The 57,198-nt window shown below is 69.7% G+C and carries 54 protein-coding genes, 1 rRNA gene and 1 other RNA gene (1 of these 56 only partly in view); 18 read left to right on the forward strand and 38 right to left on the reverse strand.

Annotation, left to right across the window (positions count from 1 at the left end):
• The 3 genes from LY12_RS24410 to LY12_RS24420 all read right to left on the reverse strand — a co-directional run.
• Nucleotides 1-185 (reverse strand): 16S ribosomal RNA (locus tag LY12_RS24410); the annotation flags it as partial.
• A gap of 380 nt (nt 186-565) precedes the next feature.
• A complete protein-coding gene (glnA, locus tag LY12_RS24415; RefSeq protein WP_253859822.1) occupies nt 566-1,909 on the reverse strand; it encodes a type I glutamate--ammonia ligase in 1,344 nt (447 codons plus the stop codon).
• Between the two features lie 125 nt (nt 1,910-2,034).
• Entirely contained in the window at nt 2,035-2,691 is a 657-nt protein-coding gene (locus LY12_RS24420) for a DJ-1/PfpI family protein (RefSeq protein WP_253859823.1), read from the reverse strand.
• A 66-nt stretch (nt 2,692-2,757) separates the two neighbouring features.
• Between LY12_RS24420 and LY12_RS24425 the strand changes: the two genes are divergently transcribed.
• Together LY12_RS24425 and LY12_RS24430 are read left to right on the forward strand one after the other, a co-directional pair.
• Nucleotides 2,758-3,864 carry a GlxA family transcriptional regulator gene (locus LY12_RS24425; RefSeq protein ID WP_253859824.1) on the forward strand — a complete coding sequence of 369 codons (1,107 nt, stop codon included), beginning with the start codon at nt 2,758-2,760 and terminating at the stop codon, nt 3,862-3,864.
• Nucleotides 3,865-3,966: 102 nt separating this feature from the next.
• Nucleotides 3,967-4,743 (forward strand): LppX_LprAFG lipoprotein, encoded by a 777-nt coding sequence (locus LY12_RS24430; RefSeq protein ID WP_253859825.1) that lies wholly within the window; start codon nt 3,967-3,969, stop codon nt 4,741-4,743.
• A gap of 79 nt (nt 4,744-4,822) precedes the next feature.
• Here the strand turns inward: LY12_RS24430 and LY12_RS24435 are convergent, their stop codons facing one another.
• Nucleotides 4,823-6,382, reverse strand: a complete 1,560-nt coding sequence (locus LY12_RS24435; RefSeq protein WP_372493629.1) for an alpha/beta hydrolase — start codon at nt 6,380-6,382, stop codon at nt 4,823-4,825.
• A 49-nt stretch (nt 6,383-6,431) separates the two neighbouring features.
• Between LY12_RS24435 and secA2 the strand changes: the two genes are divergently transcribed.
• From secA2 to LY12_RS24450, 3 genes are read left to right on the forward strand one after another with little or no spacing between them, the layout of a single operon-like run.
• Nucleotides 6,432-9,101, forward strand: a complete 2,670-nt coding sequence (gene secA2, locus LY12_RS24440) for an accessory Sec system translocase SecA2 (protein ID WP_253859826.1) — start codon at nt 6,432-6,434, stop codon at nt 9,099-9,101.
• A gap of 55 nt (nt 9,102-9,156) precedes the next feature.
• On the forward strand, nt 9,157-10,875 hold the full coding sequence (locus tag LY12_RS24445; RefSeq protein WP_253859827.1) for an NAD+ synthase: 1,719 nt from the start codon (nt 9,157-9,159) through the stop codon (nt 10,873-10,875).
• Between the two features lie 4 nt (nt 10,876-10,879).
• Nucleotides 10,880-11,461, forward strand: coding sequence for a methylated-DNA--[protein]-cysteine S-methyltransferase (locus tag LY12_RS24450; RefSeq protein ID WP_253859828.1), 582 nt, complete (start codon nt 10,880-10,882; stop codon nt 11,459-11,461).
• Between the two features lie 15 nt (nt 11,462-11,476).
• Here the strand turns inward: LY12_RS24450 and LY12_RS24455 are convergent, their stop codons facing one another.
• Nucleotides 11,477-12,157 carry a DUF998 domain-containing protein gene (locus LY12_RS24455; RefSeq protein WP_253859829.1) on the reverse strand — a complete coding sequence of 227 codons (681 nt, stop codon included), beginning with the start codon at nt 12,155-12,157 and terminating at the stop codon, nt 11,477-11,479.
• Between the two features lie 222 nt (nt 12,158-12,379).
• On the opposite strand from LY12_RS24455, the gene panB reads away from it, so the two are divergent.
• The gene (panB, locus tag LY12_RS24460; RefSeq protein ID WP_253859830.1) at nt 12,380-13,270 is read left to right on the forward strand and encodes a 3-methyl-2-oxobutanoate hydroxymethyltransferase; all 891 of its coding nucleotides are present in this window, start codon (nt 12,380-12,382) and stop codon (nt 13,268-13,270) included.
• Nucleotides 13,271-13,345: 75 nt separating this feature from the next.
• On the opposite strand, the gene LY12_RS24465 is transcribed toward panB, so the two are convergent.
• Nucleotides 13,346-14,140 (reverse strand): helical backbone metal receptor, encoded by a 795-nt coding sequence (locus tag LY12_RS24465; RefSeq protein ID WP_253859831.1) that lies wholly within the window; start codon nt 14,138-14,140, stop codon nt 13,346-13,348.
• Nucleotides 14,141-14,301: 161 nt separating this feature from the next.
• On the opposite strand from LY12_RS24465, the gene LY12_RS24470 reads away from it, so the two are divergent.
• On the forward strand, nt 14,302-15,246 hold the full coding sequence (locus LY12_RS24470) for an ATP-binding protein (RefSeq protein ID WP_253859832.1): 945 nt from the start codon (nt 14,302-14,304) through the stop codon (nt 15,244-15,246).
• A gap of 6 nt (nt 15,247-15,252) precedes the next feature.
• Here the strand turns inward: LY12_RS24470 and LY12_RS24475 are convergent, their stop codons facing one another.
• From LY12_RS24475 to LY12_RS24515, 9 genes are all read right to left on the reverse strand, one after another.
• Complete coding sequence (locus LY12_RS24475) at nt 15,253-15,486, reverse strand: hypothetical protein (protein ID WP_253859833.1); 234 nt, start codon at nt 15,484-15,486, stop codon at nt 15,253-15,255.
• A gap of 24 nt (nt 15,487-15,510) precedes the next feature.
• Nucleotides 15,511-16,503 carry a hypothetical protein gene (locus LY12_RS24480; protein ID WP_253859834.1) on the reverse strand — a complete coding sequence of 331 codons (993 nt, stop codon included), beginning with the start codon at nt 16,501-16,503 and terminating at the stop codon, nt 15,511-15,513.
• A gap of 15 nt (nt 16,504-16,518) precedes the next feature.
• Entirely contained in the window at nt 16,519-17,520 is a 1,002-nt protein-coding gene (locus LY12_RS24485; RefSeq protein WP_253859835.1) for a C40 family peptidase, read from the reverse strand.
• A 2-nt stretch (nt 17,521-17,522) separates the two neighbouring features.
• Entirely contained in the window at nt 17,523-18,140 is a 618-nt protein-coding gene (locus LY12_RS24490; protein ID WP_253859836.1) for a hypothetical protein, read from the reverse strand.
• A gap of 12 nt (nt 18,141-18,152) precedes the next feature.
• On the reverse strand, nt 18,153-20,228 hold the full coding sequence (locus LY12_RS24495; protein WP_253859837.1) for a magnesium transporter: 2,076 nt from the start codon (nt 20,226-20,228) through the stop codon (nt 18,153-18,155).
• Nucleotides 20,225-23,251, reverse strand: a complete 3,027-nt coding sequence (locus LY12_RS24500; protein WP_253859838.1) for an ATP-binding protein — start codon at nt 23,249-23,251, stop codon at nt 20,225-20,227. Before LY12_RS24500 ends, LY12_RS24495 begins: the two co-directional genes overlap by 4 nt.
• 3 nt (nt 23,252-23,254) lie before the next feature.
• Complete coding sequence (locus tag LY12_RS24505) at nt 23,255-23,770, reverse strand: hypothetical protein (protein WP_253859839.1); 516 nt, start codon at nt 23,768-23,770, stop codon at nt 23,255-23,257.
• Nucleotides 23,771-23,785: 15 nt separating this feature from the next.
• Nucleotides 23,786-24,052 carry a hypothetical protein gene (locus tag LY12_RS24510; RefSeq protein ID WP_183779094.1) on the reverse strand — a complete coding sequence of 89 codons (267 nt, stop codon included), beginning with the start codon at nt 24,050-24,052 and terminating at the stop codon, nt 23,786-23,788.
• Between the two features lie 537 nt (nt 24,053-24,589).
• Complete coding sequence (locus LY12_RS24515) at nt 24,590-25,306, reverse strand: SDR family oxidoreductase (RefSeq protein WP_253859840.1); 717 nt, start codon at nt 25,304-25,306, stop codon at nt 24,590-24,592.
• Between the two features lie 123 nt (nt 25,307-25,429).
• On the opposite strand from LY12_RS24515, the gene LY12_RS24520 reads away from it, so the two are divergent.
• Nucleotides 25,430-26,257: a helix-turn-helix transcriptional regulator gene (locus LY12_RS24520; protein WP_253859841.1), complete on the forward strand. Its 828-nt coding sequence runs from the start codon at nt 25,430-25,432 to the stop codon at nt 26,255-26,257.
• Nucleotides 26,258-26,284: 27 nt separating this feature from the next.
• On the opposite strand, the gene LY12_RS24525 is transcribed toward LY12_RS24520, so the two are convergent.
• Complete coding sequence (locus LY12_RS24525; RefSeq protein ID WP_253859842.1) at nt 26,285-26,956, reverse strand: class I SAM-dependent methyltransferase; 672 nt, start codon at nt 26,954-26,956, stop codon at nt 26,285-26,287.
• Between the two features lie 266 nt (nt 26,957-27,222).
• On the opposite strand from LY12_RS24525, the gene LY12_RS24530 reads away from it, so the two are divergent.
• Nucleotides 27,223-27,984, forward strand: a complete 762-nt coding sequence (locus tag LY12_RS24530; protein ID WP_253859843.1) for a class I SAM-dependent methyltransferase — start codon at nt 27,223-27,225, stop codon at nt 27,982-27,984.
• A gap of 216 nt (nt 27,985-28,200) precedes the next feature.
• Here the strand turns inward: LY12_RS24530 and LY12_RS24535 are convergent, their stop codons facing one another.
• The 6 genes from LY12_RS24535 to LY12_RS24560 all read right to left on the reverse strand — a co-directional run bounded on the left by LY12_RS24535 (nt 28,201) and on the right by LY12_RS24560 (nt 34,006).
• Entirely contained in the window at nt 28,201-29,493 is a 1,293-nt protein-coding gene (locus LY12_RS24535) for a tyrosine-type recombinase/integrase (RefSeq protein ID WP_253859844.1), read from the reverse strand.
• The gene (locus tag LY12_RS24540) at nt 29,493-29,681 is read right to left on the reverse strand and encodes a helix-turn-helix transcriptional regulator (protein WP_253859845.1); all 189 of its coding nucleotides are present in this window, start codon (nt 29,679-29,681) and stop codon (nt 29,493-29,495) included. Before LY12_RS24540 ends, LY12_RS24535 begins: the two co-directional genes overlap by 1 nt.
• A gap of 11 nt (nt 29,682-29,692) precedes the next feature.
• On the reverse strand, nt 29,693-31,414 hold the full coding sequence (locus LY12_RS24545; RefSeq protein ID WP_253859846.1) for a replication initiator: 1,722 nt from the start codon (nt 31,412-31,414) through the stop codon (nt 29,693-29,695).
• Nucleotides 31,414-32,931, reverse strand: a complete 1,518-nt coding sequence (locus tag LY12_RS24550; protein ID WP_253859847.1) for an FtsK/SpoIIIE domain-containing protein — start codon at nt 32,929-32,931, stop codon at nt 31,414-31,416. Before LY12_RS24550 ends, LY12_RS24545 begins: the two co-directional genes overlap by 1 nt.
• Entirely contained in the window at nt 32,931-33,281 is a 351-nt protein-coding gene (locus LY12_RS24555; RefSeq protein ID WP_253859848.1) for a hypothetical protein, read from the reverse strand. The genes LY12_RS24550 and LY12_RS24555 overlap by 1 nt, the downstream gene beginning before the upstream one ends.
• A 260-nt stretch (nt 33,282-33,541) precedes the next feature.
• The gene (locus tag LY12_RS24560) at nt 33,542-34,006 is read right to left on the reverse strand and encodes a hypothetical protein (protein ID WP_253859849.1); all 465 of its coding nucleotides are present in this window, start codon (nt 34,004-34,006) and stop codon (nt 33,542-33,544) included.
• A 130-nt stretch (nt 34,007-34,136) separates the two neighbouring features.
• Between LY12_RS24560 and LY12_RS24565 the strand changes: the two genes are divergently transcribed.
• On the forward strand, nt 34,137-34,964 hold the full coding sequence (locus LY12_RS24565; RefSeq protein WP_253859850.1) for a hypothetical protein: 828 nt from the start codon (nt 34,137-34,139) through the stop codon (nt 34,962-34,964).
• Nucleotides 34,965-34,967: 3 nt separating this feature from the next.
• The gene (locus LY12_RS24570; protein ID WP_253859851.1) at nt 34,968-35,759 is read left to right on the forward strand and encodes a hypothetical protein; all 792 of its coding nucleotides are present in this window, start codon (nt 34,968-34,970) and stop codon (nt 35,757-35,759) included.
• Here LY12_RS24570 and LY12_RS24575 read toward each other — a convergent pair.
• From LY12_RS24575 to LY12_RS24610, 8 genes are all read right to left on the reverse strand, one after another.
• Nucleotides 35,756-35,998, reverse strand: coding sequence for a hypothetical protein (locus LY12_RS24575; RefSeq protein ID WP_253859852.1), 243 nt, complete (start codon nt 35,996-35,998; stop codon nt 35,756-35,758). The two genes, LY12_RS24570 and LY12_RS24575, sit on opposite strands and share 4 nt — an antisense overlap.
• 3 nt (nt 35,999-36,001) lie before the next feature.
• Nucleotides 36,002-36,571 (reverse strand): DUF3558 family protein, encoded by a 570-nt coding sequence (locus LY12_RS24580; RefSeq protein WP_253859853.1) that lies wholly within the window; start codon nt 36,569-36,571, stop codon nt 36,002-36,004.
• A 21-nt stretch (nt 36,572-36,592) separates the two neighbouring features.
• Nucleotides 36,593-37,039 (reverse strand): hypothetical protein, encoded by a 447-nt coding sequence (locus LY12_RS24585; RefSeq protein ID WP_253859854.1) that lies wholly within the window; start codon nt 37,037-37,039, stop codon nt 36,593-36,595.
• A 1,108-nt stretch (nt 37,040-38,147) separates the two neighbouring features.
• On the reverse strand, nt 38,148-38,324 hold the full coding sequence (locus LY12_RS24590; RefSeq protein ID WP_253859855.1) for a hypothetical protein: 177 nt from the start codon (nt 38,322-38,324) through the stop codon (nt 38,148-38,150).
• A gap of 259 nt (nt 38,325-38,583) precedes the next feature.
• Nucleotides 38,584-39,005: RNase P RNA component class A (rnpB, locus tag LY12_RS24595), an RNA gene on the reverse strand.
• A 38-nt stretch (nt 39,006-39,043) separates the two neighbouring features.
• Complete coding sequence (locus tag LY12_RS24600; RefSeq protein WP_253859856.1) at nt 39,044-40,303, reverse strand: bifunctional RNase H/acid phosphatase; 1,260 nt, start codon at nt 40,301-40,303, stop codon at nt 39,044-39,046.
• Nucleotides 40,300-41,037, reverse strand: coding sequence for a zinc ribbon domain-containing protein (locus LY12_RS24605; RefSeq protein WP_253859944.1), 738 nt, complete (start codon nt 41,035-41,037; stop codon nt 40,300-40,302). The genes LY12_RS24600 and LY12_RS24605 overlap by 4 nt, the downstream gene beginning before the upstream one ends.
• A complete protein-coding gene (locus tag LY12_RS24610; protein ID WP_253859857.1) occupies nt 41,034-41,888 on the reverse strand; it encodes a Nif3-like dinuclear metal center hexameric protein in 855 nt (284 codons plus the stop codon). Before LY12_RS24610 ends, LY12_RS24605 begins: the two co-directional genes overlap by 4 nt.
• Before the next feature lie 357 nt (nt 41,889-42,245).
• On the opposite strand from LY12_RS24610, the gene LY12_RS24615 reads away from it, so the two are divergent.
• From LY12_RS24615 to LY12_RS24635, 5 genes are all read left to right on the forward strand, one after another.
• On the forward strand, nt 42,246-43,664 hold the full coding sequence (locus tag LY12_RS24615) for an HNH endonuclease signature motif containing protein (RefSeq protein ID WP_253859858.1): 1,419 nt from the start codon (nt 42,246-42,248) through the stop codon (nt 43,662-43,664).
• A gap of 7 nt (nt 43,665-43,671) precedes the next feature.
• Nucleotides 43,672-44,157, forward strand: a complete 486-nt coding sequence (locus tag LY12_RS24620; protein WP_253859945.1) for a low molecular weight protein-tyrosine-phosphatase — start codon at nt 43,672-43,674, stop codon at nt 44,155-44,157.
• Nucleotides 44,136-45,044 carry a fructosamine kinase family protein gene (locus tag LY12_RS24625; protein WP_372493630.1) on the forward strand — a complete coding sequence of 303 codons (909 nt, stop codon included), beginning with the start codon at nt 44,136-44,138 and terminating at the stop codon, nt 45,042-45,044. The genes LY12_RS24620 and LY12_RS24625 overlap by 22 nt, the downstream gene beginning before the upstream one ends.
• A gap of 66 nt (nt 45,045-45,110) precedes the next feature.
• Nucleotides 45,111-46,007: an SURF1 family cytochrome oxidase biogenesis protein gene (locus tag LY12_RS24630; RefSeq protein WP_253859860.1), complete on the forward strand. Its 897-nt coding sequence runs from the start codon at nt 45,111-45,113 to the stop codon at nt 46,005-46,007.
• Between the two features lie 182 nt (nt 46,008-46,189).
• The gene (locus LY12_RS24635; RefSeq protein ID WP_253859861.1) at nt 46,190-46,936 is read left to right on the forward strand and encodes a M15 family metallopeptidase; all 747 of its coding nucleotides are present in this window, start codon (nt 46,190-46,192) and stop codon (nt 46,934-46,936) included.
• A 61-nt stretch (nt 46,937-46,997) separates the two neighbouring features.
• On the opposite strand, the gene LY12_RS24640 is transcribed toward LY12_RS24635, so the two are convergent.
• From LY12_RS24640 to LY12_RS24665, 6 genes are all read right to left on the reverse strand, one after another.
• Nucleotides 46,998-47,951, reverse strand: coding sequence for a cobalamin biosynthesis protein (locus LY12_RS24640; protein WP_253859862.1), 954 nt, complete (start codon nt 47,949-47,951; stop codon nt 46,998-47,000).
• Between the two features lie 115 nt (nt 47,952-48,066).
• Complete coding sequence (nudC, locus tag LY12_RS24645; RefSeq protein WP_253859946.1) at nt 48,067-49,056, reverse strand: NAD(+) diphosphatase; 990 nt, start codon at nt 49,054-49,056, stop codon at nt 48,067-48,069.
• On the reverse strand, nt 49,050-50,435 hold the full coding sequence (locus tag LY12_RS24650; RefSeq protein ID WP_253859863.1) for a M16 family metallopeptidase: 1,386 nt from the start codon (nt 50,433-50,435) through the stop codon (nt 49,050-49,052). Before LY12_RS24650 ends, nudC begins: the two co-directional genes overlap by 7 nt.
• On the reverse strand, nt 50,432-51,718 hold the full coding sequence (locus LY12_RS24655; protein WP_253859864.1) for a M16 family metallopeptidase: 1,287 nt from the start codon (nt 51,716-51,718) through the stop codon (nt 50,432-50,434). The genes LY12_RS24650 and LY12_RS24655 overlap by 4 nt, the downstream gene beginning before the upstream one ends.
• Before the next feature lie 57 nt (nt 51,719-51,775).
• A complete protein-coding gene (locus LY12_RS24660; protein WP_253859865.1) occupies nt 51,776-52,687 on the reverse strand; it encodes a YciC family protein in 912 nt (303 codons plus the stop codon).
• A gap of 54 nt (nt 52,688-52,741) precedes the next feature.
• Nucleotides 52,742-53,698, reverse strand: coding sequence for a DUF7847 domain-containing protein (locus LY12_RS24665; protein WP_253859866.1), 957 nt, complete (start codon nt 53,696-53,698; stop codon nt 52,742-52,744).
• Between the two features lie 431 nt (nt 53,699-54,129).
• On the opposite strand from LY12_RS24665, the gene LY12_RS24670 reads away from it, so the two are divergent.
• Nucleotides 54,130-55,155 (forward strand): neutral zinc metallopeptidase, encoded by a 1,026-nt coding sequence (locus LY12_RS24670; RefSeq protein WP_253859947.1) that lies wholly within the window; start codon nt 54,130-54,132, stop codon nt 55,153-55,155.
• Between the two features lie 144 nt (nt 55,156-55,299).
• Nucleotides 55,300-56,271: a neutral zinc metallopeptidase gene (locus tag LY12_RS24675; RefSeq protein WP_253859867.1), complete on the forward strand. Its 972-nt coding sequence runs from the start codon at nt 55,300-55,302 to the stop codon at nt 56,269-56,271.
• A gap of 13 nt (nt 56,272-56,284) precedes the next feature.
• Here the strand turns inward: LY12_RS24675 and LY12_RS24680 are convergent, their stop codons facing one another.
• Together LY12_RS24680 and LY12_RS24685 are read right to left on the reverse strand one after the other, a co-directional pair.
• Entirely contained in the window at nt 56,285-56,773 is a 489-nt protein-coding gene (locus LY12_RS24680; protein WP_253859868.1) for a hypothetical protein, read from the reverse strand.
• A 188-nt stretch (nt 56,774-56,961) separates the two neighbouring features.
• Nucleotides 56,962-57,198: the 3' portion of a potassium channel family protein gene (locus LY12_RS24685; RefSeq protein ID WP_253859948.1), read on the reverse strand. 771 nt of this gene lie beyond the right edge of the window; only the last 237 of its 1,008 coding nucleotides appear in the window; its start codon lies beyond the right edge, outside the window; it ends in the stop codon at nt 56,962-56,964.

Consider the following 57,198-nt stretch of genomic DNA (forward strand, 5'->3'; position numbering starts at 1 on the left):
GAATGGTCCTATCCGGTATTAGACCCAGTTTCCCGGGCTTATCCCAGAGTACAAGGCAGATTACCCACGTGTTACTCACCCGTTCGCCACTCATCCACCCACCGAAGCAGGCTTCAGCGTACGACTTGCATGTGTTAAGCACGCCGCCAGCGTTCGTCCTGAGCCAGGATCAAACTCTCCAACAATGCATTGAAAAATTCAAACCAAGCAAAAAACACACAACCACAACCAACACAACATCAGCCATGGCCCTGCGCTAGCTCAAAGAAACCCCAAAACGAGGTCACAAAAACAACAAAACAAAGCTCACAAACACACTGTTGAGTTCTCAAACAACACGCAGTTGGTTATTCGCCCGAGAGCGCCACCGACCACAGTAACTTATCTCGTGGAGATTCGTTGCTCGTGGTTGTGGCCCTTTCGAGGGCCGACCAAGAAGTTTACCCGGTCCGTCTCGCGGAGTCAACCTCCGCCTCGTCCCGTCCGCTCCCTGGCGACAAGAAGAAGATTACACGTCCGCGAACCCCCCTGAAACAGGGGGGTCCCCTTTACTTAAAACCGCAGGTCAGAGCACAGGAAGCAGGGTGCGGAGCTCGTACGGCGTCACCGAGCTCCGGTAGTTGTTCCACTCGGTCCGCTTGTTCCGGAGGAAGAAGTCGAAGACGTGCTCGCCCAGCGCCTCGGGCAACAGCTCCGAGTTCTCCATCTCCGCCAGCGCCTCGCCCAGGTTCTGCGGCAGCTGCTTGTAACCGGCGGCCTTCCGCTCGACCTCGGACAGCGCCCAGATGTCGTCCTCCGCCGCAGGCGGGAGCTCGTACCCCATCTCCACACCGCGCAGGCCGGCCGCCAGGATCACCGAGTACGCCAGATACGGATTGCACGCCGAGTCGAGCGAGCGGATCTCGACCCGGCGGGACGACGCCTTCCCCGGCGAGTACATCGGCACCCGCACGAGCGCGGACCGATTGGCCCTCCCCCACGAGACGGCCGTCGGGGCCTCGCCACCGACGATCAGCCGCTTGTACGAGTTCACCCACTGGTTCGTGACCGCCGAGATCTCCCGTGCGTGGTACAGCAGTCCCGCGACGAACGCCTTGCCGGTCTCCGACAGTTCGTACGGGTCCTCGGGGTCGTAGAAGGCGTTGCGGTCGCCCTCGAACAGCGACACGTGGGTGTGCATGCCGGAGCCCGGCTGGTCGGTGAACGGCTTGGGCATGAACGTCGCGCGCACCCCCTGGGTCAGCGCGACCTCCTTGACCACGTACCGGAACGTCATGACGTTGTCGGCCATGGTCAGCGCGTCGGCGTAGCGCAGGTCGATCTCCTGCTGCCCCGGCGCGCCCTCGTGGTGACTGAACTCCACGGAGATGCCCATCGCCTCGAGCGCCTCGATGGCGTGCCGCCGGAAGTGCGTGGCCGTGGCGTGGCTGGCCTGGTCGAAGTAGCCGCCGTTGTCGGCCGGGACCGGTTCCTTGCCGTCCTCCGGCAGATCCTGGAGGAGGTAGAACTCGATCTCCGGGTGGACGTAGCAGGTGAACCCCGCTTCGCCCGCCTTCGACAGCTGGCGGCGCAGCACGTGCCGCGGATCGGCCCACGACGGCGACGCGTCGGGCATGGCGATGTCGCAGAACATCCGCGCCGAGTAGTGCCCGCCGTCGGCCTGCTCCCACGGCAGCACCTGGAAGGTCGACGGATCCGGCTTGGCGATCATGTCCGACTCGTAGACCCGCGCGAAGCCCTCGATGGCGGACCCGTCGAACCCGATCCCCTCGGAGAACGCGCCTTCCAGCTCCGCCGGGGCGATCGCCACCGACTTGAGGAAGCCGAGTACGTCGGTGAACCAGAGCCGCACGAAGCGGATGTCGCGTTCTTCGAGTGTGCGCAGCACGAACTCCTGCTGACGATCCATGAACGTGACCTTATGCGCACCGTGTTAACGCGATGTTTCGCGGGTTACACCGGTTCGGCGGATGCTCGACGTCCTGGGCAGCTGCCGCATCGGCACACGTCGCCGGCCTTGCACAGCGGCTGCGCTCACACCGGCGGCTCCGGGTCGTACTGAATTCCCCGCCGCACGTCGCGGGCGCGTTGCGGGGAAGCCAGCCGGGAAACCAGGTGCAGCGCCATGTCGATCCCTGCCGAGATCCCCGCGGAGGTGACGATGTCGCCGTCGTCCACGAACCGCTCGTCGGGACGCACATCGATCGTCGGGTCGAGTTCGGCGAGATACCCCAGCGACGCCCAGTGCGTCGTCGCCGGACGCCCGCTCAGCAGACCTGCCGCGGCGAAGACCAGCGAACCGGTGCACACGCCTGCCAACAGTGGCACCGACCTGCGCTGGGACCTGATCCACTCGACGTGTTCGGCGTCGGCGAGCTGCGGGCGCGTCCCATCGCCGCCGGGATGCACGAGGACGTCGAGCGCCGGCATGTCGCCGATCGCGTGGTGCGGCTCGACGGTCAGCCCCTTCGAGCAGGTCACCGACTTTCCGTCGGCCGAGCAGCAGAACACCCGCCACCCGTCGTCCGGGAACGCAGCCGCCCAGAACGACAGCACTTCCCACGGCCCGATCGCATCGAGCTCCTCGACATCCGGGAACAGCAGGATCCCGATGTTCCGGACCTTCTCGTCGACCATCGCCCACTCCCGTCGCACGCACACGTCGCCGCCTCCGGTCTTCCCTGTGGCCACAAGCGTGATCCACTCCGCGGGTCTCCGACGAGTGGCAAAAATGCCGATGTGTGAAAAAATCTTGCCATGACAGCAGGGACGACCGCGGGAAGTTCCGTCCCAGCGGGAGACAACGGAACGGCGCGCGACAGCGGTACGGCGGGAGATTCCGGAAGGGTGGCGGACCGTGGTGCACCGCACCGCGTGGTGGTCCTCGCTCTCGGCGAGGTCGTCGGCTACGACCTGCAGATTCCGCCGCAGATCTTCGCGTGCGCCGAACGCGCCGAGCAGCGGCTCTACGACGTGCGCATCTGCGGGGTCGACGACCGGCCGGTACGGGTGTCCTCGGGCTACTCCGCACTGCTCGATCACGGCCCCGAGGCACTCGACGACGCCGACACCGTGATCGTGCCCGGAACCCGGCTGCCGGGCCCGCGCAGGGACGGCTCGCTCCCCGACGACGTCGCCGCGGCGCTCGCCCGCATCCCCTCGTCCGCCCGGATCATGTCGATCTGCACCGGCGCGTTCGTCCTCGCGGCGGCAGGCCTGCTCGACCGGCGCCCCGCCACGACGCACTGGGCGCACGCCGAGAGCTTCCGCGCGCTCTACCCCGACGTACGCCTCGACGAGAACGTGCTGTTCGTCGACGACGGGGACGTGCTCACCTCCGCGGGCCTCGCCGCGGGCGTCGACCTCTGCCTGCACGTCGTCCGCTCCGACCACGGCAGCGACGTCGCCAATCGCGCCGCCCGTTACTGCGTCGTCCCGCCGTGGCGCGACGGCGGCCAATCGCAGTACATCGACCGTCCACTGACCGACGCCGGCACCGGCAGTACAGCCTCCACCAGGGAATGGGCACTGCAGCGACTCCGCGAGCCACTCGACCTGGCAGCGCTCGCCGCACACGCGCGGATGAGCATGCGCACCTTCAACCGCCGCTTCCGCGACGAAACCGGCCTGCCGCCCCACACGTGGCTCACCCACCAGCGCGTACTGCACGCCCGGCACCTGCTCGAGGTCACCGACCTGCCCGTCGACCGCGTCGCGGCCGAATCCGGCCTCGGCACCGCCGCATCGCTGCGCAATCACCTCCGCGCCGCCATCGGCGTCTCCCCACTCGCCTACCGGCGCACCTTCGCCACACCGGCCGACGGCGCAGGCACCCCCGCCGGCAACTCGACCCCAATCCGCTGACCGGACCGCCAGCCGAACGGGCCTCGCCCGGCAGTACCGGCCGGCCCCGCACCCGCCACCACCCAACCTGACGAGCTTCGCCCGGCAGTACGGTCTCTAGACATGTCCCGGCGGATCCTGGTCGTCACCGCATCCCTGCTCACGTTCGTCGCCGGGTGCACCTCTTCGCCCGAGGCGCCCGACACGGAACCGCCGGGCGCCTCGCTGGTCCGCGACGCCTCAGCCGCGCTCCGCGACGTCACCAGCGTCCACTTCGACCTGAGTACGCAGGGGGCGCTGCCCGGGTTTCCGATCAGGTCGATCGAGGGTGTGGCCACCCGCTCCGGCTGGGCCATGGGCGAAGTCGACATGCAGTTGCCCACCGAACGCGTGCAGTACGAGTACGAACTCGGCCAGCGGGAGGGCGCGTCCGCATCCGGCGCTTCGGCCACGTCGACGGTGCCCGACGGCAGCAGCGCCGACGCCGCCAGCGACACGACCGTCACACTCACCGACTCCGACGACGTGACGACCACCGCCGTCATGCCGGAACGGTTCACACCCGCACACCTGCTCGCCCGCGACGGCGGACTGCGCGACCTGCTCGGCGACGCGACCGAGCTGAGCACCGAGAGCCGCGAAGACATCGGCGACGTGCCGACGTATCGCGTCAGCGGCACCCTTCCCCAGGCCGACATCTCCGAGCTGCTGCCCGGCGTGCCCGACGACGTGGCGGTCAAGTTCTGGGTCACCGACAACCCCGAACGCACTCTGCTGCGCGTATGGCTGCAGGTCCCGCCACGAAGGCCGAACCAGGGCGCCACGATGATCGAACTCGGGCTGAGCGAGCACAACGAACCGATCGACGTCTCCAGCACGACGCCGCCGCCGAGCAGCTGACGCCACGCCGCGGCCGCTCACCGCGAGCGGCATCCCGCCCGCGGTCCGTCACCGCGCGGGCGGTACCTGCCCGCACCGGTCACGCGCAGCGCTTGCCCTCCGGCGGCAGCGTGCCGTCGATCAGGTATCGGGTGCCCACCCCGTCCACGCACTGGTTGCCCTGCAGGAACACCGTGTGCTGATTGCCCTCGAAGGTGAGCAGCCTGCCCTCGAGAGCCTTCGCCAGCTGCACACCCGCCTGGTACGGCGTCGCGGGGTCGTTGGTGGTGGACACGACCAGCGCGGGTGGCACGCCGTCGACGTCGGGCAGGTGCGGTTCGGACGTGCTGTCCACGGGCCAGAAGGCGCAGGCGTCACGGGCCGCCGACGGGCGGGTTCCCGGGTCGAGGAACGGCGCCACCTCGGCGTACCGCCGCTGCGCCTCCCGGATCTTCGCCTTGTCCTCCACCGGCGGGTCGTCGACGCAGCGGATCGCGACGAACGCGTCCTGGGTGTTGGTGTACTCGCCGGAGGAGTCGCGCTCGTTGTACATGTCGGCCAGAGCCATCAGGGTCGAACCGGTGCCCTGCGACAGCTCGATGAGACCCGACTTCAGCTGCGGCCACATGCGCTCGGAATACAGCGCCTGGATGGTGCCCGTCGTGGCGTCGTCGTAGGACAGCACGCGACCGCCGACGTCGACCGGTTCGTCCAGCAGCGGCCGCACCAGGTCCTGGTAGGCCTTCGTCGGATCGCCGGTCAACGGGCATCCCGATCGCTCCTGGCACCACGCGGCGAACTCCTGGAACGACTTGCCGAATCCTTCGCCCTGGGACACGAGCGATTCCACGGAGTCCTGTTCGGGGTCGAGAGCACCGTCGAGCACGAGCGACCGGACGTTGCGGGGGAACCGTTCGGCGTAGGTGTAGCCGATGCGCGTGCCGTACGAGTAGCCCACGTAACTGAGCTTGCGGTCGCCGAGCGCCGACCGCAGCACGTCCATGTCCTGGGCGACCTCGCGAGTGCCCAGGTGAGCGAGCATGTCCTCGCCGTGCTCGGTGCGCTCGGCGCACTTGGCCGCGAACCGGCGTTCCTCCCGTTCGGTGTCCCGCACCCCTTGGCTGCTGCCGTCGTACTCGACGTCGTGGGCGCGGTCGGCGTCGCGTTCGGTGTCGGTGAGGCATTCGATCGCCGGGTCGCTCGCGCCGACCCCGCGCGGGTCGAAGCCGACCAGGTCGAACCGCTTGCCGATCTCCGTGTCGGCCGTGGGGCCGGCCATCGACGCGGCGTTGAGCATGCCCGACGCGCCGGGGCCGCCCGGGTTGACGACGAGCGAGCCGATCCGGTTGTCGCCGGTGGCCTGGTGCCGCAGCAGCCCGAGCGTGATCTCCGGGCCGTCCGGCTCGGCGTAGTCCAGCGGCACCGTCAGCCGCGCGCATTCGAGCCCTTCCGCACCGAACGACGAGCGGGCCATGTTGGAGGTGGCGTACGGCTCGCATTCACCCCAGTCGAGCGCCTGCCCGTAGAACCGCTCCAGGCCCTGCGGAACGGGTCCGACCGGACCCTTCTGCTCGGGCTGTTCGGACGAGCAGGCGGTCGTCAGCCCGCCCAAGGCGAGTACACAGGTGGCGAGGGCCAGGTAGCGTTCGACGGAAGGCACGGGATCGATCGTGCCATCGCACGACGAGAAGCGAGATGGGAGACCACGCGTGGCGTTGATGAGCCGGGTGAGCAAGCGGTTGCGCAGGATCATCCAGCGTCCGGCGAGCGTGGAACTGACGCGGTACGAGGCGTTGCTGCCGCGGATCGAGAAGCGTGAGCCCGAACTGGAGAAGCTCGACGACGGCGGGCTGACGGCCGCCGCCACCGAACTGGGCGACGACCTGTCCGCCACCGGGACGTTCAGCGACCGGCAGCTCGTCGAGGTCTGCGCACTCGGCAGGGAGGCGGCGCGCCGCGGTCTGGGCGAGCGGGCGTTCGACGTCCAGCTGCTGGGCACGATGGGCCTGCTGACCGGCCACGTCGTGCAGATGCAGACCGGTGAGGGCAAGACGCTCGCCGGTGCGCTGGCCGCGGCAGGCTACGCACTGCAGGGCAAGCGGGTGCACGTCATCTCCGTCAACGACTACCTGGCTCGCCGCGACGCCGAGTGGATGCGGCCCGTCTACGACCTGCTGGGTGTGTCCGTCGCCTGGGTCGAGCCGTCGCTGGAGACGGCGGACCGGCGCGCCGCCTACGGCGCGGAGATCTGCTACGGCGCCGTCAGTGAGATCGGTTTCGACGTGCTGCGCGACCGCCTCGTGACCGACGCCGGCGAACTCGCGCAGGCCGAGCCGGAGGTCGCGATCGTCGACGAGGCCGACTCGGTGCTCGTCGACGAGGCACGCGTCCCGCTGGTGATGGCCGGGTCCGTGGACGCGGGAGTCGCGGACCTCGAGGTCGCCAACATCGTCCGCAGGCTGCGCGTCGGCCTGCACTACGAGACCGACCCCGACGGGCGCAACGCGTGGCTCACGACGGCGGGCGCCTCCGTGGTCGAGAAGTCCCTCGGCGGCATCGACCTGTACGCCGAGGACGGGGCCGACCGCCTCGCCGCAGTCAACGTGGCACTGCACGCGCACGCACTGCTCACCCGGGATGTCGACTACCTCGTGCGCGACGGCAAGGTGCAGCTGATCAACGCCTCCCGCGGCCGCGTCGCCGAACTGCAGCGCTGGCCGGACGGCCTGCAGGCCGCGGTGGAGGCGAAGGAACAGCTGCCGCCCTCGGACCGGGGCGAGATCCTCGACTCGATCACGGTGCAGGCACTGATCGCGCGGTATCCGCAGGTGGCGGGAATGACGGGCACCGCGGTGGCCGTCGCCGAGCAGCTGCGCGAGTTCTACGAACTCGAGGTCGCGGTGATCCCGCAGAACACACCCAACGTGCGCGAGGACACCGCGGATCGGATCTACGCCGCCCCGAACAACAAGCTGCGCGCGATCGTGTCCGAGATCGAGGAGGTGCACGCCACCGGGCGGCCGATCCTCGTCGGCACCCAGGATGTCGCCGAGTCCGAGGAACTCGCCGAGAAGCTCGACAAGGCGGGGCTGCCGTGCGTCGTGCTGAACGCGCGCAACGACGCCGAGGAAGCGGCCATCATCGCCGAGGCGGGCACCTACGAGCGGATCACCGTGTCGACCCAGATGGCGGGGCGCGGCACCGACATCCGGCTGGGCGGCGCGGACGGTTCCGACCGGGAACGCGTCGCCGAGCTCGGCGGCCTGCACGTCATCGGCACGGCGCGCTACCCCAGTAGCCGGCTCGACGACCAGCTCCGCGGCCGCGCGGGCAGGCAGGGCGACCCGGGCAGCTCGGTGTTCTTCGCCAGCCTCAACGACGAGCTCGTGCTCGGCCACGCCCCGGACGTGCCGGACGGCATCGACGCCGATCCCGATACCGGCGAGATCACCGACAACGCGGCGCACCGGCAGATCAACCACGCCCAGCGCGTCGCCGAAGGCGTCGACCTGGAGATCCACCGCAACACGTGGCGCTACACCCGGCTGATCGAGCACCAGCGTTCGGAACTGCTGAAATGGCGCGACGAGGTGCTGCGCACCGACGCCGCCAAGAAGACCCTCGCCGAGTTCGCCGCTGCGGGCGACGACGAGACCACCGGCGCGGCGGGGAAGAACAAGAAGGCGGCGAAGGCCGCCGGCGCCGATGCGGACTCCTCCGCGACCGGGGACACAGGAACGGGGGACGCAGGGACCGGGGATTCCGAGTCCGGGGACACGGCAACGACGGACACGGCAACCACGGACCCGGCCTCCGAGGACTCCGACGGCGCGGACGCGGCAGCCGGGGACCGCGCGGCCCCCGATGACGCCACGACGGGCGACACCTCCGCCGACGCGACCACCACCGACGACACCACCGCGGGCGATCCCGGCGACGCCGCGGACGCCGATGCGAAGCGGCTCGACGAGGCGCGCCTCACCGAGCTGGCCGAGAAGCTCGGCGAGGAGGAGCTCACGACCGGGTGCCGCCGAATCATGCTGTTCCACATGGACCAGCTGTGGGCCGATCACCTCGCGTTCCTCAACAACGTGCGGGAAACGATCCACCTGAGGGCGATGGCCAGGGAGCAGCCGCTGGACGAGTTCCACCGGGCCGCGATCCCGGAGTTCCACAAGATCCGCAGCAGGGTGGAGTCGCGCTCGGCGGAGACCCTCGCGGCGGCGGCCGTCACATCGGACGGCATCGACCTCGCCGCCGCGGGTGTGCGCAGGCCGACGTCGACGTGGACGTACCTCGTGCAGGACAACCCGTTCGACTCGGACGCCGAGCAGGCGTTGAAGAAGGTGCGCGGGATGCTGCGCAAGAAGCGCAGCTGACGGGCGAAAGCGATCTCACGAGCGGAGCGCTGCGCGGGTGCGCGACAATGACGGCATGCCGCACCTGCGCATCGCACTGGCCCAGATCAACACGACCGTCGGCGACCTGGCCGGAAACACCGACCTGATCGTCGAGCGCACTCGCGAAGCCGCCGAGTCCGGAGCGCACGTCGTCGTGTTCCCGGAGATGACACTCACCGGCTATCCGGTGGAAGACCTGGCGTTGCGGGAGACGTTCGCCCGTGCGTCCCGGGGGCAGGTCGACGTGGTGGCACAGCGACTGGCCGACGCAGGCTGCGGCGAACTGCTGACCTACGTCGGCTACCTCGACCAGGACGAGGCCGGTCCGCGCAACGCGGTCGCCGCGCTGCAGGGCGGCCGGGTCGTGGCGACGCAGTACAAGCACCACCTGCCGAACTACGGCGTGTTCGACGAACGCCGCAACTTCAAGTCCGGCACCGAGCTCGACGTCGTGCGCCTGCACGGCGTCGACGTCGGCATGGTCGTCTGCGAGGACCTGTGGCAGGACGGCGGCCCGGTCGCGGCTCTCGGCGAGGCGGGCGTGGACCTGATCGTGTCGCCGAACGCGTCGCCGTACGAACGCGCCAAGGACGACGTGCGGTTGCCGCTGGTCGCGTCACGGGCCCGCGAAGCCCGAGCTCCCGTGGTCTACACGAACTGCGTCGGGGGGCAGGACGATCTCGTGTTCGACGGCGATTCGATCGTCGTCGGCGCCGACGGCACGCTGCTGGCGCGTGCGCGCCAGTTCACCGAACAGCTGCTCGTCACCGACGTCGAGGTGCAGCAGCGCGGCCACACCGCCGACGGCGAGTTCGCCGGGCTCATCGTGCACCGGCGGACACTGAGCGACGGTACGCCGCCCGCGCGCGAACCACTGGGCGGCCCGGTGATCGGCGAACCGCTGCCGGACGAGGCCGAGGTCTGGTCGGCCCTCGTGCTCGGGTTGCGCGACTACGTCGGCAAGAACGGGTTCGGCTCGGTGATACTCGGCCTGTCCGGCGGGATCGACTCGGCCGTGGTCGCGGCGCTCGCCGTCGACGCGCTCGGGCCGGACCGGGTGTACGGCGTGGCGATGCCGTCGGTGTACTCGTCGGACCACTCCAAATCGGATGCCGCCGACCTCGCCGAACGGCTGGGCTGCCACTTCCGGCTCGAACCGGTGGCCGACATGGTGACGGTGTACGTCGACCGGTTGTCGTTGCAGGGCCTGGCCGAGGAGAACATCCAGGCACGGGTGCGCGGCATGCTGCTCATGGCGCTGTCCAACCTGGACGGCCACCTGGTGCTGGCGACCGGCAACAAGACCGAGCTCGCCGTCGGCTACTCGACGATCTACGGCGACGCGGTCGGCGGGTTCGCGCCCATCAAGGACGTGTTCAAGACACACGTGTGGGCGCTCGCGCGCTGGCGCAACGAGGAGGCCGTCAAACGCGGCCAGACACCGCCGATCCCGGAGAACTCGATCTCGAAGCCGCCGTCCGCCGAGCTGCGTCCCGGCCAGGTCGACACCGACTCACTGCCGGACTACGACCTGCTCGACGACGTGCTCGACGACTACATCGAAGGCGACCGCGGTTACGCGGACCTGCTCGCTGCGGGTTTCGATCCCGAGGTGATCGACCGGGTGGTGCGGATGGTCGACGGTGCCGAGTACAAGCGCAGGCAGTACCCGCCGGGCACGAAGATCACGTTCAAGGCGTTCGGCCGGGACCGGAGGCTGCCGATGACCAACCTCTGGCGCGAAACCCACTGACGCCGTGTCCGGTGTCGGTGTCATCGTGTTCCCGACGGCGATCGGGCACTGCGGTCTCGCCTGGGCCGGAGAACCGGGCGGTGCCGTCGTGGGCGCCCAGCTTCCCGAGTCCGGCGCCGAGGGCACGCGGACGCGGCTGCGGACCCGCTTCCCCGGCGCCACCGAGCACGAGCACACCGAACCGGGTGGTACCGGTGCTCTCGTTCGCGTACCGGACCGGATTCTCGGGGCGATCGAGGCGGTGACGGCGTCGCTGGCCGGCGAAGATGTCGACCTGTCGACCATTCCGCTGGACCTGCGGTCCGTGCCGCCGTTCCACGCACGGGTGTACGACCTCGCGCGCACGATCCCGCGCGGCACCACCACCACGTACGGCGAGCTCGCCCGACGGCTCGGCGAACCGGGTGCGGCGCAGGCCGTCGGGCAGGCGCTCGGCGCAAATCCGTTCGCCCCGATCGTTCCCTGTCACCGGATTCTCGCCGCGGGAGGGAAACCGGGTGGATTCTCTGCGTCGGGAGGAGTGGCCACGAAGGAACGGATCCTGGCCGCCGAAGGCGTCCACCTCACGCCGCCCACGCTGTTCTGAACCGGCACCGGCCCGTCAGGCCATGCGGTCGGTGCGATCGCCTCCGGTTCTGCTGAGGTACGCCACGCCGGCCGCGAGCACGATGCTCGCGCCGATCGTCTGCCCGCGGGAGGCCAGACCCGCGAACTCGCCGGGGCCGACGAAGTCGTCGAGCACCAGCAGCAGCCACGCGAGCGTGCCGATGCCGACGCCGACAGCAGGCGCGATCGTCCACCTTCCGTACCACCAGAGCAGCAGCGCGAGCGGACCTGCCGAGCAGAACACGTTGACCAGGATCGACGCCGCGATGTGGAGCTGGCCGCCCAGCGACGGATCGGGATCCGGCGTGCACCCGCCTCCTGCGACGACCCGGCATTCCATCGGGAAGATGCCCCGGATCAGATACAGCACGCCGAGCATGCCGAGCAGCACCATCGTCGCGCGGGCGCTGTTGTGCACCGGGGCGATGCGCAGCAGCGGCGGCACCGCCAGCACCAGCGCGACCCCGGCGAGCAGCTCCGCCGCGCGGAACACGAGCGAATACGGCTGGCCGGGCACCGCGAGCGCCGACGTGACCGTCCGCAACGGGGACATGTGGGTGTGCAGCACGAGTTCCGCCAACCAGCCGAGCTGACCGATAATGGCGATGACCAGCAGGGATATCCCCGCTCTACGCACCGCGGTCAGGGTCGTGGAACCGCGGAGCTCCGGCAGCATAGCGAACTACTTATCACGCTATCGGCCGAACCGAAACCCGAAATGGTGTCGCACACAGCGTAGTGATCCCGCTACCCAGCAGCGACGTGCGGCCGTCCGCCCTGTGAAGCTGCTCGCACCGAGCTTCCTGGCCCGTCAGCGGGACTGCCACGCTCGGTGGGTAACGATCCACGACCCGGGGACCTGCCGCGCAGGCCTCGAGGGAAGGACGGTTCGACGACGATGTCCGTTTCCGAAACACCCGGCGACCCCGCGGGCGAGCAGCCCGCACCGTACGGCTCCCCCACCGGCCCGGCAGGCGATCGCGCTCCCGAGCGGAAGAAGGTGCGCATCCCCCAGCTGCTCCGCTGGAAGGAAGCGCGGCAGCCGTGGCCGATGCTGACGGCCTACGACATGTACACGGCGAAGCTGTTCGACGAAGCCGGCATCCCGGTGCTGCTCGTCGGAGACTCGGCCGCCAACAACGTCTTCGGTTACGACACCTCACTGCCGGTCACGGTCGAGGAACTGCTGCCGCTCGTGCGTGCCGTCTCGGGCGCGGCGACCCACGCGCTCGTCGTGGCCGACCTGCCGTTCGGCTCGTACCAGGTGTCGGTCGAGCAGGCCGTCTCCACCGCGGTGCGGTTCATGAAGGAGGGCCGCGCCCACGCCGTCAAACTGGAGGGCGGACGCCGGTTCGCCCCGCACGTCGAGGCGATCACGGCCGCCGGTGTACCGGTGATGGGCCACATCGGGTTCACGCCGCAGTCCGAGCACACGCTCGGCGGGTACCGGGTACAGGGCCGCGGTGAAGCCGGTGTCGAACTGCTGGAGGACGCGCTCGCACTGCAGGACGCAGGGGCCTTCTCCGTGGTGATGGAGATGGTGCCCGGGGAGGCCGCGCGGCAGGTGACGCGCAAGCTGGCGATCCCCACCGTCGGGATCGGCGCCGGCCCGGAGTGCGACGCACAGGTACTCGTGTGGCAGGACATGGCGGGACTACGAACCGGCGGCGCGCCACGGTTCGTCAAGCGCTACGCCGACGTCGCGGGTGAGCTCACCCGTGCGGCCCAGGCATTCGCCGCCGACGTCCGGGACGGGCAGTTCCCGGCCGCCGAGCACACCTTCGACTGACACGAACGCCGGTTCTCACCGCCCCCAGGGGCACTGTGGTGGCATTGAACGCAACCACAGTGCCCCTGGGGGCGTTCACGGGAGGGCGGCCGAGAGTTCCCGGTGGGCGGCCACGAGGGACGGTCCGTACCACGTGAGGTACCTGCCGGAGACGAGGACGTACGGCACGCCGGGGAACGCGTCCGGGCCGTCGGCGTCGGTGAACTCCCACGGTTCGTCGGGCAGCACGAGCAGGTCCGCCTCGCCGTCGGTGAACCGCTGCCGCAGCAGGTCGAGCTTCGGACGCGGATAGCGGTCGTCGGCCCCGGCGTAGACGTGGTCGACGCCGAGCCTGCGCAGGACGTCGCCGCCGAAGGTGTCCCGGCCCAGCACCACCCACGGTTTGCGCCACACGGGCACCACCGCGCGTGCCCGCACCGGCGGCGGCTCCGCCGTCCACAACCGTTCGGCCTCGGCCAGCCATGCCGGGACACCAGCCGGTGTTCCGGCATGGCCGGCCGCGAACGGGCCCGTCAGCAGTGCCCGCAGCGAGGCGAGTGCGGCAGGCACCGTCGCGGGCGCCTCCATCACCCAGACCGGGATGCCGGCCTCACGGAGCGCCTGCACGTCCTCCGGCCGGTTCTCCTCGGCGTTGGCCAGCACGAGATCGGGTCGCAGCTCGGCCGCGGCACTCGCCGTCGGATACTTCGACCCACCGACTCGGGGGACGTCCAGCTGGGGCGGGTGCGTGCAGTAGTCCGTCGCACCGACGATCAGACCCGGCATCGTGTGCTCGACCGCCTCGGTCAGCGCCGGAACGAGTGAGACGACCCGGCGCGGCGGGTCGGGCAGCGGAACCTCGGCGCCGAGGTCGTCGGTGAACGTCGTCATGCCGCCATGCTCCCCCACCGTGCTGCTCCCCCTCTGTGCTGCTCCCCGACTGTGCCCACGTACCCCGACTCGATCGCCCCACCCGACTCGATCGGGTCACCGCCCCCCTCGGTACCGTTCCGGCCACAGTTGATGAAAATGACTTCCATTTGGGGGCACACATGAAGGTCGCCTTCGTGGGCAAGGGTGGCAGCGGCAAGACGACGCTCAGCGGCCTGTTCACGTCGTATCTCGCCGGTTCCGGAGCTCCGGTGCTGGCCATCGACGCCGACATCAACCAGCACCTCGCCGTCGCACTCGGCGCGACCCCGGACGAGGCGGACGCGTTGCCCACGCTCGGCGACAACCTGACCCTGATCAAGGACTACCTGCGCGGCGAGAACCCTCGCATCCCCAGCGCCGACGCCATGATCAAGACGACCCCGCCGGGACGCGGTTCGCGACTGATGACCCCGCGTGAGGACAACCCGATCACCGACGCGTGCGTGCGCGAGATCGGCGACACCCGTGTCGCCGTGACCGGCCGGTTCACCGACGACGACCTCGGCGTCGCCTGCTACCACTCGAAGACCGGAGCGGCCGAACTCCTGCTCAACCACCTCGTCGACGAAGCAGGCGAGTACGTGGTCGTCGACATGACCGCGGGCGCCGACGCGTTCGCCTCCGGCCTGTTCACCCGCTTCGACGTCACGTTCCTGGTGTGCGAGCCGACGATGCGCAGTGTCGGCGTGTACCGCCAGTACACGGAGTACGCGCGCGAGTTCGACGTGCGCCTCGCCGTCGTGGGCAACAAGGTCGCCGACGACGAGGACGTGGCGTTCCTGCGTGAGGAGGTCGGCGACGACCTGATCGGATGGCTGTCGACGTCGCGGCACGTCCGCGCCGCCGAGCGCGGCAGGCACCGCCCGATCGGCGAACTGGAGCCCGCCAACCTCGCCGTGCTCGACACCATGCGCTCCACTGTGGACGCCGTCGAACGCGACTGGGCCGCCTACCAGGCGCAGGCCGTCGAGCTGCACCTGCGCAACGCCCGGGCGTGGGCCGGATCCGAACTCGCCGACCAGGTCGACCCGGATTTCGTGCCCGCTCCCCCGGTTCGCGTGTAGACCGGCCTACCGGTCGTCGTCGCGGTCGTGGTCGTCGCCCTCACGCCATTCGGCGTCGGCCTCGTCCGCGGCCTCGGTGCGCGCCTTCGCAATCTCCAACGCCTGCCGGGCCGTCGCCTCGTCCGGATACGGCCCGAGCAGATCGATCGACCGTGAGACCTCGCCGTGCTCGATCTCGCCGGTGCGGGTGTTGTACCACCAGCCCGACGGCGGATTCGCGTCCTTCTTGCGCCAGCCCATACCTCGAGCGTGGCACAGCCCGCGTCACCTGCGAAAGCGGTAGGGAATCTCCGTCGGTTCCGCACCGGTCGGCCCGAACACGGCTTCGTCGCCGTCGGCGCCCGCGGCGTCGGGCACCCCGGCGCCGTCACCGGGCATCTCGTCGAACCAGTCCCGCTGCGCCGCGTCCGACCGCGCCGTGTCCGACACTGCGGTGTCCGAGGCTGCGCTGTCCGGCTGGGCGGGGTCCTGCTGCGGCTGCTGGGCCTGCTGCGGCTGCTGGGCCTGCTGCGACGACCCCTGGGGCGGCGTGGCGATGCCGGACGGAGGTGTCGGCGTGCCCGACTCCGCCGCGGGGCCCTGCGCAACCGGCCCCTGCGCCGCGGAGCTTTGCGCAGCGTGACCTTGCGCAGCCGGTCCCTGCGCAGCCGGTCCCTGCGCAGCTGGGGTGCCAGGCGGCGGTGCGGCGAAACCCGACGGCGGTGTCTCCCACACCGGTTGCGGGCCGATGTTCATCGGCGCGGCCTTCGCCTGCTGCGGTACGGCAGGTGCCGCCTGCGGACGGCTCGGCTGCACCACGGGGTCCAAACAGGACACCAGCACGGTCACCGAATCGGGATCGTCGACCTTCCGGCCACTGCGCTCGCGGTAGACCATCTCACCCTCGGAGTCGATCTCGACGAGATAGCCGGCCTCGGCCAGCTGCTCCTCGTCGAGGTCCACGAGACGTTCGGGCCGAGAGGGAACGACCCGGTAGGCGGGCCAGTCCAGCCGGGCATGACCGTCGTGGAACTGGGCGAGGAGGTTCACCAGTTGTTGCTGCCACGGCAGCGGCATGTCCTCGACGAGAGTGCGCGGCAGCACGACGTAGCCGTCGGTGACTCCGGGCTGCTGACGCCGCAGGTAGTCGGACAGCGGCGTACTCGAAGCGGGCGGCGCGTTCCGCGGAGCCGGCGGGCGTGCCTGCATCGCGAACGGGTCCACCTGCGCTGCCCCGCGGCCCGCGTTCTTCCCGCGTTTGCCCCACTTCTTGCCCACGACACCCTCCTGCGTTCACACACCAGGCCGGACGGCCTGCCGGACGAGCCCACCCTCGTCCCACGACACGTCACGTACGTGTACCGGGACGCCGCTCTGCTGCGCCTCGACAATCTTGCCGTTCCCGAGGTACATCGCCACGTGGTGAATGGTGCTCGGGTCGGCCGTATCGTACGCCCAGAACAGCAGGTCACCGGGTTGTGCCTGCTCCACCGGCAGCATCGAGCCCGCCTTGTACTGGTCGCGCGACACCCGTGGAATCGTGATACCGGCGGCCTCGTAGGCACGCAACATGAGTCCGGAGCAGTCGTACGAATCGGGCCCGGTGGCACCCCAGACGTACGGTTTGCCGCGCTCGCCCATCGCGAAGTCGATCGCCCGCTGCGCCGACGAGTTCGATGCCAGCACGACGTCCCCGCGGGCTTCGCCGCAGCCGCTCACGTTGCGGATCTCGCCGACGTTCTGCACCAGGTGGACGGCCATCGGCTCCCACTCGTGGTACCGGTCGGGGAACGCGGAGCGCTCGACGGCCTGCGCGGCCTCGCCCGGGCGCATGTGCTGCCAGCCGGGCACCTCTTCGAGAACGTCGTAGAACTTGTTGACCTGGTACTGCGGGTTGGTGACCTGCTCCGGCGTGCCCCAGCCCATCGACGGCCGCATCTGGAAGATACCCAGCGAGTCGCGGTCGCCGTAGTGCACGTTCTTCAACCGCGATTCGGTCATGCCCGCCTGAATGGCGATCTGCCACGCACGGGGTGACATGCCGCGTTCCTTGCCGATCTTGATGACCAGGGATGCGATCTCGCGCTGCTCGCCTTCGAGGGAGGCGGCGTCGGCCTCGCCGCTACCGGCCTGCCCCGGCCTCGTCGGGCCGATGGCGGCATCACACGACAGTTCCGTCACGTTGCCGCTCATGGCCTGCTGGCGCGAGCCGTCGATGACGGTGATCAGCCCGACCGCCAGCACCACCGTGAGCGCGGCCGCCATCACGCATCCGAACAGCAGTCCCCCGCGCACGGCTAGCCCACCCGGCTGTAGTCGGAGACGCGCCACCCCTGGTCGGTCTTGATCACGGTGACGGACAGGTCCGGGCCGTCGGTGGAGATCGTCGCGTCGACCGAGCGCGAGTACGACTCGCCGGCCTCGGCCTTGCCCTCGACCTTCGTCGCCGGGATGTTCGCCGGGTCGACACTGCGCATGACCGGCAGGAACTCGGCGGTGGTGTACGGACGCAGACCGTCGAGCCACGCGTCGACGGTCGTGCCGTCGTCGTGGTCAACCCATGCCGCGGCCCACTGTTCGGCGACCCGCAGTGCCTGCGGCGAGGCCGGTGCCTCGGTGGGCGTCTCACGCGGCTCGGTCAGCCGCGTGACCGGCGGCAACTCGGAACCGCCGGCCTCACCGGAACCGTTCGACGTCCCGTACTCACCCGGCTGCGCACCCCCGGACTCGGACGTGGGCGGGGTGGCACCGGAGGCCTGCCCGTCGGAGACGAGGCGGGGCACGACGATGCCGGTCGCGGCGATCAGCGCGACGAACAGGATGATCGTCCCCACCAGATGCGACGGCGATCGCATCGGCCAGCTCCACAGGCGCCGGTAGATCGCCGCGCGGCCGCGGTTGGTGCGAATCGGCATCTCCGCCAGCCCCTACCGCACCGCACGGTCGGTGTCGCGGACGTCGTCCGGGCGCACTTCGAGCCCACGCGACGGCCGGTACAGCACGTACACGGGTTTGCCGGCGACCAGTTCGCTGTCCGCCCGCCGTGGTTCCGGCGCGGCCGGTGCCGGGGCCGGAGCGGCTGCGGGCGTGGCCTGCGCACCGCGCTGGCCACCGCCCCGCCCGGTGTCGAACGTTCCCGCAGGCTGATTCATCCGCGACGGCACGACGAACGGGTCCGGATCGTCGGCGCGATCGATCCCGCGGTCGGTCACCGGCGCCGTGTCGACACGCCTGCTCGGCACCACCATCGGCTGCTGGTCACCCGGCGCGCGGTTCGGCGGGGAGGTACTGAACACCGGTGGTGCCGCCCCGCCGCCCGCGGGCAGTGCCGGGTTCGCACCACCGACCTGCTGTCGCGTGCCCGGCCAGTGGGAGGCCGGGTGCGCGCCGGTCTGCGGCCCGTCGAGCCGCTCAGCGCTGGCGACCGTCGCCTCCGGGCGGAACCGGCCGCCCGCCCGGGCTGCGCCGGCACCGCGGGTGGCCGCGCCGCCCTCGGCGTCGTCGTCGCTCTTGACGGTCTGCCAGAACTCGTCCTGCGGGGTCGGCTCGGACGACTTCTTACGGAAGCGGGAGAACAACCCGCCTCGCTGGTTCGGCACGGCGGAACCGACGAGGCTGACGGACGTCTCGACCATCTGCCACAGCCGCCGCGCCGGCCTGCCGACGACGAACATCATGATCGTCACCAGGCCGGCGATCGCCAGCTGCACGATCATGTCCATTCCGGACGCGGCGAAGATCGCCTGCAGCAGCAGTGCGTGGATACCGGCGAGCACCGACAGCACGAGCAGGTTGAACGCCACGCCACCGATGACGCGCCCGATCCTGCGCAACACGTCGTGCTGCAGGATCGCGAGCAGTCCGATCAACGGCGCGGTGAGCGTGAACAGCCGCACGAGGATCTGCGCCAACAGCACGGCCAGCTTGGCGACGAGCTGGAACAACGAGTAGGCGAGGCTCTGCAACATCGCCAGGAAACCCGTGCCGGCGCGAGAGCCGTCCTCACCGCTGAAGTAGCCGCTGGAGGCCTGCAGCTCGCCCGCGATGCGGTTGAACTCGGCCTTCTTCTCGTTGATGACGCTCTCGTCGCCGTCGTCACCCGCTCGCATCTGGTCCCATGTGAACGCCTGCGCGTCCAGCAGATCGGGGCCGTACTCCCTGGCTTCCTCGTCCTGCTGGTCGTTGCCGAACGTGCCGCGCAGCCAGTTGTCGTAGACGACCTCCTCGTGCAGTTCGGTCGGCAGGATGTGCCGGACGACGCGGTCCTGTTCCTCGTCGACGAACCCGGCCTGGATGTTGGTGGTGGTCTGGACGATCGCGTGGTCGATTTCGTCGTGGTATTGCAGTAGCGCCAGCGACGACGCCGCCAGCCACAGGCCGCCGACGGCGAACAGCGCACGCTTGCTCACCGTCGCGAGGTCACCGCGCCAGATGTTGCGGAACAGGAAGATCGCCAGCAGCAGGGCCGCAAGACCGAAGAGCTGTGCGTAGACGTTGTTGTAGACCGCTTCCGCGCCCCGTGACACGGCCTCGGTGAGGGGCTGGAGCACGCCGCCGTCGAGGACCTCGTAGTGCAGCGCGTTGGTGGCGCCGACGATGTTCTTGGCGACGTTGAACAGCTGGTTGCCCAGCCAGGTGTCGACGGTCGTGCTCGGGTCGGTGATGCCGCCCATGCCGCCGCTGTCGCAGTCGTGGACGTGCCACACCATGCCGGCGTAGCTGTAATCGGCGTAGGCGCTGCCTGCCTCGCCGTTGCCCTCGGGGTTGTCGATCGCGCCGACCATGCCGGAACCGGGACGTTCCGGGTTCGGCGCCTCGCAGCCGCCGCCGTCCAGCTGCGCTTGTGCGGGCGAGGCGAGCAGCGCCTGGCACGCCAGCACGGCGACCGTGGCCAGCATCGCCGGCCCGCGCCGGGCGACGCGGGGCCGTCCCGGTTCCCGGCGGCGGGCACGCAGCCACACCCACGCGCACACCAGTGCGGCGAGCACCGTCATCGTGATCATGCGGCGTCCCTGCCGGTGCCGTTCTTACCCCTGCCGCCTGCACGGGCCGGTTCCTGTCCGCCACCCGTGCCGCCGGTGTCTCCGCCGTCGTCGGGGCCGTGCTCGTCGAAACCACCGTCGTCGAAACCGGTGTCGTCGAAGGCGGTGTCGTCGAAGGCGGTGTCGGACAGCAGTTGGTCCTCGGTGAGCCCGACCTCCAGCTCCGCCTCGAGTTCGAGATCCTCCTCCCGATCACCACCGAGCTGCGGCTGCGCGGGCTGCGGCTGCGTCGAACGCGCGGTGGTCTGCTCCGCCGTCCGGTAAGGCCCGTCGGTGGCTCCGCCGTCGGTGGCTCCACCGTCGGCGCGGGTCTCCGCCGCGGGCGCCTGCGCGGGGCGTTCTGGCGTCGCGCCCGGTGTGGTGTCGAGGGTCTCCCGCAGCTGCTGCAGGTGCGGTCCGGTGAAGTCGACGCGGATGCGCTCCACGCCGCCCGCACCGTCACCGAAGATGAACTGCCGCGGCTCGCGGTCGCGTTCGGCCTCGCGCTGCCCGCCGGGGCGGCGGCCGAGCGCGGACACGACCTGCTCGTAGCCCGCGCCCACCGGCACCTTGAGCAGCCGCAGCGCGTCGGCCTGCGCCTCGTCGTCGTCGAGCCTGCCGACGAACACCGAGTCCAGCAGCGCGACGAAACCCTGGATCTTCAGGAAGTCGGCGGGGATCTGCGACGACAGCAGCACCCGGACGTTCCACTTACGCGAGTCACGGGCGAAGCGGTTCATCAACACCCGGCCCGTCGGCACCTCCGACAGGAAGAACGCCTCGTCGATCCACACGCCCTTGCGCGCCGACTTCGGCTTGTCGTACACCGAGCGCGCCGTCAGCCAGGCGGCGAGGTTCATCATCTCGACGCCCAGCGCTTCGGCGTCGGTCCAGTGTTCCCGGCCGACGCTCTCCTTCGGCAGGGTCAGTCCCGCCATGGTGAGCACGGTGAGCCGGTCGTCCCGCTGGTCGGTGTACGGATCGGCGTCGGCTTCCGGGATGAGCAACGACATGCGTTCGCGCAGTTCGTCGAGGAAGTCGGCGACGACGACGGCGTGGTCGTGGTGCTCACTGGAGTCGCGGCGCAGCGCGTCGATGACCTGACCGGGGTCGGCGTCGTGCCGCCCGCCGACCATGCGGACCGCACGCAGCAGCACGATGCGGGTCTGCGGCATGCGTGCGACGTCGTACGGCAGCACGCCGGTGAGCACGTCCAGCACAAGCCGCCTGCGCGTGGCCCCGGCGAGGGCGCGTTCCCTGCGCCACGCGCGTTCCGGGTCCTCCTCGTCCAGGAAGTGTTCGAGCTGCGGCTCGGCGACGACGCGATACGGGTTGAGGATGCCGGGCTGGGCGTTGAGCAGGTTGATCGGCCGCGCATACGGCCGCAGCTCCGGCAGCTCGCACAGCCGCGACAGCGGACCGGACGGGTCGAGGATCGTCCAGTGCGCACCGGCGCGGAGCGTCTTGTAGACGATGCCGCCGCCGAGGAACGACTTGCCACCACCGAGACCGGCGACGATCGAGGTCAGCCCGGATCCGTCGCGGATCTCCTGCGCCATCCACGGGTCCCACGCGACGGGACGGCGGGTGGCGGTGCAGGTCTCGCCGAGCAGGATGCCGCGGCGGTCGCCGACCTCGGCCGTGGCCGTCGGCACCGACGAGGCGGCCCAGACCACCGAACCACGGCGCAGATATGCCCCGGAGGCGAGCGACTCACCGGGGATGAACTCCCTGGCCAGCGCGTACTGCGCCTCGGGGTGCTCGATGGCGATCTTCGGCTTGTACAGGTCGAGCAGCTGCTGGGCGAGCTTGAGCGCCTCGCGTTCGGTGCTGCCCGAGACCGACATGCGCCACCACGACCGCACCCGCGTCGCGAGCGCGGTGAACCCCGACGTCATCTCGTCGTCGACCTCGAGCACCCGCGAGGCCTGCCGGGCCAGCGACTGCGGTGGTTCGAGTTCGTGCTCGTCGGTGTAGTGCTTGACCTGCGAACGCACCTTGTTCATCTGCCGCTGCAACTCGCCGGCGACCTCTTCGGGCCTGCGCACGTAGATGCGGGCGGACCACTCCACGGGCGCGGGCAGGCGGTCGGCGTGCTGCACCCACGGATCGTCGACCTCGGGGATCTGCAGGCCGTGCATCTGGCCGACCGTCAGCACGGCGACGTGGCGCTTCACCCCGGCATTCGATCCGGTACGGCCGCGCACCGTCACCGTGGGCGCGTACGGATCGGCGTGGAAGTCGGCGGCGTCGGTGAAGCTGGCGAGGTCCTCGGGCTCCCACGTCGACGTCGGCACCGCGGGCATCGTGCGCGGCGCGGGCAGTCCCAGCGAGCACGACCGGTGCATCAGCCACGACATCTCGTCGGCGCTGACCGGCCTGCCTTCGAGACCGGACGAACCGATGACCCCGTCGAGGTGCTCGACCTCGGAGTCGAGGGCGGACAGCTCGGCGTCGACGGCCTCGGGGAGGATCTTGCGCAGCAGGGGCGCGGCCCGTTCGACGGCGCGGTCCATGACGCGACGGGTCTGCACCTGTACGCCCAGGTAGACCTCCTTCTCCGCCATCGACCGGCCCATCAGCTGCTGCTGCTCCCCGACGAGGTAGTCGTCGAAGGACGGCGCCCCGGGCACGTCGGCGGGCCGGTCGTGGGCGTTGTGCACGTGCGCCTCGGCCCACATGCGGATCGGGTACGGGCGGGTGGTGACACGCAGGTGCATCCACCGGCCCTGCAGCTCGGCGTACTGGCCCGCGATCGCCGCGATGAGGTCCTGGCGCTGGGAGTCCGACCGGAACGACCAACGCTGGGGCGCGAGCCGGTACCAGGCGTACACCTCGTTGCCCGTGCGCAGCAGATGTCCGTCGATCGAGCGGGCGGCGATCGACGGTGTGTAGGTCGGAATCGCCTGTTCCCCGGGCAGTCTGCGGCCCCGGCCGTCGGTCTTCGTCGACGGTGCCGGATGCGCGGCCTTCCTGCTGGTGCCGCTTCGGTCGCGACCGAACAAGGCCTACCTCCCGACCGACGCCGGCATACGGCCGGTGCGCCGGTGCGCTCGTGCTGTGCTGTCTGCAGCCGGGCGTCCGGACGTCGGCCCGGCGGGCCGGACCGGATGCGCGACCCCGCGGGGACGGGCCCCGTGAGGGCCGCGCTTGTGTTTCGGCAGGGGCCGCTCCGCCCGGACCTTGATCTTGCTCGCGCTGACGGCACCGCCGTCGGCGCGGGTCTTCTCCCTCGGACTCTGCAGCTCGCGCAACCACATCGCGAACACAGCCGCCAGCGGGCGCTCGTGCGTGATCTTCGCGGTGATCATGCGGGTGATCGCGATGGCGAGGACGAACGCCCATGCGGTGCTGAAGAACCCGAAACCGATGCCCATCTGGCGTTCGATACCGAGGACCACGAGGAACACCGGGATGCCGACGCCCCAGGCGACGTACCGCGCGCGCCACGGGAACGTCGCCTTCGGCGGGCCGAGCCAGACGGCGTCGACCCGGTAGATCTCGTCGTCGGTACGAATGCGCACGTCCGCGAGCCCCGGTCAGCCCGTGAACAGGCCGGCGAGCCACTCGCCGACGTCGACACCGAGCCCGCTGACGGCGAGACCGATGAGCGCGAGGGCGATCACGACGCCCCCGAGCCTGCGCATCACGCCGGCGTTGTCGCCTTTGCCGCCACCCAGCCAGAGCAGCAGCAATGCGACGGCGAGCAGCACGAGCGGGACAATGTTGTCGAGGAGCCAGGTGCGGACTCCTCCGGTGCCGAGCTCGCCTTGCTGCGCCAGAGCCGCAAGCGTCATCGTGGTCATCGCCTACTCCCGAGTGCTTGGAGTGTGGTGCCGGTACGGATGGTCCGTACCGCGCGGGTGGTCCAGCACTTCCCGTGTTCGAACAACATCATGGCGTGACGAGGGGTGGCGGTCAAAGACCCGTACACCCGCAGCGCGACCCCGAAGGGAGGGTCCCGCCACCGTGGGCGTCACGGGCGTGCACGCCCACCTCGTCCGACCTCCATCATGGCTGCCCGAAGCTCCAGGGTTAACGGTGACCACCCGGTTTTCCTAGTGTGCGGATGGCCTCACTCACACGCCAAGATCGACCTCACGCTGAGTTCCGCCGTACCCGGCCGTGCCACGGGATGCGCCGGCGCGACCAGTGAACCATGACCCGTTCGGCCGCATCACAGCGCTCCATTGTGTAAAGCCCCTGTGTAGACGTCCAAACCAGGCAATTTGACCAATCCGGTGACAGGCGACCCCGTCACGCCGCACATCCCAGGCAAAGAACCACTGTAAGTGGTCCAATCACCCGTTCGGGTCGGTTTCGACCACTTGGTGGCGCGACCATCAGCGCTGCCCGGCAGGGCGGACGATGATCTCGTTGACGTCGACGTCCGCAGGCTGCGCAAGCGCGTAGGACACCGAGCGCGCGATGGCGTCCGGTTCAATGGCCGCCGCACGATACGTCCGCATCGCCGCAGCGGCGCCCGGCTCGGTGATCGTGTCGGCCAGTTCGGACGTCACGACGCCGGGTGACACGGTGGTCACTCGGATCGACGGGTCACTCTCCCGGCGCAGGCCTTCCGTGACGGCCCAGGCCGCGTACTTCGTCGCCGAGTACACCGCCGACGTCGGCACCACCTCGTGTGCCCCGACGCTCGCGACGGTGACGAAGTGCCCGCCGCGCTGTTCGGTGAAGACCGGCAACGCGGCGGCGATGCCGTGGAGCAGGCCACGAACGTTCACGTCGAGCATCCACTCCCATTCGCGCACGTGCAGACTGTCCAACCGCGACAACGGCATGACACCGGCGTTGTTGATCAGCACGTCTACCCTGCCGTGCCGTCGCCTCGCGCCGTCGACGAACTCGGCGACGCTCCCACGGTCGGTTACGTCGAGACCGACAGTCTCGACTCCGGTGTCCGCGGCGAGCCGGTCGAGCCGATCCCTTCGGCGGGCACCCGCGACGACGCGGTGTTCCTCTGCGGCGAGTCGCCTCGCGACGGCCTCGCCGATTCCACTGCTGGCCCCGGTCACCAGAACGACCTTGGATTGCTCGGACATCTCTCCAGCCCCTTCCTGTCCCGCCGGGAACGTTCGCGGTTCTGGGCGCGACCGGACAGGCCCGAACGATCCTGGGAGTGACACACCCCGGCAGCGCGGCGGCGTCGGGCCTATCGTGCGGACATGCCCTCCGAACTCGGCGATTTCCTCACCGGCAGGCGCGCCCGCGTGACGCCCGAGGCCGCGGGTCTGCCGGCGGCGGGTCCGCGCCGGGTACCGGGGTTGCGGCGGGAGGAGGTCGCGGTGCTCGCGGGGACGAGCGCCGACTACTACACACGGCTGGAGCAGGGCAGGGAGCGAAAGCCGTCGGCGCAGGTGGTCGAGGCGCTGGCCGCCGCGCTGCGCCTGGACGACGACGAGCGGCTGCACCTGTTCCGGCTGGCGGGGCTGGCGCTCCGCCCGGTGACCGCGGCCGTCGATCGTGCCGATCCGAGCCTACGCGGCCTGATGGACAGGTGGCCGGAGAATCCCGCACTGGTACTGAACCGCGCCTACGACGTGCTGGCGTCGAACGTCCTCGCCGACACGTTGTTCGGCGGCTGGTCGCCGTCCCACAACCTAGCGGAGATCGTCTTCGGCGATGCCCACGCACGCTCGCTGTACCGGGACTGGCCGGAGATCGCGCGAGCAACGTGTGCGGGGCTACGGATGAGCCATGGCGAACATCCGGGTGACCCGAGACTGGCCGAGGTGCTGCGCAGACTGCTCGGCCGCAGCGAGGAGTTCTGCGCCCTGTGGGCGCGGCACGACGCACAGGGCAAGAGTCTCGCGCGCAAACGCCTGTATCACCCCCAGGTCGGCGACCTCACGGTGACCGTGCAGACGTTCGACGTGCGCCATGCACCGGGCCAGCAACTGGTCGTCTACGACGCCGAACCGGGCAGCCCGGCGTCCGAGGCTCTGCGCCTACTGGGCACACTCGCCGCCACCGAGCGTTCGACGACCGGCTGAACCCGTCGAGCCGGGCAGCGGGCAGCGTCACGGGACGTGGCGGGGTGCCCGCGTGGCGACGAGGGCCGCATGGGGCCGGTGGCCGGGGTCGTCACGGGTCTCGGTCTCCTCAACGCGGAATCCCGCATCGGTGAGGAGCCGTGACATCACGTCGACCGGCCAGAAGTAGGCGGTCGTCACCGCGTGTGGGAACGCCTCGACCTGCGAACCGTCGACCTGGCGGGCCATACCCAGCAGCAGGCTGCCACCGTCGCGCAGACAGCGAGCGAACTCGGCGAGGACGCCGGGCACCGCATCCGGCTCGGTGTGGATGATCGAGTACCACGACAGGATCCCGCCCAACGACCCGTCGGCGACACCGAGTGCGTCCAACCGGGCGACGCGGAACGGATTGACGGGGAACCGCGCGCGGGCGACCTCGACGAACTCCGGCACGAGGTCCACACCTTCGATCGGGCCGTGTTCGGCGCTGTCGCCGTTGTCGATGTCGGTGCTGCCGTCGACGTCGATGCTGCGGCGAAGGAAGTCGGTCCACTGACCGGGACCGCACCCGGCGTCGACGACGGCCCCGGAGACCGTGGCGGCCCAGCGGGCCACGAGGTTCCGATCCGGTTCCGCCATGAGCTCCGGCGCGCAGGCGAAGTCGGCGTACTCGACCGCCCGCCTGCCGTAGGCATCACGTACGTCACCCGCCGACACGGGCCACCTCCGCTATTACTCGAATCAGTCGACACGGCTCGATCCCGACCTGCACCGAGGGAGGGCGAGTCGACGGGGTGCCGGATACTCTCGGGAACCGTCCTCCGCCCCGGGATCGTGCGTCGTCGGACTCTACCGTGGTCGCCGTCGGGCTCGGACGTCGAGCAACCCGCCTCCCGCCACCGTGTTCGCCGGTGACGGAATCAGTGGTTCGGCAAGTCCCGCTCTGCCACGCTGCCGACATGGACCTCGGCTTCCGTGGAGAAGTGACAGACTTCTACCACCGTTATCGGCGCGGCTATCCGCCCGCCGTCGTCGACACACTGGTGAACGCGTTCTCGCTCGACCACGACGACGTCGTGTTGGACGTCGGCTGTGGTACCGGACAGCTGACGTTGCCGCTGTCCAAGCACGTAGGCGTCGCCATAGGGCTCGATCCCGAAGCGGACATGCTCACCCGGGCACGCGCTGCGGCGAACGAAGACGGCGCGCGGAATGTCACGTGGTCACTCGGCTCGGACGAGGACCTGACCACGCTCCACAGCTTGCTGGCGCCCAGGGGATTCGCCGGAATCACCATCGCCCAAGCTGCGCACTGGATGGACCACGACGCCCTCTTCCGGTCCTGCGTACCGACGCTCCGGCCGGGCGGCGGACTGGCGGTCGTCACCAACGGCAAACCACTCTGGCAACACGACACAGCGTGGTCACGCGCCCTGTACGACGTCCTCTCCACCTGGCTCGGTACACCGCCCCGCGCCACATGCGGCACGGACGACGACAGTCAGGCTCGGTATCGGGAAAGCCTCGGCAGCGCCGGCTTCACCGTTCGAACCGCACACATCGAGTACTCCGACGAGTTGACCTTGGAACACGTCATCGGTTCGGTGTATTCAGCGTTCGGAGCGAACTCACTACCCGCTCCCGACCGACGTCCGGTGTTCGAGGAGATGGTCCGCACCGCACTGGAGCCACACCGACCGTTCAACGAACCGGTACGCGTCGGTCTCGTGATCGGCACCCGCTGAGCATCCCTACGGGGCATCGTGCCCGTCGTGCCCGCCCGGGGCGGGCAACAGGTGACTGGGCCGTCTCCGGCCGTGAGACGGCCCGCAGGGCCGAGAACCGGCGAGAAGCCCCGAGTAGTGTTTCCGCTGGTCACGAGACTTTCGCCGCTTCCGGCCGCTGGCGGGAAAGTGCAAGGAGGACGAGTTGGCATGTAAGCCGGATTCTTCCGAGAACCCTCACTCACCCTGCGGTTTTGCGTCTCCGGACGCTACTGGGGCCGTCGTCGGGCCGTCCGAGTGATCGCCGGACGGTTCGGTCCATGCCCCGTCGATCGCCGCTCGCGTCCGTTCGGCGCTGGAGGGCATCAGGTGGGTGTAGGTCTTCAATGTGAAGCCCGGGTCGGTGTGGCCGAGGTACTCCGACAACGCCCGGATCGACTCCCCCGCGTCAAGCAGCACCGATGCGTAGTGGTGGCGCAGGGCGTGCATGCCGTCGTCACGGCCCGGGGTCGGGATACCCGCGGCCACCACGGCCGGGCGCCAGATCCTCTCGTTGAAGTGCTGCCGCCCGACCGGATTCCCGCGAGGTGTGGTGACGAGCAGCTCGACCGTCGTCGGTGTGCCTCCGGGCTCACCCCACGGCAGCGTCACCGAGACCGGCGGGAACGTTTCCCTGTACTCATCGATCAGGTGCAGGACGGCATCCGAGAGCGGAACGTCCCTGGTTTTGCCCCGTTTGGGCCGTGCGAACACCAGGCGACCGCGGACCTTGCGCACCTGCCGAAGGACGCGGACGACCCGTTCTTCCCGATCGATCGCATCCACACCGAGGCCGAAGAGCTCCCCTTGCCGTAGGCCGGTTCCCGCACCGACCGGGACGAGGATGCGATAGCGCGGCGGGATCCCGTCCCGGACCTTGCGCACTGTCTCGCGGCTCCACGGCACGACCTTGTGTTCGTCCGATTTCGGCCGTTTCACCGACTTCGCGTGGCACGGGTTCGTCTTGATCAGGTTGTCGTCCACCGCCGCGGTGAGGATTGCCGAAAGATGGGCGAAGCACACGGCCTGATGTCCGGCCGATCTGCCGGCCTCCTGCATGGACCTGATCCACCCGCGAACATCGGTCGGTTTGATCGCGCTCAGAACCATGTTCCCGAAGTACGGTTCGATCACCGAGCGGAGACGGCTCTCCGTGGACTCCCTGCTGCTCGCTTCCATGGTCTGGCCCGCGAGCCACACCTTCCCGAAGTCTGTGAACAGGACCTTGCCGGCGTTCGGGTCGACGTAGTCGCCGGCCTTGACCTCTCCCTCTACCTCGAGGAGGAAGTCCTCGGCCTTCTTGCGAGCCCGGTCGGGAAAGCTCTTGGACCGTTCCTTGCCGTCCGGGTCGAAGTAGCGCGCCTTGTAGCGCATGCCCGTGCCGTAGCGTTCCGTCTTCTCCATGACGGGTTTACCGCGCTTGTTGAGGACGACCTCCCCGGTGTCGGGGTCTTCTTTCGGCCGGTACCAGCGGTCTTGGATGTGTCCCATCAGGCCGCCTCGATCTGCTCGGCGAACCAGGCGCGGACCTTGGCGGGGTCGTAGCGGAGGTGGCGGCCGATCTTGCACACCGGCGGGCCGGCCCCGCGCCACTTCCACTGATACAGCGTCTTGACGGGCACCCGGAGGTAGTCGGCGACGTCGTCGACGGTCCAGAGTTCCTCGATTCGCACGGTCATCGGTTCCCCCTTCACGCCGCGGCCTGGTCGGTTGCCGAAAGTTCGGCGGCTTGTTTGGCCTGGTCGTATTGCTGGCGCCATCGGCGTTTCTGGGCGATCGAGTGCAGCAGTAGTTGGGTGCGGTCGGGCTGTTTCGGGTCGCCGCGCGGGATGGGCACCCATCGGTAGCGGGTGCCGTCCGGGTCGTCGGGGGTGTCGAGTTCCGGCGTCACGCCGACGACGCCGAGGGTGCGCATCACGTGCTCGCGGCGCTGCTGGCGGTGTTCGGTGAGGTTCTTGCCCGACCACTTGCGCGAGACGAGGCACCGCCGGCCCCGGTAGCCGAGGGTCGAGGGCTTGTGGGCCTTGCCCTTACACGCACCGGGCACGAGGCCTTTGCCGGCGTCCTCGGGCTGGATGCCATACAGCAGCCAGTTCGCACACCCCTCGGAGCACGGTTCCCACCGCAGCGCCTCGGCCAGCCGGTCATGGTGGCGTTTCTGGGCGTCGGTGTCGGCTTCGTAGCAGGAGCCGAGGTCCTTGGTCAGGTATTTGACCAGGTAAGACAGGCACTTACCGGCCTGGTCGGAGCCGGCGTTGACACCCTGAATATCGATCCCGCCCGTGCCGAACCGGACGACGTGGGCGGGTTCGGCGTCGGGGTCGAAGGTCTCGTCCAACGCCTCATCCCACGACCGCAGTTCCTGGCCGGTGTCGGGGTCGACGTAGGCCTCGGAGGCCTCGTCCCACACCGGCGCATGTTCCGGCGAGTAGACCGGAGTGTCGTGGGTCGGCCACCACACCTGGTGATACGTGGCCGCGGCGACCTGCCGCAGCAGTGCTCGCGGGATGGTGCCGCGGACGGCTGCGTGCAGGTGCATCGCGAGGCGTTTCTGGGGCTCGACGGCGGCGAAGTACTGCACGTTCCACCCGCACGCCCGCCGCAGGTTCTGCCAGAACCGGTCGACGAGCTTGCCGAAGTGGATCGCGTCGCGGGCCGCCCGCCGGTAGTCGTACCGATCCCTGTCGAGGGGTGTGCCGACGATGCCGTCATCGCGATGGTGCACCCGCCCGCATCGGCAGGGTTTCGGGTGTTCGGGCTTCTTGGACGCCGAGTGCACCGGCCCGTAGGAATCCAGGGTCAACGTGAGGAACGTTGAGGGGCGGAAGACCTTGCCGTCGGGGGTTTCGAAGGCCCGGCCGACGGTGGTGTCGGCGACCTGCCGCCGCGGCAACTCCGGAGCATCCTGCCTCCGCCGGGTCGAGCGCACCGTCCGCGGCTTCTTCTCAGCGACCGGCTCCTTCTCCCCGCGCAGCCCATCAGCCTTAAGCAGGGCGTGCGCGGCGTCGATCTCGGAATCGATCTCGGCCACGGCCCGGTCGTCGCCGATGCCGACGGCCAGGGCGCGGGCCTCGGTGAGGTCGGCGATCTGGCCGAGCGCGGCCCGCTGCTGGGTCGTGGGTTCTTCGGTCTCGACCTGGGGTTCGTCGGTCAGGTGCCAACCTTCACGGGCCTGGTGCATCCGCAACCGGCGCGCCTTGTCCGCGCACGAGGGGCACACCGCGCTTTGGGTGGCCCCGCAGGGCACGGGCACGTGGACTTTCTCGCCCGTGGTGGTGTCGAGGCGTTCGAGCACCATCGGCCGCAAACAGGCGCCCAGTTCTTCGGCCGTGGATTCGGCCATGTCCTCGAGGGTGGCCGGGATGATCTTCCCGACCGGCGCCGGCATGTCCATGGTTTCCGTGGTGGTCATCAGGCGGCACCCCCGTCGATCGAGTGCAGCACCGGCCCCGGCCGGAACGTCTGCGCCAGTTGCCGGATGTCGTCGTCGGTCAGATACGCCGCCCGCACCCGGGACACGGCCCGGGAGCCGTCTTCGACGACGTAGCCCACACCGGGCGAGGTCTCGGCGATCTCCTCACACCGCGCCCCGCGGTCCCGAGCACCGTCGCCGAGGACCATGTCCGGCTGGGACGCCTCGACCAGCCGCAGCCCGATCCGCGTCGGGAACAGGTCCCGCCAGCGCACCACCTCCTTGCGCGGGTCCTGCAACGCGCCGATCACATGCATCCCGGGCGCCCGGCCCTTCGTCAGCAGCCGGCCCAACGCGGCCTCGGCCCGCTTCTGCCGTTTGGAATCGGAGATGAATGCCGTGACGGAGGCGAGTTCGTCGATGACGACGAGGATGAACGGCATCGCCGTCGAGGGCTCCAACGTCCGCGCGTAGCCGGCCAACAGCGAGGCACGCCGGTCCGCCTCATCAGCCAGGCCCTCCAAGAACGAGACCGCTTCTTCCTCAGCCTCGCTGCCGTCCATGGTCACCAACTGTCGGAACAACTCCCGGCCGAAGCCGAGTTCCATGCCGCCCTTCGGGTCCAGGCCCACGACCTGCACGAGGCCGTCGCGGATGGCCGGGCCGATGCCGGCGAGGATCGACCACAGCACCGAGCCCTTACCCGAGCCCGTGGCGCCGGCCAGGAGCGTGTGAGTGCCAAGCAGGTTCACCAGCCAGCGGCCGCCGTCGTCACGCTTACCGATCGGCACCGCCGACAAGTCCACATCGGACCCGGCCGTGGCCGGCGCCTGCACGTGAACCAGCGGATCACCGAACGCCAGGCGCACGAACACGGTTCGCGCTTTGTCGTCGCGGCGGAACTCCGCAGGCAGCACGCGCGCCATCCAGGCCGGTAGGTGCCAGCGGGGAGCCGGCACGACCCGTGCTTCGCGGGCGTGCATGGTCTCGGTCAGCTCCTCCAGCCGGTCGCTGAACGCCGCACGGGTGATCCCGGACGGAAGGCGGACCGACAGGACGTCGGAGAACCGGCCATGACGGACGAACACCAGCCGCGGCGCCACCCGCTTGTGCGAGCGCTTCTTCACGGTCAGGTTCGCCGCGACCATCAGGTCCGCCCAGTTGCGGAAGTAGCGGCGCCGACGCCACCAGATCCGAAGCGGCGACGTGACCCACCGGTCGAACGAATCCGATGCGATGACCAGCCAAGCGACGAACGTCGCCGCCGTGACCACGGCCTCGGCCACGGCCACCCACGTGAGTCCAGCAAGGTGGGTCCACACCGGCACCAACACGGCCGCCACGACCAAGCCGTTGAACACCACGAACGACCCCGCATACGTCAGGATCGAGCTCAGCAGCCGCGCCAGAGCGAGCAGGCCCCGCCCGATCCAGCCCGACACACCGTCCGGGCGATGCCGGCGCGGGTGAACCTCGATCTCCTGCCAGCCGGCGTTCTTATCGATCGTCAGAGACATCAGGCCGCCACCCCCGAATCAGCCGCCACCGCCAACGCGCGGCGCCAGTAGCCGGCCTCCATCTCGCGGTAGTTCTCGGCCCTGCGCTCGGCCTCGTGCTCCGCCGCCATCGCCGCCGTGGTGTAAACCCACGGAACGGCCCGCTGATGCGACGTCCACCGCGTCAGCACGCCCCACCACCGGGCTTCACGCTCGTAGAGCTCCGCGATCCGGCCCATCTTCCGCGCCCGCTCACACCGACCAGCCGCGCGCATATTCAGCGCCTTCACGGAGGCGCGCCGCGTGCGCGCCACACCCTGCTCCACCATCTGCGGCACCGATCCCGCCGCCGCGAATACCCGCGTATCCATCTACGCTCAAGTCCTCTCAACACGTTTCAACATGCCTTGCCCGGCAGAAAGAAAGTCGTTGGGAGACCAGGGGCCGAGTCCGTTGCCGCGGGCTCGGCCCCGCTCCCAAAAACCGTTGATATGCCTCAGAAATCACGACCGGCGCGCATCCGCATCACCCCCAGACCTGCGTTCAGGGGCCGGAGCGCCGCACTTGCAGCACAGCCAGGTGCCCACGATCCACACGAAGTAATGCCCATCGCCGGCCGCCGGATCGCACATCAGGCCGCCTCCGCCGACGACGCGGCCGACTCGCCACCGCGACGAGCCGACTTGCCGGACGAAGCCGGCGACGACTGCGCCGCCGCGAACCCGGTCGCGAAATACATCCAGCCCAGCCGCTTGAACTTGTCCTGGCCGGTCACGACCGGCGAGACCTGCAGCCCTTCGAGGACCACAGGACGCATTCCGCAACCCGGCATGAACTCTTCGGTCGTCGGAACCGGCTGCACGTCCGACAGGAAGATCACCTTGATCGACGCCTCGGCCTCTTTCGCGTAGCCCGGGTCCGAGAACACGGCCTTCCAGCGCCGCAGCCCCGTCGCCTCGTCCACCTTCTGCCGCGGCGGTGCGTTGCGGTTCTCCTGAAACTCGTTGTCCGGCTCCACCTGGCCGTTCAGCACCAAACCCGCCGGAAACGCCTGCTCAAACGGCACCTCGAACCGGTGCCCACGTTCCATACCCATCTGACTTGATCTCCTTCGTTACGTTTAGCCCCCTAAACATCTCGATCGCCGGAACCACTCCGGTTGAGGGGGCCTAAACACCAAGGTACACGGTTTCGCCGACTCGTCAAGGGGGTCTAAACTCGCGGATATGGAACAGGGCGACGACTTCGAGAGTGTCCGCCGCGACAGCGACCCGATTCGCCGAGGTCAGCGGGCTACGTCGCTCCTGACGCTGTACCAGCAGCGGGCGACGGAACTGGCCCGGCTGCGCAAGGCGGCCATCGAGGAGGCGCACACCGAAGGCGGCATGAGCTACACGGCCATCGCCGAAGCGCTGGGGCTCACCAAGGGCCGCATCACGCAGATCCGCAGCACCGCGCCGGGCCCGGAACGCGCGTTCTTCGGTGTCGGCCCGGTTGCCGTCGGCGTGCCGTACCGGTACCAGACCACCGACCGGGAACGACCGTTGATCGCGGCCGAGGACGCCAAGACCGCCGATCAACTGGACGAGATCCTCGACGGCCTGTCCCTCACCAGTGCCCGCTACGAGATCGAGCCCGAGCGGGACGAGATTCCGAGTGGTGACGTCGTCGTGGTGTGTGGTCCCAAGTCGGCGCCGATCGGCGCGAACCTCCTCGCCGCAGACCCCATGCTCGGCATGGTCGAAGACGCCGGCCGGTGGTGGGTCGAACACGAGAAGACCGGCGAGCGTTACGGCTCACCGTCCGACGACAAGGCCCCGACCAGCGCAGACGTGGCCTATGTGGCACGACACAAGCGCGACGGTCGTGTCGTCGTCCACATCGCGGGTATCCACGGGATCGGCTCCCTCGGGGCAGTCCACTACCTGACAACCAACCTCGCCGACACTTTCCACAAGGCCGGTGACGAGTCGTTTTCCCTGGTCGTCCGCGCCAGCTACGACGGCTTGACCATCACCGGCAGTGAACTCGCAGCCGGCCCCTACGTTTGGTGATCCATGCGCGTCGAAACCGCCCAGCTCCCGCCGATCGATGACAGCGACGACAAGATCCTCACCACCGACAACGCGGTCATCATGCTCGACGGCGCATCGGCGTTCGTCCCGGTGCAGATCCCGGCCAACACCTACGCCGACCGTCTCGGCCGCGAACTCCGCGACCTCCTCACCGAGAACGACGAGGCCGACCTGACCGGCATCCTCGCCGACGCCATCCGCACCACCGCGACAGCCTTCGAACTGCGCCCCGGCGAATCGCCGTCAAGCACGGTCACGATCCTGCGCAGGCGCGGCGACCAACTCGACGTTCTCGTCCTCGGCGACAACCTGGTCGTACTCCCCGACGAGACATTGACCGACGAACGCATGGACGACCTCGATCTCGCCCCACGGCGCCGGTACCGCGAACGGCTGGCCGGCGGCGGAGGCTACGACGACGAGCACAAGATCCTGCTCACCGAGTTGCAGACGCAACAGGCGACGTACCGCAACGTCGAGGGCGGCTACTGGATCGCCGAGGCCGACCCCACCGCCGCAGCGCAGGCGCTGGTCTGGACCCGGCCGGTAGAGGCCGTGCCGTGGGCCGTCCTCGCGACCGACGGCGCCTACAACACGATGCAGCACATCGGCGCCGCCGACTGGCCCCAACTCACCACCGCAAGAGCCGACGACCTCGCCGACATCCTCGACCGCTGCCAAATCTGGGAAGCCGAGGACGACCCCACCGGCAAACAGCTCCCCCGCGCCAAGCGCCACGACGACAAGAGCATCGCCGTGGTCACGCTCGGCTAGTTGCGCTCGTTCTGCTCCATGGAGGCGTTGTACTTCTCCACGATGTCGATCATCCGCTCAAACGCAGCAGCGGCCTCGCGCGGCATCTGCTCGTGCGCGTCCTCGACCATGGCCTGAACCGCGTCGCTCCGCTCCGGAGCCTCGACGCCCCGCGCGTCGAGATGCTCGCCGAGCTCGAAGAATGTTGCGAAGTCGACCGGGTCAGGCTCGCCGTGCTTGATGACGCGCGCGAGTTCCATCGCTCAGCCCTCCGGAAGCCTGGAAGCAACAACCTCGCTGACTTCTGAGGCCACCTGGCACGCCCTCTCTGTGCCCGCTGCCATGTTGATCAAGACATCCACGCGGGATGCCGTGGTAACGCTGACAGCAACAGTGCAGCCTCCCTCGCTCGGGATGCGAGCAAACTGGCGCCCGCCGTCTTCCGTCTTTTGAATGCCGTAGCCCCGATCGACGGCATCGTTGATCCCCTGGTCGTCTCGAACAGCCACGCCAAGCGTGAACGAACCCTTGGGCTCAGAGCCGAAGGGCTTCATGAATCGACAGTCTCGGCTGCTGCCGATGTCCTCCCGTATGGGCCCTTCGATCTGCTCGCCATACTTGCTCACGTCACTCTTGCTCAGCAGCGAACACGGATCCGTTTCCGCCAGCTCTGTCTCCGGGATGCGGGCCGGTGACGAGCTGGGCGCCGACGTGCGGGGTTGTTCCGACGTCGGTGGCTCGGTTGCCGCTTCGCCTCCCTCACTGGACGAACACGCCGAGGTACCGACTAGAACACCGAGGCAGATTGTCAGGACCGCGCGGTTGATCTTCACTGCTCTTGCTCCCCGCCTCACTCACTGTTGACGCATCTTGGCCAGCTCTTCGGCCTCGGCGTACTGGTTCGAGGCACGATACAAGGCCTCCGTGAGCTTCATGAGGGTCTGCTTAAAGTGCTGGAGCTGCGGAACTACGCCTTGCGGACCATCAGCCGACTGACGCACATGATTCGCGACCTGCAGAGCGTACGGGCCACTGCCCAATTTCGGCGCCTGACTCAACCTCTCAAACACGTACGATTTGTCATCGATCTGCCCGATCATCCCCTCACAGACCTTGACCAACTCCCGGACGCCCTCCGGGTCGGACCTGAACCCGCCCGACTTGGCCACCTTGAGCATGTTGTCCGCACCGCTCTGCATCTTGCCGAGGTTCGACATGAACCCGGCTCCGACGGCAAGATCGCCAACCCCGCCCCCAGCACTGCCTGGCTGCTTCTGAATCGGCGCGTCAAACTCGGGCATCAGATCCTCCCCTGGTCGCTGCACGTAGTCTGGTCGTCACCATAGCGTCTGACGCCAACCTCGTGGACACGGTTCCAGGAGAATCACGCCGCTCAACCGTCAGCGGCGACCGCGAGGACCTCTCTGCCCACTCTGGCAGCGTCCTCGCGACGGCTCTACCGGCGTGAGAAGCCACAGCCGACCACCGCGGCACTGTGCGACTGCTGCCGAATTGGCCTCTAAGAGATCAAGGGCGGCGCGCTTCGCGCGCCGCCGCCGGGGCACGCCCGGCCTCCCGCTGGCGCTCCCGGCCGGCGGCCCCGGCTCGGGCAACGAAGGACGCCACCTGACCCTCAGAGCAGCCCGTCAGCCGCGCCACTCACCACGCGCCGGCCCCTTCACGCCCGGTAAATCGTCTGACACCGCGCCGACCGCATCAAGGGCGCCTGCGGCGTCGCTACGCGATGAGCTGAGCTCACCCTTGACCCGGCCACCACGGTGCACAGCATCGGCACGGACGAAGGGGACGGGCAGTAGCGCCGGTACTTTGGTCTCTGTGAACTGGCAGGCGGCATCGACAATCCTCGTGGCCTGTGCAACTGCCGCGGCTACGGTGTATCAGGCTCGCGCCATGCGAAGCCACGGACGACGACGCGCACGTCTTGACGCAGATGTAGCGCTACTCAACGCACTCCCGGACGAGAGCACAGCCAGGGCCGCACTGCTGAGGCACGTTGACGCCGAGGTTGAACGCACCATCCATGACTACACAAGAAGGACACGGAACCCCGCAGGCGTAGCCCTCGCACTGGTCTTCCTTCTTGCTGCGACGGCTTGCGGTCTTCTCGCATTGTTTGCCGGCGCGTGGTGGCTATGGTTCCCAGTCGTCTTCCTCGGTCCTTTTGGCGTTATCGGACTGATCCAGGACGCTTTCCGTCGCGAGCGTGATGAGAACGGCAGCGCAATCGAAACGTGACCAGCCATGCATCACGTGCCATGGAGACTGCACGGTCAACAGAACAGCTCGCGGATACCTGCGCTCGCAGGTCAAGGCCATTCCAGGGCACGCGATGAAACCGACAACGTACGGCAGCAGGGCGGCTCGGCCCCAGTTGTCGCCCGCGACGGGTCAGCCACCATCGGCCGGACGTAGCACCAACGCCCAATACAGTTCGATGAGCGTGACGACACCCAGGATCCCGGCCACGACGAGCAGCATCAAACACAACACGATGCCGATGAACGCACCCCAGCGGTCTCCACGAGAACTCGACGTGAAGAACCGCCCTCGCCGCATCACGCTCATGAGGATCAAGTCCTCGAGACCAGCTGAGAACCCAGGGCCGGTGAACGAGACCTAATTGTGCCCCGACCATTAGCTTCCACGCTCTGGTCAGGACCCCCAGCGTCGGCCGCTGCGAGGACACGGCCGTCCCGGGCCGCCTGGGCCGTCTCTGGGCCGTGAGACGTTCCGCAGGGCCGAGAACCGACGAGAAGTCCCGAGTAGCGTTTCCGCTGGTCACGAGACTTTCGCCGGTTCTGACAGCTGCTGCAAAAGTGCAGGGAGGACGAGTTGGCATGTAAGCCGGATTCTGTTCCCACGGCCGGGCCGTGGGCGGCGACCATCCATCTCGGCCTGCCGTTGCCGGCAGGCTCCAGCGGTCTACCCGCAGGCCTCGGACGGGCCGCCCTCGAACGCCTGCGCAGGAGCCTGGGCTCCCTCTTGACCTTGCTCCGGGTGGGGTTTACCGAGCCGCCCCGGTCGCCCGGGACGCTGGTGGTCTCTTACACCACCGTTTCACCCTTACCCGGTCGCTCCGCCGGCGCCATCGGCACCGGCGCAGCACCGCCGGGCGGTCTGTTTTCTGTGGCACTTTCCCGCGGGTCACCCCGGGTTGCCGTTAACAACCACCCTGCCCTGTGGAGTCCGGACTTTCCTCGAAACCACGCCACGCGGGCGCGACGTCGCGGCCGCCCTGCCAACTCGTCCTCGAACTCAGGTTACTCCGTGCCCGTTGGCGGCCGTCACCGAAGGTGGGACACGTCGTTGAACAGCCGCACGCTGGCGTTGCCGTCCGGATAGAAGTCGGCGATCGACAGCGAAGCCGGGTCGAGGTGCAGGCGGAACAGCAGCGACGGACCGCCGTCGAGCGCCAGTCGCAGCAGCATCTTGATCGGCGTGACGTGACTGACGACGACGACCGTCCGCCCCTCGTACCGCCGGAGCAGCTCGTCGTAGGCCTGCTGAACGCGCGTGTACACGGCGTCGAAGCTCTCGCCGTCCGGTGGTGGCACCGACGTGTCACGCATCCATCGGCCGTGCACCTCCGGATCGCGCTGCGACGCCTCCGCGAAGGTCAGCCCTTCCCACGCGCCGAAATCCGTCTCGCGCAACTCCTGCAACGTCTCGACCCGGGTACCGACGGCATCGGCCGCGGCCTGAGCCGTCGCCGCCGCGCGCAGGAGCGGTGACGCGACGACGACGGGGTCGACGTCACGCAGACTGTCCATTCCGGCCAGTCGCTTCGCAACGGCCTGCGCCTGCCATCGACCCGTTTCGGTCAGCGCGACATCGCCGAGCCCGGAGTAGCGCCGGTCGACCGACATCTCCGTCTGGCCGTGCCGGACGAGCAACAGCCGCGTCGGTGTTCCGGTGGCACCCGTCCACCCCGTCGGTGCGCGACCTGCGGAATCGACGGTCTGCGCGGCGGCCGGTGTTGTCGCGGCCGTTGCTGTCGTGGCGGGTGCCGCCAGCGGCAGCGCGGTCTGCTCGGCGTCACCGGCGGACTCCGATCCGCCTTCGCGTTCGGTGCCCCCTGTGCGTTCGGTGCTGCTTTCGCGTTCGGGGTGGCCGACCGGCTCGGTGCTGCCGACTGCGGCCTGGGTGTCCATGGCCTCGTTCGCCAGCTTGTCGGCGTGTGAGTTCTTCGCGCGGGGAATCCACTCGTAGGTCACCCGCTCGAACCGCCCTGCGAGGTCACGCGCCTCGAGTGCGAGTGGCTGCAGCGCGGCGTTCTTGATCTTCCACCGCCCGCACATCTGCTCGACGACCAACTTCGAGTCCATTTTGACGTCCACAATGGACGCACCGGCCGCGACTGCGGCTTCGAGGCCCGCGACGAGGCCGCTGTACTCTGCGACGTTGTTCGTGGCCGTCCCGATACCGACGGCGCGCTCGGCCAGCACCTCCCCGGTGCCGGCGTCCTTCACCACCGCGCCGTAGCCGGCGGGCCCTGGATTGCCGCGCGAACCACCGTCCGCCTCGACGACGACGTGTCTGCTCACAGGCCCGACTCCCCGGTACGAACCAGGATCGCGCCGCAGTTCTCGCACGTGATGACGTCGTCGGCGGCGGCGTTCTTGATGTCCGACAGCTGACTGCGGTCGAGCTCCAGCTTGCACGCGCCGCACTGACGTGAGCGCAACAGGCCGGCTCCCGTGCCGCGCTGCTCACGCACGCGGTCGTACGTTTTGAGCAGCGCTTCCGGGAGTTTCGGTACCAGCGCGGCGCGGTCGGCGTCGCGCCTCGACTGCGTGGCGTTGAGGTCGGCGAGCGCCTCGTCGCGACGGCTCACGGCGTCCTCGAGGTCCTGCTCGGCCTTGTCGACCTCGGCCGCCGCGCGCTGCACCTCGATGTCGGCCGCCTCGCGCCGTTCCATGAGTTCGAGCTGGTCGTCCTCGAGGACCTGCTGCCTGCGCGCGAGTGTCTCCAGCTCGTGTTCCAGTTCGGTGAGCTGTTTCGCCCCGGCCGAACCGGACTCCATGAGCTTGCGATCGCGGTCCACGCGGGCACGCACGGAGTCGACCTCACGCTCCTGCCGCGTCACCTCACGTTCCAGATCGGACGCCGACGTCTGCGCGGTCACGAGCGCATCGCGCTTGTCGCGCAGGGTCTTCTCGACGGCTTCGATCTCGGACAGCTCGGGCAGGTTCCTCCGCCGGTGGGCGACACGTGCGAGCTCCGCGTCCACCTCCGCGAGGTCCAGCAACTCACGTTGCAGGGACGGGTCTGCCTTCACTTCGTACTCCCGTTCGCTCGGACGTTCCACGGGTCGGTGCACCGCGTGGAGACGTGAACCTCGACGTTACCCGCCTGCCCGATCACGTCGGCTGCTTGCCCGCACCACGGCCATTCGCTCGCCCAGTGCGTCAGGCCCACCAACGCGGGGACCGTGCCGGGCTGTTCGAGGTGTTCTCCTGCGGGGTGGTGCCGCAGGTCCGCCGTGACGTACGCGTCGACGCCGGCGGCCGTGGCCATGTCGAGAAAGCCGTCGCCCGCACCACCGGAGACCGCCACGGTGCGGATCGGTCGGTCCGCGTCTCCCGCGCCGTACACGCCGGGGGCGGTGGCCGGCAGGGCCGCTCCGACGCGTTCGACGAACGCGGCGAACGGCTCCGGCTCCGGCAGCACGGCGATGCGGCCGAGTCCGGTGTCGGCGCCCTCGGTGTGCGGGACGAGCGGACCCTGGACGTCGAGGCCGATGGCCGCGGCGAGCGCGTCGGAGACGCCGGGGCTGGCCGAATCGGCGTTGGTGTGCGCGCAGAACAGCGCCACGCCCTCCCGGATCATGCGGTGGACGAGCGAACCCTTCGTCGTGTCCGCGGGAACGCCGTGCACGCCGCGCAGCAGGAGCGGATGGTGAGCGACGATGAGCTGCGCTCCGAGTTCCCTGGCCTCGTCGACAGTGGCGGCGACGGGGTCGACACAGACGAGCACTCGGTCGACGCGATCCGCCGGGTCACCGCACACGAGGCCGACCGCGTCCCACGACTCCGCGAGTTCGCGAGGATAGGCCGTGTCCAGCGCAGCGACGATGTCGGCGACGGTCGGCGGGACCGCTGCGACGGCGGCCGGACTGGTGGCGGACATGGCGCGATCCTCCCATGCGGCCGTTCCCGCGCAGGCAGCCACCGAGAGGCGTCCCGGCGCCGTCGGATCGTCGGTGTCCGACGGCGCTTGCCGGCAGCCGGGGCGGCCGTGCCGAACGAAGCCACCTGTCCGGGCGACACCTGACCGGCCCAGGCAGTCGAGACCGGTAGTCCCGACAAAGCTGAACGCGCTCTCCGAGGTGGACGAGCTCGACGCAGTGTCCAGCTCCACCGGAAACGCACGAGTGGTGACACTCGCACCCCACCCGCCGAGGCGTCGCGACCACACACCGAAGTCATCGAATACCCGAACAGATGTTCGCAATTGCGGGTTGGCGCCGGTAGCGTCGGCGGAGTGATGGATGGGGGAACAGAACTGGACGAGATGGTCCGCATCGAACGGGCCGTCGCACGATTACACGCACGCTTCGTGGACGCAGCCGCGCGATTCGTAGCCGCACGCGGACGCACGGAGGAATCCGCCGCCGAGGTCGGGGTCGCACTCGGATGGACCGGGCGATTCGCCCGGCAGCGACTCGAACTCGCCGAACAACTGGTGAGCCGATTGCCTCGCACACTGGACGCGCTGGCCCGGGGCGAGATCGACCTCGTCAAAGCGTCACAGGTCGCCGGTCCGACCGCGGCGTTACCGGACACGCTGGCAACGCGGGTCGACCAGCTGGTGGCGGGGCGACTCGACGGTGCCACCGCCGGGTCGATACAGCGACTCGCCAAGAAGACCGTCCTCGACGTCGACCCCGGCGGGCAGGCCGAACGAGCCCAACAGGAACGCACCCAACGGCACGTCCGACTCAGCCACAACGACGGCAGCACAGCCACGCTGGCAGCCGAGCTGCCGGCCGAAACGGCTCAAGCTGCATACGCTCGCGTCGACACCGCGGCCCGGACACTGCGTCGCAGCGGCGACCGCCGGAGCCTCGACCAGCTGCGCGCCGACGTCTACAGCGACCTGCTGCTCGGCCGCAGTGACACGGCATCGGCCGCCGCATTGCCCGCCGAACCACTGTCACCACCGGCCACGACATCCCCGCCCTCGAAGGCGGACGTGTTCGTTCACATCGACCTCGCGACCCTCACCGGCCTGGCGGACAACCCGGCCGAGCTCGCCGGACACGGCCCACTGCCCGCTCCCGTCGCGCGAGCGATCGCACACGACCCGGCGTCGACCTGGCGGCGGATCGTCACGGATCCGCACACCGGCGTCCCCCTCGACGTCGGACGCACCCGGTACCGACCGCCGAAGGCACTCGCCGACTACGTCAAAGTCCGCGACCGAACGTGCCGTTTCCCCGGATGCCACCGGCCGTCCGACCACGTCGATCTCGACCACGTGATCCCACACAGCTGCGAAGGACCCACCTGCGCGGCCAATCTCATCGGGCTCTGCCGGCACCACCACCGGGTCAAACACACACCTGGCTGGACCTTCCGGCTCGAGGCCGACGGCACGGTCCACATCACGACACCCACCGGCCGGCGGATCGCCGCGCCACCACCACACGAGAAGGACCTCGGCACCCGGCGCACGAGGAACGGCACCAGTGGCCGCGCCGGCACCAATGGCGAAAGCAAGGACGGCAACGGCACCCAGGAGCCGCAGCGGCGCCCCGGTCCCCACACCGGCCGCCGACGACGCGGCAAGGCACGCAACCGACGGGGACGCGGCGCGCGCAGTGACGCCGGCCCACCGGACAACACCACACTCGGCAGTACGGCAACCGGCACGACGAACATGCCGGCCGATTCGGCAGACTGAGACCGTGATGGACCAGCAGCAGCCCGACCGGAACCTCCACATCTGCTTCGTCTGCACGGGCAACATCTGCCGTTCCCCGATGGCGGCGCTCGTGTTCCGGAAACACCTCGACGACGCAGGTCTCGCCAACAACGTCACGATCACCAGCGCAGGTGTCGGCCCCTGGCACGAAGGCGAACCCGCGGACTCACGTGCCCGCGCCACCCTGCGCGCCGCCGGCTACCCCGACGACCACATCGCCGCGCAACTAGGCAACCGCCACGACGATGCGGACCTGTTCGTCGTGGCCACGAAGAGCCACCTGCGCGACGTCACCGATTTCGCAGGAGACCCGAACCGCGTCGCGCTGCTCCGCAACTTCGACCCGTCCGCGCCCGCCGACGCCGAGGTACCCGACCCGTACTACGGCGGCGGCGACGGCTTCACCGACGTCCTCGACATGATCGAACGCGCCATGCCGGAGCTGATCTCATGGGCACGCACCCGACTGTGACCGCTCACGACGCAATCGTCCGTCACGCCGGCTCCGCACCCACCGATACCCGGCCGCTGAGCGGCGGTGCCGTCGTCGCACACCTCGAAAACCGGGCGACGACGGTGGTGGCCAAACCCGCAGCGGGCCCGAACGCCACCGCCGCAGAGGGTGCGGGGCTACGCTGGCTGGCCGAATCCGGCGACGTGCCCGTCCCACATGCGCACGGCTGGGACGATGCCTGGCTCGTGGTCGACTACATCGAACCTGCCGGCGGCTCCCCCACACCCACCGCAGCCACAACATTCGGACGCGGGCTCGCCGCCCTGCACCTGCGCGGCGCACCCACCTTCGGCGCACCGCCGCCCGGCGGACCGGTCGATGCCTGGATCGGCCTCGCCCCGATGGCGAACAACACGGCGCGCAGCGACACCACGTGGTCGGACTTCTACGCCCGAGACCGCATCGAACCGTACGTGCGCGCCGCTGTCGACCAGGGCATCTTCGACTCGAGCGAGGCCGCCGTGTTCGACGCCGTCTGCAGCCGGCTGCCCGAACTCCAACCCGACACGGAACCACCGGCCCGCCTCCACGGCGACCTGTGGACCGGCAACGTCCACTGGGGCGCCGACGGCCGTGGCTGGCTCATCGACCCGGCTGCGCACGGTGGACACCGCGAAACCGACCTCGCGATGCTGCGGCTGTTCGGAGCGCCGCACCTCGACCACATCCTCGGTGCCTACGCCGAGGCCGCCGCTGAAGCGGGCCACCCCCTCGCTCCCGGCCACGAGGGCCGCGTCGGCCTGCACCAACTGTTCCCCCTTCTCGTCCATACGGTGCTGTTCGGCGGTGGCTACGCCCACCAGGCCTTGGCCACCGCACGGCAAGCACTTCGCGGCACTTCCTGAGGCGCACACCGCGCGAGACACGACCACTCGATGAGGCGCCCGGCCTCGCCGCCTACCGTGGTGGGCGTGCGGTGGAAGTTCCTGCTCAAGCCCGGCTGGCTCGCGTTGACGGTGGTGGTGTTCGTCTTCGCCGCCCTGTGCTTCAGCGTGCTCGCGCCGTGGCAGTTCGACCGGCACGAGGAACGCAGCGCCCGGAACGACGCCGTGTCCTCGTCAACGGCCGCCGCTCCGCGGCCGTTGACGGAACTGTTGCCCGGCGACTCGGCTCCCGGCGGCGACACCGAGTGGCGGCGCGTCATCGTCGAGGGCACCTACCTGCCCGACGATGAGGTCATCGCGCGGCTTCGCACTGTGCAGGGCGAGCCGGCGTTCGAGGTGCTCACACCGTTGCGCACGATCGACGGCCCGACCGTGCTGATCAATCGGGGTTTCGTTCGTCCCGCGAACGACACCGGAGTTCCGGACTTCGCGGCGCCGCCGCAGGGGCGGGTCACGGTCGAGGCCAGGGTCCGCATCGACGAGAACGATCCGTCGAACCGCGACGCGTTCGCCGACGAGACCACCGACGGCAGACTCCACTCCTACTCGGTGGACTCTCGGGTGGTGGCGCGCGCGACGGATCTGGACATCAAGCCGGGCTACTACCAGCTCGAGCCCGGCGAGCCCGGGGTGCTGACGGCGCTGCCCCTCCCACAGCTCCAGGCGGGGCCGTACTTTTCGTACGCACTGCAGTGGATCGCGTTCGGCGCGATGGCGTTGCTCGGTTGGTTGTACTTCACGATCCGTGAAGCCCGTCCCGGTGGTGTCCTCGCCGGGACGGGCGAGGACGGGTCCGACGACACGGCCGAACCGGCAACCGCCGAACCGTCCGCGACGCAGACAGGCAAGCGGCCGGGGAAGCAGAAGCGTAAGTCTGTGGCGCAGATCCTGGCCGAGGACGACGAGGCCGACGCGCTCCGGTGACCTGCTCCGCTCGGTAATGCCTGCGCGCCTTCGGTGACTCCCGGAAGGGAGTCGCCCACATTTCACCTAGAACCTTCGTCGGTTTTTTTCATCATCCGACCAAAGGACCGGGACAACTCGGGCAGATTGCGTTCCGCGTGCCGATTCCCCCAATGCGGCACATGGACAACTGCGGAGGTCCCATGCGTAAACGACTCTTCTCCCTACTGGCCGCTGCGGCCGTTGCAGCGGCAGGCCTCACCGCCGCCACCTCGGTGACCATGCCGGCTCCTGCCAGTGCAGCCTCGTGTCACGAGTGGTCGAGCACCCTGTCCCGGGGTGACCGCGGCTCCGATGTGAAGGAGCTGCAGATCCGGGTCGCGGGTTGGGTGAGCCACGGCGAACACCTCGCCATCGACGGCGTGTACGGCCCGGCGACCGAGGCGGCTGTGAAGCGGTTCCAGTCCGGCTACGGGCTCGGCGTCGACGGCGTGGCCGGCCCTGAAACGTTCGGGAAGATCTACGACCTGACGTCCGGCGACTGCACGCCGGCGCACTTCTCCTACTCGGAGTTCGACGACAACTGCGGTGCCAACAACTTCAGCGGCGGCGCGGTGTCGGCGTCGACCGCGCAGGAGAACACGCGCCGTGTCATGTGGCAGCTCGAAGCGATGCGCCACAAGCTGGGCGACCAGCCGATCGGTATCTCGTCCGGCATTCGGAGCTACTCGTGCAACAGCTCGGTCGGCGGTTCGTCGTCGAGTCGTCATCTCTACGGCGACGCCGCGGACATGGGGGTCGGCGGGAACGTCCACTCCCAGTGCACGCTCTACCACGCTGCCTGGAAGGCCGGGTTCACGGAGATCCTCGGGCCGGGCTACAGCGGTCACAATGACCACGTGCACGTGGCCAACGATCCGAGCCCGTTCCGCAGCGCCCCGAGCTGCTGAGTTTGCTCGGCGTTTCCTGTAGTGAGGGTGGCCTCCGGTTCCGCACCGGGGCCACCCTCACTCACTGTCGACGGCGGCGCCTGCCGATGCCGGACAGAGCCGCCAGCACGGCCGACACTCCGACCGCGCAGAGTCCGACCACACGGGACAGTTCGACGGCGCGCGTGACGTGGCCCGCATCGGGGTTTCGGCCCGCTCCGAGGACCGGCAGTTCCGCCACGCCACGCGGGTAGACCGTGCGGCCTCCGAGTCGGATCTCGAGCGCTCCCGCGAACGCGGCTTCGGCGCGTCCGGCGTTCGGGCTGGGGTGGGCGGCGGTGTCGCGGCGCCACGCCTGCCACGCACTCGGTGCGGAACCGCCGACCACCGGTGCGGCCGCGGTGGTGAGTGTGGCCGTGAGCCTTGCGGGCACGAGGTTCGCGATCTCGTCGAGGCGCCGCGCGACGGGATCGGCCGACCGCGCCGAGGCGATGTCGAGTTCCATGCCGGGTCGTCTGCCGAGCACGGTGACGGTGCGGGCGCCCAGCATTCCCGGCAGTCCCGCGACGGCGCCCCAGATGAGCGGGGACACGACCGCGTTGGAGGTCTGGTCCGCGACGACTTCGATCGCCGCACGGGACAGGCCGGGCAGGTCGAGGTCCTCGGTGCAGCGCGGGTCGGCGGTGGAGATGCGTTCGCGTGCGGTGTCGAAGTCGCCGTTCTCGAGGTCGCGGGCGAGTTCGGTGCCGTCGGCGGCGATCCGGGCCCCGCCGAGGACGGACCACGTGCCCGCGGCGACGACGAGCGTGCGCACCAGCCGGTAACGCCCGGCCGCGCGTTCGACCAGCATGCCCGCGGCGACGGCGCCGGTGGTCACCACTGTCGTGGCGCCGGCGGTCCCGATGCGGCGCGCCAGTGTGTCGGCGGCCTGCGGTAGCGCGGCGACGGGACGGGGCGGACCGGCCCGCCGCGGCTCGCCGATCAAACCGTCCGCAACCACCCCGAGCAGTAGCCCGACGGCTCGATGCGCACTCACGATCCCGAAACCCCCAAACCGGTAAAGCTACGCAGCAGCCTACCGAGGCCCGAGAAGCGACCTCGCGGGGTCCGTGACGGCTCCTGCCGCCCGGCCGGCGTGCTCCGGCGCGGCGCTACTGCTCCACGGCGGCCCACGAGCGGAGCATGACCGACGCGATCGACGTGTTTCCCGGCAGCATCAGTTCGTCGTGCTCACCGTTGATGGCCGCGCGCACGTCGGCGCGGCTGAACCAACGTGCCTCCTCGATCTCCCCGTCGGCGGGTGTCAGCGTGGCACCGCTGACGGTCCGTGCCGCGAAGCCGAGCATGATCGACCGGGGGAACGGCCACGGCTGGCTGCCCAGGTAGCGCGCATCGGCGACCTCGACGCCGACCTCTTCGCGGATTTCACGTTCGACGCAGCCTTCGAGCGATTCGCCCGCCTCGACGAATCCCGCCAGCACCGAGTACCGCTTCGGCGGCCACACGGGCTGCCGCGCCAGTAGCACGTTGGCCCCGTTGACGCCGATGTCGTCGTGCACCAGGCAGATCACCGCCGGGTCGGTGCGTGGGTACTCCTCGCGGTCACATCCGGTGCAGTGGGAGGCCCAGCCGAACTGGACCCGCCGGACCGCCGAACCGCATCGGGCGCAGAACTGGCCGCGATGGTGCCAGTTCCGCAACGCCTCCGCGGTCGTCAGCAGCCCTGCCGACGTGTCGTCGAGCAGCGCGCCGTGACCACGCAGGTCGAGCCACACCTCGTCGGCGCTGACCGGCACTTGTTGCCGCACGCCCCAGCCACCGTCGAGTTCGATCGTGCCGGATCCGGCTGGTGGATCGACGGGCAGCATCCAGTGGTCTACGCCCTCCCATTCGCCGAGGAACGACGCCTCCGCGGGCGGTTCGCCTGCGAACTCGGCGGCTTTCCGCGTGCTCACCGGGGCCGCACCGGAGTCGACCTCGGTGCGCCGGACGGGGGTCCGGCCCCAGCGGTCGACGACCACGATCCGCGCGTCCGGCCACCGAGCGGTGAGACGCTGCGGGGCGGCCCGCAGCATCTCCTGCCGGTCGACGGTGGACCGTGAGAGCGCGGGAATCTCTCCCAGTTCGAACGGCCTCACGATTCCGGGTCCGCGACGCGCACCCCGCCGAGGGCTTCGAGCTGCGGGCCGAGCACCTCGGCGTCCCCGACGACGACCCCGGTGAAACGGGTCGGTGCGAAGATATCCAGCGCTGCCTCGGCGACCTGCTCGGTCGTCACCGCGGCGAGCCGTTCCGGGTGGCCGAGCAGCCAGTCGAGCCCGAGACCGACCGTGGCGAGGCCGATCAGCTGGTTCGCCAGCCCGGCCTGCGACGCCGCACCGATCAACATCGTGCCCGTGGCGTATTGCCGCACGGTCTCGACCTCGGAGTCGGTCGGCGGCACGAGGCCGAGCCTGCCGAGTTCGTAGCGGGTCTCCAGCAGGGCGGCCGCGGTGACGTCGCTCGCGGTGTCGGCGTCGACCTGCACCGTCGCCTTGCCCCGGGTGAACTCGAATCCGGAGTGGGCTCCGTAGGTGTAGCCCTTGTCCTCGCGGATGTTCTCCATGAGCCGCGACGAGAAGTAGCCGCCGAACGTCAGGTTCGCCAACTGCGCCGCCGGGTAACGCTCTGCGGTGCGCGGCAGTCCCTGCGCCGACAGGCGGATCTGCGACTGCACGGCGCCGGCACGGGGCACCAGCACCAGGTCGCCACCGGCCAGGTCGGGCAGCTCGGGCAGTTCCGGCGCCGCGGAGTCGGAGCGCCACCCGTCGAGAGCCTGCTCGACCTCGGCGACCGCGGCGTGCGGATCGAGGTCACCGACGAGCACCAGCACCGACCCGCGCGGCAGGACCGCCGCGGGGTGCAGCGCACGCACGGCTTCCGTGGTCACCTGCTCGACGTCCTCGGGCCGCGGCACCTCGCGGGTGTACGGGTGGTCGCCGTACCGCTGCCGCTGCAGCGCTTCGCGGGCGATCACGCGCGGCTGGGTGCGTGCGACGGCCAGGCGTTCGACCAGCCGCGCCGCCTCCCGCTCCACCTCGTGGTCGGCGTACGTCGCTTCGGTGAGGATGTCGCCGAGCACGTCGAGCAGCGTCGGCAGGCCGCTCGCCAACGCGCTCGCGGACACGGACAGGTGCTCCGGATCGACGGCCACGCCGAGGTCGCCGCCGATGAGCGCCAGGTCGGTGTCCATCGCGACCCGGTCACGCCGACGCGTGCCGGTCGCGATGGTGTCGGCCAGCACCTCCGCCGTCGCCGGGTGCAGCGGATCGTCACCGGCGAACGGGATCGCCATGCGCAGTTCGGCCATCGGCGCACCCGGCTTGCGCACCGCCAGCACCCGCAGCCCGTTGCCGATCTCGGTGTCGACGTGCTCCTGCGGGCTGGCCGGCGGCTGCTCGCCCAGCGGCGGCAGTTCCCGCGGCCCTGCCGGGGTCCTGCCGATCTCCTCTGCGGTGCGGTGGGTCTGCGATGCGGTCACTGGGTACCTCCCTGCGCGGGCTCGACGAGAAGGACGGCGCGCGAATCCGGCCGCAGCCCCTTCGCCGCCTGCGAGACCTGGTCGGCCGAGACGGCGGCGATCCGGTCGGCGACCTCGTGCATGAGCGCGGCGTCGCCGTAGAGCAGTTCGAACGAACCGAAGCCGAGGGTGCGGTTCACGAGGCGGTCGTGCTCGGCGTGCAGCATCGCGCTCCACCGCGCCGTCACCCGGGCCAGTTCGTCGCTGGTGGGCGGCTGGGCCGCGAGGGACTCCAGCTCCTCGTCGACCGCGCCGAGAATGCGGTCCACCCCGACGTCGGGAGTGTGCATCGCGGTGATCGAGAACGTGTCGGGATCGCGCGCCTCGAACGGCCCGAACAGGCCCGCCCCGGCGTTGATGTCGGTGACCAGCGGCTGCCCGTGCACGAGGCGCTGCTGCAGGCGGGAGCCGTCGCCGTCGACGAGGACGCTGGCGAGTACGAGGTGCGCCAGGTAGGCGTCGATCTCGCCGACCGGGTCGGGCATGCGGTAGCCGACGGCCAGCGCGGGCAGCGGAGCGTGCGGATCGGCGTGCGTCTCGCGGAGCTCACTCGTCGGCCGTGGCTCGGCGAACGAGGGCCGCTCGGGACGCGGGCGCGCGGGCACGTCGCCGAAGTGCTTCTCGATCAGTTCGCGCGCCCGCTCGACCTCGATGTCTCCCGCGACCGTGAGTACCGCGTTGGCGGGTGCGTAGTAGGTGTCGAAGAACGCGGCGCAGTCTTCGAGGCTGGCCTGTTCGAGGTCGGTGAAGTCGCCGTAACCGTTGTGGGCGTTGGGGAACGTGTTGTACAGCACCGGCGGAAGCAGGATCCACGGAAACCCGCCGTAGGGCCGGTTCAGCACGTTGAGTCGGATCTCCTCCTTGACCACGTCGATCTGGTTGGCCAGGTTCTCGGCGGTCAACTTCGGCGCGCGCATGCGGTCGGCCTCGAGGAACAGCGCGCGTTCGAGCGCCGCGGACGGCAGCACCTCGAAGTAGTCCGTGTAGTCGGGGTGGGTCGAGCCGTTGAACGAGCCTCCGCTGCCCTGGACGTGCCGGAAGTGGGCCAGCTTCTCGAGACTTTCGCTGCCCTGGAACATCAGGTGTTCGAACAGGTGCGCGAAGCCGGTGCGGCCCTCGGGTTCGGAACGGAAACCCACGTCGTAGTGCACGCTGACGCCGACGACCGGGGCGCTCCGGTCGGGCGCCAGAACCACGCGCAGGCCGTTGTCCAGGGTCAGTCTGTGGAGAACGGGTTCGGCCATGTCGCCACCCTACGGGAGGTCCGCGCGCGGTCACGTCGCCTTCACCGATATCGGGGGTCAGCCCCGGCGGCCCGGCTCGAACGGGAGTTGCCCGTCCGGGTTCTCGCGCCGCATCCGCTGGTCGAGGTAGAGCAACGCGGTGACGGCGGCGCTGAACGGTACGGCCACGGTCTGGGCGAGCACGCTGCCGACGGCGAGCAGCAGCCGGTGTCCGGCCAGGGTGCCGTCGGCCAACGGCGACGTGCCCGCCCCCAGCCGCAGGAGCTGGGCGACCAGCAACTCGATGATCAGGCCGACCAGGAGCGTCATCAGCATCGCCACGAGCAGCCTGCCGAACACGCGCCACCACGCGCCACGCACCAGGGTCACCGACCGGGTCAGCGCGGTGGTGACCGTGTGGCGGGGTTCGTACATCAGCGCGGGCACGGCCAGGCTGAGGAACACGTACGCCACGATTCCGGGGACGATCAGCAGGACGAGCCCGGCGACGGTGATCGCCGTGACGACCGTGGTCAGCCCGAGTACCCGCACCAGCCGCGGTGAGCATTCGGCCCACACGTCGCGGGCCGTCACCGGTTCGCCCACGGCAGCGCGGCCGACCACCACCGTCAGCACACCGACGACGAGCGCGTGCGCCAGCAGGTCGACGAACGCGAACGCGGCGTTGGCGGCCAGCGCGTTCGCGGACATCTCCCAGACCCGCCCGGCCGGGGGCAGCACATACAGCTCGGCTATCTGCACCAGCGACACGTGCACCACGGCCACGACCGCGGCGCAGCCGAACACGACGCCGGCGTGCCTGCGCAACGTGGCGGCAGCACCGTCGGTGATCTCGGCGAGCCGCAGCGGGCGCAGCGGGATCACTCCGGGCCGCGGTTCCCCGTCACCTCCCCGCGAGCTGCCGCCTCCCCGGTACCGACGGTGCGGCTGCCCGGCGCCACCGTCCGGCATACCGTTCGAATCGTCCATACCACCCAGGCTGTCATCGGGTGTTCCGCACCGCGGCCGGCCCCTCGGCCGCGGTCACATGTTGGCGGCGCGGCGCAGCTCCGGGGCGAGGTTCTCACGGCGGATGCGCTGGTCGATGTAGATCAGCCCGGCGACCAGCGACATGAACGGGGTGACGATCGTGCTGGTGACGACGGTGCCGATCTCCTGGATGAACACCTCACCACCACTCGGCGCCTGGCCCGCTGGCGGCGCCGCCAGCGAGAACGGGAGGCCGATGACCAGACTCACGCCGACGCCGATGACCACGGCGACGAGCAGGAATCCGAACACCCGCCACCATGCGCCCTTGACCAGGGCCACCGAGCGCTTGATCGCCGAACCGATGGTGCCGCGTTCGAGCACCAGCGCAGCCGTGGCCAGGCTGAGGTAGACCCACAGCGCGATCACCGGCAGGAGCGTCAGCAGCACGCCGAAGGCCCCCATCGTCGTGACCAGCAGCGCGCCGAACAACCCGGCGACGAGCACTTGGGCCACGGTGATGACCACGGACAGTCCGAGCACCGACAGCAGGCGTGGTTTGAGTTCGGCCCACGCCTCGCCGAACGTGATCGGCTTGCCGAGCACGGCCCTGCCCACCACGGTCATCAGCAGACCCGTGAGCACGGCCTGCACCAGCAGCATCACGGCGAGCTGGACGGCGAACGCCGGCAACATGTCGCTCAGCATGTTCTCCAGCTGCTGCATCTGCCGTTCCGGTGAGGCGGCGGGGTCGATCTCCGCGATGTCGGCGAGCATCGACCGCGTCACGAAGTAGGACACGACGGCGCTGATCACCGCGATGACGAACGACGTGCCGAACACGATGCCGGCATACGACCGCATCGTGGTGAACGCACCGCCGACGACCTCGCCCAGCCGCAGCGGTTCCAGCGGGATCACCCCGGGCTGCCGCCCCTCGTTGGCGCCGCCCGACGACGGGTAGCGCGGCAGCTCGGAGTCACCGTTCGACATGCCACTCGAATCGCTCATAACGCCGATCCTGCCATCCGGGTTCCACGCCGACCGGGCGACCGCGCCGTCACCACGCCCGTCTCACCTATGCTCTGCCGCGCACGCGATCATCACTGGGGAGCACACCGCATGACGCAGCCACCGCCCGGCCCTCACGGTCCGCCGGGCCCGTACGACCCGTCCGGTGCAGACCCGCACCGCCACCCGGGTCCACCGGCCCCGCCCGGTCCGCCCGGTCCGCAGGGTCCGCACGTGCCGCCCGGCAACGGGGGCCATGGCCGGGCACTCCGCCACAGCCAGGCCCGCAACACCAGGGACCGCAACACCAGGGGCCTCAGCAGCACGGCCCGCCGCAGCAGAGCCCGCCACCGCACGGACCGCAACACCCCGGTGCCCCGCAGTACGGCCCGGCGCCACAGGGACCACCGCCGTACGGACCACCGCCGTACATGCCTCCGCGTCCGCCGAAGTCGAACGGCCCGGCCGTCGCGGCCGCGCTCGGCGGTGTGGGCGCACTGGCCGTGGTCGTGGTCCTCATCGCAGCCCTGACCGGTGGCAGCGACCCGTCCGAGCGGTACGCCCACCGCGGCGTCGACGCACCGGCACCGACCACCACCGAGACGACGCCGACCACCGAGACCTCCACCGAGGCGACCTCGCCGTCGAGCGAGACCGAGTCCAGCACGACGGGCAGCATCGTCACCTTCACCGAGGAGTCCGGCGGTGTCGACGCACCCGCCGGTCCCGAGAAGGTCTACAAGCTGGGCCACCACCCGCTGTTCCAGAACACCGACGGCGGTCTCACCGCGAACGCGTGCCCGCTGCCGGCGTGGCAGGACACCACCGCGGCCGCCGAAGCCTTCCTCACCGCGGCGACCGACTGCCTGAACACCACGTGGGGCGACCTGCTGCGCGCCTACAACCTGCCGTTCGAACGGCCGACGCTGCGCTTCCCGAGCGGCCGGTCGTACAGCACACCGTGTGGCAGTCAGCAGGTCGACATCACGCAGGCAGCCCTGTACTGCCGGGGCAATCTGTACATGCCGATCGACGGGCTGCAGTTCGACCAGCGGCCGAACCAGCCGGGCGTCCACCTCGCATTGCTGGCCCACGAATACGGACACCACGTTCAGCACATGTCCGGGATATCCGAAACGGCCTGGCGGCAGATCGAGAACGCAGGTGGGCTCGGCACGGCGAAGGGCGACAGGGTGTCCCGCCGGCTGGAACTGCAGGCACAGTGCTTCTCCGGAATGTTCATGGGGTCCCACACCGGGCGCAGCGGCCCGAACGGCATCACCCAGAGCATGCTCGACAACGCCTGGAACGAGCAGCAGACCCGGGGCGACGACACGTCCGGCACCAACGATCACGGCTCGAACGCGAACTATGCGGCCTGGTGGCAGCAGGGCAGCCGGGACAACCGTCTTTACCAGTGCAACACGTGGCTCGCCGAGGCGGGCTCGGTGTCCTGACGGTCCGGTTCACGGCGCTCCGACCGGTTTCCCCGGTCCACAATGACCACCCGACGGAGCGTCGGCGCCGTTCACACCCGGCCTGCCCCTAGGGTGCCCCGCTATGGTGGTGGAGGCGACCAGCGAGGCGGACGGGGCCGCGACATGACAGATCCCGGATCGGACACGCCGTCCGGCGACGATTCCGGCGACACGACCAGTTCGGGACACGCGCGGCGCGGCGGCACCCGCACCCGCGTGCCGATCGTCGTGTTCTCCCTTGCGGGGGTCGTACTGCTCGCGCTGGCGACCGTGCTCGCCGTGGTCACCTTCACCGGCGACGACGAACCCGGCGGCGCGCCGTCGGGTGGCGGCAACGCGGGTTCGGCACGCGCAACGGAAACGGTGCCCGGCAACATCCGCGCCCTCGGCGACCGGCCCGTGCTCAAGGACCCCGACGCCGGGCTGCAGGCCATCACGTGTTCGCTGCCCGAGTGGCGGAGCAACCCGCCGGCGGCCGAACGCTTCTTCACCGCCGCCACCGACTGTCTCAACCGCGCGTGGGAGCCGTTCCTGCGCCGCTACGACCTGCCGTTCCGCGAGCCGACGCTGCATTTCCCCGACGGCGCCTCGTTCCGCACGCCGTGCGGCGACATCCGCGTCGACGTGACGACCGCGGCCTACTACTGCAACGACCACCTCTACGTGCCGTTCGACGGGCTGCAGACCGACTACTACGGCCGCCAGGCAGGCATCTACCTGTCCGTGCTGGCCCACGAGTACGGACACCACGTGCAGGAGGTCGCGGGGATCATGGACGGCGTGTGGGCGCAGATCAACGCGGTCGGCCAGCACAGCGAACAGGGTCAGGACCTGTCGCGCAGGCGGGAGCTGCAGGCGCAGTGTTTCTCAGGCATGTTCATGGGCGCCCACACCGGGCGCAGTGGCCCGCAGGGCGTGACCCAGCAGATGTTCGACGCCGCCTGGTACGACCAGGACACCCGCGGCGACGACACGTCCGGGACCAGCGACCACGGATCGAACGCCAACTATGCGGCCTGGTGGCGGGCGGGGGCGGAATCGAACCGCATCGTCGACTGCAACACTTTCACCGCCCCGGCCTCGAAGGTGTCCTGACCCGGCGCGAGCGTTACGCGAGCCGTGCGGGGACGCCGCCTTGCCGGGGTCCCCGGATCACGAGGAACGCGTACATGCCACCCGCCGCGCCGCTCAGCACGAGCAGCGCCATTCCGAGTGGCCTGCCCAGCTCACTCATACCGGCATCCGTGCTGGCCAGGTGCACCGAGAGTGGCTCACCGGTGGGGTCTGCCGGTTCGTCGGGCACGGCGATACGCACCGTCTCGTCCTTGTTGTGCCCGCAACCGCTGAGGGTGCCCGTCCTGGTGGTGCCGTCGTCGGTGAACCGCACGGTCTCCCCCGCGGCCCCGTCGGTGCAGTCCGTGGGACCGGTGACGGTCGCCTCGACGGTGCGGTGGTCCGCACCGCCGGCCGTGGCGAACAGCGACGGGCCAGCCAGCCACGCCAGGGCCGTGATGACGAGCCCGGCGACGACCGCCATCCCGGCCGACCGCCAGCCGACGGCGATCGCCGGTTTGCCCGATTCCGCTTGTTGCCGCACGCGCCCAATCGTCGCAGATATCGCGGCACCGGCCCAGAAAAGCCGGGGCAGCCAACATCACACCGCGACCGCGCAGCGTGACCACCCGCGGCTCGTCCGGCTCGCCCCACCCGGCGGGCTGTTCGCCCAGCTCAACCCGCCGACAACGGCAGCGACGGCCCGGATGACGAGCTCAGCGCCCGCCACCGTCAGCGTTCCTCGTCGTCACCCGGTCCCGCAGTGTGACGGACATACAGCAGGCGGTCACCGGGTTCGAGTGCGTCGGCTTCGGGCGCATCCACCCGATAGAGCTGCCCCGCGCGGACGAGTCCGAGCACCGTGTCGGGCAGATGCCGCGGGGAACCGCCCTCCTCCTTCGGGGTCACCGGCCGCTCCGCGATCGCCAGACCGGTCTCCGGGGTGAGCAGGTCCTCGACCATGTCGAC

Origin of the sequence: Prauserella alba, assembly GCF_024171735.1 — a bacterium.
In the GTDB taxonomy this organism is placed as follows: domain Bacteria; phylum Actinomycetota; class Actinomycetes; order Mycobacteriales; family Pseudonocardiaceae; genus Prauserella; species Prauserella alba.

What these genes read in the sequence shown, in the direction of transcription:
- LY12_RS24675 (WP_253859867.1), top strand. Translation starts at nt 55,300, where the DNA reads ATGACAGATCCCGGATCGGACACGCCGTCCGGCGACGATTCCGGCGAC.
- LY12_RS24615 (WP_253859858.1), top strand. Translation starts at nt 42,246, where the DNA reads ATGGATGGGGGAACAGAACTGGACGAGATGGTCCGCATCGAACGGGCC.
- LY12_RS24515 (WP_253859840.1), bottom strand. Translation starts at nt 25,306, where the DNA reads ATGTCCGAGCAATCCAAGGTCGTTCTGGTGACCGGGGCCAGCAGTGGA.
- LY12_RS24570 (WP_253859851.1), top strand. Translation starts at nt 34,968, where the DNA reads ATGCGCGTCGAAACCGCCCAGCTCCCGCCGATCGATGACAGCGACGAC.
- LY12_RS24585 (WP_253859854.1), bottom strand. Translation starts at nt 37,039, where the DNA reads ATGCCCGAGTTTGACGCGCCGATTCAGAAGCAGCCAGGCAGTGCTGGG.
- LY12_RS24510 (WP_183779094.1), bottom strand. Translation starts at nt 24,052, where the DNA reads ATGACCACGATGACGCTTGCGGCTCTGGCGCAGCAAGGCGAGCTCGGC.
- LY12_RS24620 (WP_253859945.1), top strand. Translation starts at nt 43,672, where the DNA reads ATGGACCAGCAGCAGCCCGACCGGAACCTCCACATCTGCTTCGTCTGC.
- LY12_RS24560 (WP_253859849.1), bottom strand. Translation starts at nt 34,006, where the DNA reads ATGGGTATGGAACGTGGGCACCGGTTCGAGGTGCCGTTTGAGCAGGCG.
- LY12_RS24535 (WP_253859844.1), bottom strand. Translation starts at nt 29,493, where the DNA reads ATGGGACACATCCAAGACCGCTGGTACCGGCCGAAAGAAGACCCCGAC.
- LY12_RS24455 (WP_253859829.1), bottom strand. Translation starts at nt 12,157, where the DNA reads ATGCTGCCGGAGCTCCGCGGTTCCACGACCCTGACCGCGGTGCGTAGA.
- LY12_RS24660 (WP_253859865.1), bottom strand. Translation starts at nt 52,687, where the DNA reads ATGGACGATTCGAACGGTATGCCGGACGGTGGCGCCGGGCAGCCGCAC.
- LY12_RS24665 (WP_253859866.1), bottom strand. Translation starts at nt 53,698, where the DNA reads ATGAGCGATTCGAGTGGCATGTCGAACGGTGACTCCGAGCTGCCGCGC.
- LY12_RS24610 (WP_253859857.1), bottom strand. Translation starts at nt 41,888, where the DNA reads ATGTCCGCCACCAGTCCGGCCGCCGTCGCAGCGGTCCCGCCGACCGTC.
- LY12_RS24475 (WP_253859833.1), bottom strand. Translation starts at nt 15,486, where the DNA reads ATGGGCTGGCGCAAGAAGGACGCGAATCCGCCGTCGGGCTGGTGGTAC.
- LY12_RS24545 (WP_253859846.1), bottom strand. Translation starts at nt 31,414, where the DNA reads ATGACCACCACGGAAACCATGGACATGCCGGCGCCGGTCGGGAAGATC.
- LY12_RS24625 (WP_372493630.1), top strand. Translation starts at nt 44,136, where the DNA reads ATGGGCACGCACCCGACTGTGACCGCTCACGACGCAATCGTCCGTCAC.
- LY12_RS24445 (WP_253859827.1), top strand. Translation starts at nt 9,157, where the DNA reads ATGCCGCACCTGCGCATCGCACTGGCCCAGATCAACACGACCGTCGGC.
- glnA (WP_253859822.1), bottom strand. Translation starts at nt 1,909, where the DNA reads ATGGATCGTCAGCAGGAGTTCGTGCTGCGCACACTCGAAGAACGCGAC.
- LY12_RS24465 (WP_253859831.1), bottom strand. Translation starts at nt 14,140, where the DNA reads ATGACGACGTTCACCGACGACCTCGGCGCCGAGGTTCCGCTGCCCGAC.
- LY12_RS24565 (WP_253859850.1), top strand. Translation starts at nt 34,137, where the DNA reads ATGGAACAGGGCGACGACTTCGAGAGTGTCCGCCGCGACAGCGACCCG.
- LY12_RS24520 (WP_253859841.1), top strand. Translation starts at nt 25,430, where the DNA reads ATGCCCTCCGAACTCGGCGATTTCCTCACCGGCAGGCGCGCCCGCGTG.
- LY12_RS24430 (WP_253859825.1), top strand. Translation starts at nt 3,967, where the DNA reads ATGTCCCGGCGGATCCTGGTCGTCACCGCATCCCTGCTCACGTTCGTC.
- LY12_RS24490 (WP_253859836.1), bottom strand. Translation starts at nt 18,140, where the DNA reads ATGCCGATTCGCACCAACCGCGGCCGCGCGGCGATCTACCGGCGCCTG.
- LY12_RS24540 (WP_253859845.1), bottom strand. Translation starts at nt 29,681, where the DNA reads ATGACCGTGCGAATCGAGGAACTCTGGACCGTCGACGACGTCGCCGAC.
- LY12_RS24575 (WP_253859852.1), bottom strand. Translation starts at nt 35,998, where the DNA reads ATGGAACTCGCGCGCGTCATCAAGCACGGCGAGCCTGACCCGGTCGAC.
- LY12_RS24495 (WP_253859837.1), bottom strand. Translation starts at nt 20,228, where the DNA reads ATGATCACGATGACGGTGCTCGCCGCACTGGTGTGCGCGTGGGTGTGG.
- LY12_RS24590 (WP_253859855.1), bottom strand. Translation starts at nt 38,324, where the DNA reads ATGAGCGTGATGCGGCGAGGGCGGTTCTTCACGTCGAGTTCTCGTGGA.
- LY12_RS24425 (WP_253859824.1), top strand. Translation starts at nt 2,758, where the DNA reads ATGACAGCAGGGACGACCGCGGGAAGTTCCGTCCCAGCGGGAGACAAC.
- LY12_RS24470 (WP_253859832.1), top strand. Translation starts at nt 14,302, where the DNA reads ATGAAGGTCGCCTTCGTGGGCAAGGGTGGCAGCGGCAAGACGACGCTC.
- panB (WP_253859830.1), top strand. Translation starts at nt 12,380, where the DNA reads ATGTCCGTTTCCGAAACACCCGGCGACCCCGCGGGCGAGCAGCCCGCA.
- LY12_RS24670 (WP_253859947.1), top strand. Translation starts at nt 54,130, where the DNA reads ATGCCTCCGCGTCCGCCGAAGTCGAACGGCCCGGCCGTCGCGGCCGCG.
- LY12_RS24550 (WP_253859847.1), bottom strand. Translation starts at nt 32,931, where the DNA reads ATGTCTCTGACGATCGATAAGAACGCCGGCTGGCAGGAGATCGAGGTT.
- LY12_RS24635 (WP_253859861.1), top strand. Translation starts at nt 46,190, where the DNA reads ATGCGTAAACGACTCTTCTCCCTACTGGCCGCTGCGGCCGTTGCAGCG.
- LY12_RS24555 (WP_253859848.1), bottom strand. Translation starts at nt 33,281, where the DNA reads ATGGATACGCGGGTATTCGCGGCGGCGGGATCGGTGCCGCAGATGGTG.
- LY12_RS24655 (WP_253859864.1), bottom strand. Translation starts at nt 51,718, where the DNA reads ATGGCCGAACCCGTTCTCCACAGACTGACCCTGGACAACGGCCTGCGC.